Here is a 56,069-nt window from a genome sequence, read left to right as displayed (position 1 = left end):
CAAGACCCTCCCGGAGTCCCGTGCCGAAGTCGGCGCATCGGTCGAGACCCTCTACTACCACGCGTCCCGGGCCCGTGCGGCGGACGGCGCCACCTTCCCGTCCGCCCACCCCGAGGAGATCATCCGTACCCTCAGGCGCCCCCTGGGGATCGTCGCGGCGATCACCCCGTGGAATTTCCCGCTGCAGATCCCGGCGTGGAAGATCGCCCCCGCCCTGCTGTGGGGCAACGCGGTCATCTGGAAGCCGGCCAGTGACACCGTCGCCGTGGCCGCCGCCTTCGCCCGGGTCCTGGCCGACGCGGGAGTGCCGGCCGGCGTACTGAACCTCCTCCTCGCACCCGGCAGCGTCGGCGCGGCACTGGTGGCCCGCGAGGAGATCGCGGGCGTGACCTTCACCGGGTCGGTGACCGTCGGCCGGTCCATCCAGGCGGCAGCGGTCCCGCGTGGAGCCAAGGTCCAGATGGAGCTCGGCGGCCACAACGCGGCCATCGTGCTGCCCGACGCCGACCCGGCGGCGGCCGCCGCCGACCTGGTGGCGGGCGCGATGGGCAGCACCGGCCAGAAGTGCACCGGGACGCGCCGGATCATCGCCGTCGCGGAGGCGTACGACGCCCTTGTGCCCGAACTGAAGAGCCGGATCGAGGCCCTGGTGGTCGGCGACGGCCTGGCCGACGGTGTGGGGATCGGCCCCCTGGTGTCGGGCAAGGCACGGCAGGAGGTCGAATCGGCGGTCGAGCAGGCCCTGTCGGAAGGCGCCCAGGTGCTCGCGCGCGCCGATGCCGGCCCCGCGTCCGGTGCCGAGTCCGGCTCCGCTTCCGCCCCCGCGTCCGACGGAAGCTGCTACTACCCTCCCACGCTCCTCGCCGGCCACCCCGGCCTGACGATCTGTCACGAAGAGGTCTTCGGACCCGTCACCACCCTGGTGCGCGCGGCCGACCTGGACGAGGCGATCCGTATCGCGAACGGCACCAGGTTCGGCCTCACGGCAGCCGTGTTCACCTGCGACGAGCGGGCCGTACGGCGCTGCGTCGAAGAGCTGGACGCCGGGCTGGTCAAGGCGAACGCGCCCACCACCGGATCGGAGCTGCACGCCCCGTTCGGCGGACTCAAGGACTCCTCCTTCCCGGCCCCGCGCGAGCAGAACGGCGACAGCGGCGCCGAGTTCTTCACCTGGTCCAAGACGGCGTATCTGCGCACCGGCACCCCGGCCAGGAGCCGGTCGTGACCGGCGGGCCACAGCAGCGCCCGACCGAACGGCTGCGCCGGGCCCAGCAGTCGGCACGCCCGGCGGACCAGGTCCTCGACCCGGAGGACCTGGGCTCCGCCCGCCACACCCGCCACAGCTTCGCCCGCTCCTTCCTGCGCGTCGCCGCGGCGCAGCGCTGGACCGTGACCCGCGAGACCTGGGACATCGACGCCCAGGGCAGAGGCGAAGCCGTCTACCGGATCGACGCCGAAGGCCACGAGCTGCGGCTCGCCGTCTTCTCCACGGTCCTGGCCGACGGGCAGCGTACGGACAGGGTCGTCGCCGACGCGTGGGACATCACCGCCGCCCTGGTCGAAGGCCCCTGGAACGAGACGCGGCACGCGGAACTGCGGGCACAGGTGCCCGGGCAGGAGAGGGGCCGTGCCGATGCCGCGACCCTGGTGTGGACGCGGGCCAACCGCAGCAGGCGGTTCTTCGACTACGTGGTGGACCGGCTCGCCGAAGGCCGGCAGCCCGATCCCGCCGAACTGGGCGACGCCGCATACGTCCTGCGCAGCACCGCCTTCTACAGCAACGGCAAATTCGGCCTGGCCGACTACGGCCGGCTGCCCGCGGACCACCCGCTGCGGCTGCCCTACCGGTCGCAGATGCTGACCGCGTGGCTGCTGCGCGAACTCAGCTACGACCTGGTCGAACACTGCGCCGCGGCGAAGAGCCCGGACGCCGTGGTGCTGGACGGCGACTGGCGATGCTTCCTGGGGCTCGGCAACGCCACCGGCCTCGGCATGGTCCCCTATGTCATCAACCACCCGCAGGTGCTCGACGCGTGGTGCGCGGTGCGTGAACTCCCTCTCGCGTACGCCCTCGGCCGGACCACCTCACCGCAGGACGCGCGTACGGCGCGGGTACGGCTGCTTCTCGACCGGGCACGCGCGTACTACCGCGAACGCGACACCCTGGCCACCGCGCCCTATCTGCCGGGCCCCGAACTGGCCGGGCAGCTCGACAAGGTGGCGGAACTGCTCGCCGAATACCTCGCCACCGGCTCGATCCTGGGACACCCGACCGACCGGGCATGGCACGAACTGCACACGGCGGCCGGGGAGATCGGCCTGGAAGCGCGCGGAGTCGTCGACTCGGTGCTGGTCGAGGTCCACGACGAGCTGGACCCGGACATCGACGCCCTGCTCCACTGCGACCAGACCCTCCAGGTGGCACCCGGACAGACCTGCGGTGAGCTCCGCTCCGATGTGCTCGACCGCTACGGCTGGGTGCGCCGATTCGACTTCGACGACCCCGGCCAGCAGGCGCACTTCTGGTTCTCGTCGCAGGACAACGAGGAACCCAGGCGCGGCCGGCGGGGCACCGATCCAGGCGAGGAGGTGGAGCACCCGGTCGACATCGCCCGCGCGGTGACCGCGCTGCTCGGCGACCTGGAGCGCGCGGACGACGGCAGGCTCGTCGGAGAGTTCCTGCTGGCGCACCCGTGGCACCGCGGCGCGGTCGGACGGGTCCAGTCGCTCGCGGGGCTCCCGTACGCGGAAGTGCGGGCCAATCTGCTCGCCGAGGACTTTCTGCCCCTGCACCTGCAACGGTTCCAGCTGGCCCTGTACGGCATGGACAACTACAGCCCGCAGTCGACCGACTGGCTCCGGGTCACGCTCTTCTCCGGCGCCCCGCGGGCGTCCGACACAGCGGCCGGGACCGATCACGACTGGTTCTTCGTCCGCAAACCCCGAAAGGAGGCACCGTGAGTTCGCTCGCGCATGAGGACCTGGTCGTCGTGGACGGCCTGGAGATCAACAACTGGGACCGCAAGGTGCTCGAAGAGCTCCGCACCGGCGGTGTCACCGGTGTCAACGCCACCTGCGCCGTGTGGGAGGGGCCGAGCGAGACCACCCGGGCCATCGCCGACTGGTACCAACTGGCCCGGGACAACCAGGACGTCGTCGTCCTCGCCGGGACGGCCGACGAGATACGGGCGGCCAAGGCCGCCGGCCGGGTGGCGGTGCTGCTCGGCTTCCAGAACACTTCGCCCTTCGGTGACGACTACCGGCTGGTGGAGGTGTTCCACCGGCTCGGTGTGCGCGTCGCGCAGCTCACGTACAACATCCAGAACCTGGTCGGCGGCGCCTGCTACGACGCACACGACTCCGGGCTGACCGCCTTCGGGCGGCACATCGTGGACGAGATGAACCGGGTCGGCATGCTCATCGACCTCTCGCACGTCGGCAACCGGACCTCACGCGATGCCATCGAGGCGTCCGAGGGGCCGGTGGCCATCACCCACGCCAACCCGACCTGGTTCTTCGAGCATCCGAGGAACAAGCCCGCCGACGTCATCAAGGCCCTGGCCGACCGGGGCGGAGTCATCGGATGCTGTCTGTACCCCAATGTGCTGGGCGGCGAGCTGACCACCCGTGAGCAGTTCTGCACGATGGTCGCCCGGCTGGTCGACGAGATCGGCCCCGATCATGTGGCCATCGGCAGCGACTGCACACGGAACTGGTCGCAGGACTTCGTCGCCTGGCTGCGCAACGGGCGATGGCGGCCCGCGTCGGCCAACCCGGTCGAACCCGAATGGCCCGCGTGGCCGCAGTGGTTCGGCGGCCCGGAGGACTTTCCCGCCGTCACCGAGGGTCTGCAATCCGCCGGCCTGGACGACACCACCGTCACGAAGGTGATGGGAGAGAACTGGCTCCGGCTGTTCTCGGAGGTCTTCGACACCACGGAGGCACAGTGAACGGCGGGCCCGACGGCGCCGGTCACCGGGTCGCGGTACGCGAGATCCGCGAGGCCGCCTTCCGGGCGGTCGTCGCGGCCGGAGCGTCCAGCGGAGAGGCCGCGACGGCGGCGGACCTTGTCGTGCTCGGCGAGGTCCTGGACGGTACGGGAGTCCGCGCGCTGGCCGACGAACTCGACCGTGTCCCGCAGGGCAGGCACCCGGTCTCGTGCTCCGGCGACACCCTGGTCGTACTCCACGACCCGGCCGGGCGCGGGCCCCTGCTGCTCGGGCCTCAGGCGGCGGACCTCGCGGCGGCGGGCCGGCACCCGGTCCTGCTGCCCGGGGCGTGGACGCCGCCGGTGGAGTGGATCCTCGTCAGCGCCGCGGCCCGGACCCGGACACCGCTGCTGGCCACCCGGATACGAGCGGACGGCTCACCCGGCGCCTGTGCGCTGGCCACCGCCGACAGCACGGTCCACCGGGCGGACCACCCCGGCGCCTTCGAACCCGGCGCCTTCGGCGGGCCGCACGACGGGCCGGCCGCGGACACAACCGGCCCGCGCATGGCCGTACCGCCCGGTGAGGGCGTCCTGCTCAGCCGCTGGAACGGGGCAGCCCGCACCCCGGACCTGCTCGCCGGCCTGACGCCGGCCCGCACCCCGGCCCGGCAGCACGAGCGCTTCGCCACCGCCCTGACCCACGGTCTGCGGGTCGCACCTGAACCGTGGGCGACGGTCTACGCCGCCTCACGCCGCTACCTGGTCCCCGAACACCGCTGAGCCCCGACCCCGCACACAGCACATACCGGACCGCATACACAGCACCGCACCGCAGAGGACGTCCCACGATGCCGACTCCGACTCTCTTCACCCACCCCGACGGCCGGCCCCGGCCCTACGCCGCCGCGGCCGTACACAACGGCACGCTCTGGGCCTGCGGCCAGGTCCCCGTCACCGCCGACGGCGAAACACCCACCGGCATCGGCGACCAGGTACGGCTGGCCCTGGACAACCTCGAAACCGTACTGACCGCGGCCGGCGGCAGCCTGGCCACGCTGCTCAAGATCACTGTGTACCTGGCCGATCTCGCCGAATTCGACGCGTACAACACGGCCTATCTCGCACGCCTCGCGGATGTCCCGCTGCCGCCCCGCACCACGGTGCAGGTCGCCGCCTTCCGCGGTGCCAAACGGGTCGAGATCGACGCGGTGGCGGCGGTCGTCCCCGGCCCGTAACGGCCACCGCGCACCTGCCCGTAACGGCCCACCGCGCACCTGCCCGCTCCCGCTCCCCAGCCCCTCCCGCTCACGCAGCCCCTCCCTCAGCCGCTCCCGCTCCCGGTTCCGCCGACCGGGGCGCGTCCGGTCATACCCCCGTGCTCCTGAACCCTTGATGGGACGGACCCGATGGACGTCGATACCTCCGCCGCAGCCGGCCACCGGACCGGCTCCTCGCTCGACACCGCTCACCTCAACAAATTCCACATCAAACTCACGCTGGTCTCCTCCGGAGGGCCGTTCCTCGACGGCTACATCCTCGGCATCATCGGCATCGCCATGGTGCAGATACAGGACCAGTGGAAGATGAGCATCCTCTGGTCAGGACTGATCGGAGCGTCCGCACTGATCGGCGTCTTCGTCGGCGGAGCGGTGTTCGGAGCGGTGACCGACCGCATCGGGCGCAAGTTGATGTTCATGATCGATCTGATCGCCATCATCGTCTGCTCCGTACTGCAGTTCTTCGTCACGAACGAGGTCGAACTCTTCGTGCTCCGGCTGCTCATCGGCATCGCCGTCGGCGCGGACTATCCGATCGCCACATCCCTGGTGACCGAGTTCGCCCCGAAGGCATGGCGCGCGAAACTCCTCGGCGGGCTGAACGCCATGTGGTTCGTGGGAGCGACGGTCGCCGCCTTCGTCGGGTACGTCCTGCTGCGCTCGCCCGACGGCTGGAAGTGGATGCTGGCGTCGTCGGCGATTCCCGCGGCCGTCATCGTCTGCGCCCGTGCCCGCATCCCGGAGTCCCCCCGCTGGCTGCACAGCAAGGGCCGCACCCAGGAGGCCGTCGACGTGCTGCGGCAGACGGTCGCCGAGGACGCCACCCTCGCCGACCTGCCCGAGGAGGAGGGCGCGGTCCCGATGCGTGCCCTGCTGACCGGCGGCTATCTCAAGCGCGTCATCTTCATCTCGGTCTTCTGGACCTGCACCATCGTCACCCTGTTCGCCATCTACGCCTTCGGGCCCCAGGTCCTCGCCCTGTTCAACCTGAACGGTGGCGCCGACGAGGCCAATCTGGGCTACGGCCTGATCAACCTGTTCTTCCTGATCGGCAATGTCGTCGCCCTGCTCCTCGTCGACCGGCTGGGCCGGCGCCCCGTCCTCATCGGCGGATTCGCGGTCTCCGCACTCGGTCTGCTCTACCTCGCGGTCGCACCGGACTCGGGCCTGTGGATGGTCGCCGTCGCGTTCGCGGTGTACGCGGTGTTCAACGGCGGTCCTTCGATCCTCGAATGGATCTATCCGAACGAACTGTTCCCCACCGAGGTCCGCGCCACCGCGGTCGGACTGTGTACGGGGATCAGCCGGATCGGCTCCGCCATCGGCACCTTCGCGACCCCGTGGTCCCTGGCGTCGCTCGGCCTGAGCGCCACGATGTACATCGCGGCGGGCATCGCTCTCGTGGGCGCCCTGGTCAGCTTCTTCATGGCACCGGAGACCAAGAACACGGACCTGCATGTGACGGCCGCCCTGGGCTGACCGGGCCGGACCGGGGAGCACTGGAACCGGGGAGCATCAGGAACCTAGGAGTACCAGGAACCGGTCAGTACCGGGACCGGGCAGCACCGGGACCGGTCAGTGGCTCTCCCGCCCGGCCGGTCCCCCGGCTCGCTACCCGGCCTGTTCCCCGGAGAGCGCCCGCCACCCCGTCCAGCGCGTGACCCGGACCTCCACCACCTCGCCGGCCGGCGGCCGGTCCGCGTACTGCTCCGGGTACTTCGCGACGAGCAGGGCCGTGTGCCGCGCCGCCTCGGCGGACCGCTCGGCGGGCGGCAGCACCCGGGCCTGCCCGTCCGCGCGGGCCCACCAGAGCTGGTCCCAGTCCTCCCGGTAGCAGTCGGCGAGCAGGCACACCCCGGGGCTGGCCCGGATGTTGGCCAGCCGTTGGAGACGGGCCGACCGCTTGGGCTTGTGGTCGACGGCCATGACCAGCGTGTCGCCCGTCACAGCGAAGACCACAGGCACCAGATGCGGGCGTCCCGCGGCGTCGGTGGTCGCCAGCCGCGCGACCCTGGACGCCGCGAACCGCTCGCGTGCCTCGGCCGCGGTCATACGGGGCATCAGCGGAAACGCGCCGCGACCTCGGCGAGCCGGTCGAGCCGTGCCAGGGCGGCGGGCTCCGGATCGGACGGCAGATAGAACAGCACCCGCTCCACGCCGAGTTTCGCGTACTCCTCGATCCCCTCGGGCGCATCGGGCACCGCGTAGACGGTCACGGGCACTTCGCGGCCCGCCGCGGCGCGTACCTCCGCGATCTGCGGCCGCAGCGTCTCGGGCGGCACACCGTTGGCCAGCCAGGCGTCACCGAGGTTGGCGACCCGGGGGAAGGCGCCCCTGCCGCCGCCGACGTAAATCGGCGGGTGCGGCTGCTGTACGGGCTTGGGCCAGGAGTACACCGGGTCGAAGTCGACGAACTCGCCGTGGAACTCGGCCTTCTCCTTGGTCCACAGCGCGATGATCGCGCGCAGCCGCTCGTCGACGAGCCGGCCCCGGGTGGCGGCGTCGGTGCCGTGGTTGGCCATCTCCTCACGGTTCCAGCCGACGCCCACACCGAAGACCGCCCGGCCCCCGGAGATCAGGTCGAGCGAGGCGATCCCCTTCGCGGTGTGGATCGGGTCGCGCTGCGCGACCAGGGCGATACCGGTACCCACCAGGATCCGTTCGGTGACCGTGGCGACAGCGCTCAGTGCCACGAACGGGTCGAGCGTGCGGTAGTAGATGTCGGGCAGATCGCCACCGCCGGGGTACGGCGAGCGGCGGTCGACCGGGATGTGGCTGTGCTCGGCGATGAACAGCGAGTCGAAACCGCGTTCCTCGATGGCACGTCCGAGGGGAGCGGGCCGGATGCTCCGGTCGGTGATAAAGGTGGAGATCCCGAACTTCATACAGCTCCTTCGTCGCTGATTTCCGCCGGGCTCCGGCCCGCCGGTCCGGGGTGCGCGGGGCCGGGGCTACCGACGGCGCGGCCCGCCGACCATTGTCGGCACCGGTGGAGGACAGCAGCGGTGCGGCGCGCCGGGGCCGGGGCTCCGCCGGCGCGCTCGGCGGCCGTCCGGGACCGTATGCCCCGGCGGGTTCGTCCCCGGCAGTCCGTTCCCTGCGGGCCGTTCCCGTACACACAGCCGACAAGAAGTTGTCATACCAGGACCGGAATGCGGGGCAGCCCGCTGATCGTTGGGAGCGACATGACTGTGGGAGTGACACTCAACGCGGCCGACGCCGACAACCAGATCGACGCCACCGTCCAGCTCGCCGGAGAGGCCGCCGCCGCCGGGCTGCGGTCCGCCTGGTTCGGGCAGACCTTCGGCGCCGACTCGCCCCAACTCGCGGCGATCGTCGGACGCGAGGTACCCGGCCTGAACGTGGGCACGTCCGCCATCCCCGTCTTCGGACGCCACCCGCTCCTTGTCTCCAGCCAGGCCCAGACCGCCCAGGCGGCCACGCACGGCCGCTACCACCTCGGCCTCGCGCTCGGCACCAAGCTCCTCACCGAGGGAGGCTTCGGGATCCCGTTCACCCGGCCCATCGCCCGGCTGCGTGAGTTCCTCGTGGCCCTGCGGCAGTTGACCGAGACCGGCACCGCGGACTTCCACGGCGATCTCCTCACCGCGACCACACCGGTCTCCGCACGCGTGACAGGCGCCGAGGGCGGTGTGCCGCTGCTCGTGGCCGCCATGGGGCCGCAGGCGCTGCGGGCCAGCGGTGAGCTGGCGGACGGGATCCTGCCCTTCCTGGCCGGGCCCAGGGCTCTGGCGGAACACATCGTCCCGGCCGTCACAGCGGCGGCGGAGGCCGCAGGCCGGCCGGCGCCCCGGATCGTGGCGCTCGTGCCCGGCGTGGTGACCGGCGACGCCGACGCCGTACGGCAGAAGGCGGCCGAACAGCTCGCGTTCTACGAGCAGATCCCGTCGTACGCGCGCGTCATCGAGCTGTCCGGCGGCAGTCGGGCCGCCGATGTGGCCGTGATCGGCGACGAGGAGACGGTCGCCGCCGAGGTGCGGCGCTACCGCGACGCCGGGGCGACCGAGGTGGTGTTCTCGGGCACGGAGATGGCGGGGGACGCGGACCGGCGCCGCACCTGGGCCCTCCTGGGGGAGCTGGCCCGGTGAACACCGCCGCCCCGCCCGCCCGGGAGACCGTCTCCCGGGCGGGCGGGGCGCGGCCGGGATGTCCCGGCCGCGGGGTGATCCCTCAGTCACCCCCTTCGTGGTCGCTGCCCGCGTCGCCTGCACCGGTCTGGGCGTTGGCCGTACGGTCGACCTCCAGCCAGGAGTCGGCCTGCGAGTTGTCCACTTCGAGCGCCACGATGCGGGTGGGCAGGGCCACGGAGGACACGAGCAGCGGCCCCTGCGTCGCGGCAGCCGAGACCCCCTGGCCCCAGACGGCACTGATGGCCAGCCCGGCGGCCACGGTGAGGACGCCCCGGACGCGCGCCGCACGAGGTGACCCGGTGCAGGCGGGAACGGCAGGGGGGTCGAGAGGGTGATTCATGGCGCGACGCTCCTCTCGGCCACCCGTCAGACCGTCAGGGGTGACGGCGCGTCGTGGTGACGGCTGATGTTGCGTTCGAGGAGCTGTGTCGACTCCGGTACGCCGACGCTGCGCGGGCCGCCCCTTTCGGGAAGCCGCCCGTCCGCCGCCCGCAGACCGCGCATGGCCGCGTCGATGGCCTCGTGCGCCGCGAAGAGGCAAGGGGTGGAGTAGATCGCGACATCGACATCCAGCGCGTCCAGCTCCGGGAGGGAGAGCCGCGGCGACTTGCCGCCGGCGATCTGGTTGAAGAGCAGCGGCTTGTCCCCGATGACCTCCCGGATGCGGCGGATCCACTCCACACTGCGTACGCCGTCGACCAGCACCACATCCGCTTCGGTCTTGGCCAGCGCGGCGGCCCGGTACAGGATGTCGTCCTCCTCGACCGCGTCGGTGCGGGCCACCACGACCATCTCGCCACGGCATTCCAGCACCATGGTGAGCTTGTCCAGGTACTCGTCGAACGGCAGGACCTGCTTGCCGTCGGCGTGCCCGCAGCGGCGGGGGCGTTTCTGGTCCTCCAGGATCACGCCGGACGCGCCGGCCCGGTCGAGGCGTTGTACGACGTGGCACGCGACCTCCGGGTCGACATACCCGTCGTCGATGTCGACGAGAAGGTGCCGGCCGGGGAAGGCCAGGCGCAGCCGCTCCACGAAAGCGACCATGTCGGGCCAGGCGATGTAGCCGATGTCGGGGAGTCCGTAGTGAGAAGCGGCAAAACCGAATCCGGAGACGAAGAATCCGTCGTAGTGCTGGGCGGCGACGGAGGCCGAATACATGTCGTAGATACCGATGAGCGGTGTGGTGCCGGGCGCGGCGATTTGCTCGCGCAGCGCGGGTCCATAACGCATTGAACCTCCAGGGTTCCGATGCCCGAAGAGCGCGATCGCCCTTCGCTTGACCCGGAATTTACAGATATTTGAAGTTCTGCTCGGCGGCTTCGGATCCCGTTCACCCGGTGGCAAGAGGTAAGGGCGCCCCTTTGCGGATCTGGGCAGAATCGTTTCGACGTGAGAGCTGTTCGGATGACGTGGAAAGTTTTCCGGCCCGGGGTGTCTGGGCGTGTCGGCCTGGCGGCCGGCCGGCGTCCGACCACCGTCCGCAGGCCGGGACGCCGTCGCACCGTGGGAAGCCGGCTCGGCATACTGCCTCCGCTGGATCACCACGACACACAGGAGGAGTTATGGCCGGCAATTTCAGAACCGTCATCGATGTGGGCTCGGACCACCTCGATCAGGCCAGGGCCGTCGACCGGGTATTCCAGGAGGCGATCGCCCCGGCGACTGTCAACTTCGACTTCGACAACATCCGGGCGGCCGCGGCCGCGATACCGGACGGCGCGGTCGTCAAGATGGTCCGCGGCTGGGGACTTCAGGAACACGCCCCGATGGGGGTCATCGTGGTCTCCCTGAAGGAGGCTGTGCGGCAGGCTCTCCCGGAGGCGCTCGCCGGGGCCTCCTTCTGGGACACGATCGACAAGGAGCTGGTGCACGCCTTCACCGGTCTCGCCGCGCAGGAGGGCGAGCCGGGCCTCGCGTACTACGAGGAAGGCGCGGAACGCACCAGCTTCTACCGTGACCTGTTCTTCGCCCTCCAGGACGAGGAGACCGGGACGGGGATGTACGCCATCGCGTTCTGCGTGGACGCGACCATCGGCCTGGACAAGGCCAGGGTCGGCGCCCTGGGGATCTTGGACATCGCCCCGTTCGCGCTCCGGCTCAACGCGATTGTGGTGCGCCAGGATCTGCAGCCGGCCGCCCCGCTGACTGCCTGACGGGCGGTAACCCCGTCCGGCCCGCCGTCCCGGGCCGGTTGGCCGCCGCGCTCCGCACAGAGAATTCCTCACATGCGCCGAAATGAAGGAAACAGAACCTACGCCGTGGCCAAGGCCCGTGAGGCGTACGGGAGATGGCGGCAGCCGGGACCTTGTCCCACAGTGCGGCAGCCAGGCACATAGAGTGCGGGCGCATCACTGTATTCGTGCTTCGGGGCGCACGGAACAGGGCGAGGGGCAGGGGGATCGGACCATGGTGAACACTTCGGAAGTATCGGCCGACGACGAGGGCGTGCGGCCGGATACGGGCCCAGGCGAGGCGGAACCGGTCAAGACTGCGGCGGATTTCGACCGGCGGGTGCTCGTCGTCGCGGCTCTCGTGTTCTGCGCGCTGATGGCGCTCTCGACGCGCTACGGCTTCCACCGCGACGAGTTGTACTTTCTCGACAGCGCCCGTCATCTCCAGGCCGGCTATGTCGACCAGCCTGTCCTGGCACCGCTGCTGGCCCGGCTCTCGCTGTCGCTCTTCGGCGTCTCGGTGGCGGGACTGAGGCTGTGGGCCGCGCTGGCGGCGGCCGGCACCGTGATCGTCGGCGGGCTGACCGCACGCGAGTTCGGCGCTGCGCGCCGCGCACAGTTGCTCGCGGCGATCGCGACCGCCACCATGCCCGTCCTCCTGAGCAGCGGGCATGTCGCCAACACAACCTCGTACGAGATCCTGGCGTGGGCCTCGATCGCGCTGGTGGTCGCGCGGATCGGCCGCACGGGCGACACCCGGTGGTGGCCGGCGGTGGGCGTACTCGTCGGCGTGGGCGCGGAGTTCAACCATCTCGCGGGCATCTTCGCGGTCGCCCTGCTGATCGCGGTGCTGGCCGGTCCCGCACGCCGTACGGTGGCCAACCGCTGGTTCGCCGCAGGCGTGCTGATCGCCGTGCTGCTCGTGCTTCCCGACCTGTGGTGGCAGGCGCACCACGGCTGGGCGATGCTCGCGATGACCCGGGCCCTGAACGCGGAGAACGGCGGCGTCGGCAACATCGCCACCTGGATCGTGGGCCAACTCACCATGTCCTGCCTGGCGATGGCCCTGCTCTGGCTGGCGGGGCTGAGGTTCCTGTGGCGGTCGGGCAATCCGCTGTGGCGGTGCCTGGCGACGGCGTACGGTCTGCTGTTCGTCGTCTTCGCCGTCACCACCGGCGCCCAGACGTACTACCTGGGCGGGCTGTACGTATGTCTGCTGGCCGCCGGGGCGGTCGGCATCGACGAGTGGCTGCACGCCGAACGGCCCCGCAGGTTCCGACTCCTGACGGCGACCGCGATCATGACGGCGATGTCCGCCGTGGTCGTCCTGCCGGTGCTGCCCCCGTCGAACGCGGGCTGGGCGTACAAGGTCAGCGCGACATCGGGCGAGACGATCGGCTGGCCGCAGTTGGTCAGCACCGTGGGGGAGGTGTGGAAGTCCCTCCCGGCCCAACAGCGCGCCGAAGCGGTCGTGTTCACAGCTGACTACAGCGAGGCCGGGGCCATCAACGAACTGGGCCGGGGCAGCGGGCTCCCCACGGCGGTGGGCAGCCAGAACACCGACTGGTGGTGGGGCCCCGGCAATCCGCACGCCACGACCGTGGTGGCCGTGGCACCGGCCCCTGAGTACGCGCCCGACTACGCCGGCCATCTGCGGCGGTTCTTCACCCATGTCCGGGTGGCCGCGTCGCTGTCGAACCCGTACGGCGTGCACAACATCGAATGGGGCGGACACGTCTATGTCTGCACCGGCCCCCGCAAGCCCTGGGGCGCCATGTGGCCCGATCTGCGGCACTATGAATGAAGCCCGTGCGCCGCGCTCGCCCGGCCGCTGGACGGGGGTCCGTCACACTGTTCGTGATACCCGCAACTCCGTCAGGTACCGCTTGGTGATCCGGCCTCCGTACCGTCCTTCGATCAGCCGGGCGATGCACCTCAGCAGCCCTGCCCGGGCCTCCGGCGACAGCGCCCGGTGGCCGGAGTAGGTCCGCAGCACGTCCAGGTACTCCGCCGCGGTGTAGGTCAGGTCCCACTGGTACCGCCTGACGGTGACCGGGCCGAACCGGCCGCTGCGTGCGACCTCGTCCGCGTAGTACGAGGTGTCGAGGTCCTCCGCGGCGGGCAGCCGCAGCCCGGGAGGCGTGGCCGGGTCAAAACGCTCGTAGCAGTGCTGGGCGTCGGCGAAGAATTCCTCGCTGCCTCCGGCGACATGCTGCGTGCCGACCACGGCGAGGGCGCCGCCGGGCCGTAGCGCGTCGGCGGCCCTGTCCATCCGTACTGCCGGGTCGATCCAGTGGAACGCGGTCGCCGAGACCACCGCGTCGAACGGCTCGTCCGGCGGCGACCAGCTCTCGAAGTCCGCCGTCACGACCTCTACCGCGTCGTGCCCGGCCAGGTTGCGCCGGGCCACGGCGGCCATGTCGGCGCCCAGCTCGACGGCCGTGATCCGGCACCCGCGCTCGGCGAGCGGCATGGTCGCCTTGCCGGTGCCCGCCCCGACCTCCAGCACACGGCAGCCGGGCCCGGTGCCGGCCAGTGTGCCGAGGTCGTCGAACAACTGCGGCGGATACCCCGGCCTGGCCCGGTCGTAGAGCTCGGCGTCCTCGTTGAAGGTCCGGCTCAGACGGGCACGACGTGTCTCGTCAGGGGTGTCGTCGCGCATGGGGCCATGCTACGGCGTACCGATGCGATGCGGGGTAGGAGAGATGATCAGAATGCTTGACGATATCGTCAGCAATTCTGACCATATCGAGGGGGTGTCGAAGTCTGCTGTTGTCGGCGGCGGGAGGCTCGGGGCGGCCGGGATTACCGCGCGTACGGGTCGGTGATCTCGCGGAGTTGATCCAGGATCTGCTGCAGCAGCGTGAAGTTGCGGGTGCCCAAGTAGGCTTTCCACTCCGCGAGGATCTCGTCGAGTGTCGCCGCGGCCACCTCGACCGCCCGCCGGCCGCGTTCCTCGATCACGATCAGACGGGCGCGGCCGTCCGTGGGGTCGGGGACCCGGCGGACGTAGCCCAGGTGTTCCAGCTGGTCGACCAGTACGCCCGCGCTCTGCTTGCTCATTTGTGCCTGGTCGGCGAGGTCCGTGAGGCGCGAACCCTCCGGGGAGATGCGTTGGAAGACCCGGCACTGGGTGAGGGTCCAGTCGTCGAACCCGGCGTCCTGGATGGCCCGGAAAATCCGGTCCTCGCTGTACCGGTACGGGATGAACAACGACACCCCTAGATCAACCCGCTGCTCGTCATTCATGCCGCTCTCGGCCCCATCGCTCACCTGATCCCACGAGGTTCACACCCTACGTCAACGCTGCCGGGCCGGATCGTCCCTGGCCCGGGTAGTGGCCCGGCGGTGGTGACGGGCGGCAGCGCTGTGCGCGCCGCGTTCCGCACCCGGCGTCTGCCCCTCGGCGGCTTCGCGCCTGCTGCTGTTGTCATCGGTGCCGCTGTATGGGTACGGTAGTAAAGAAAGCTGACTAGTTCGAAGTCTTGAGTGGCGGGTCGGCCACCGCGGGGCGCCGAGGGCCTCCACGCACGCCGTCATGCACACACCGCATCTCTGTCGAAGGGAAACACCATGTCCACTGTCATCACCGGAGCATCAGGTCATCTCGGCCGGCTCGTCGTCGAACAACTCCTCGCAGCCGGAACGCCGCCCGCGCAGATCGTGGCCACCGGCCGGGACGTGGAAAAGCTCGCCGGCCTCGCCCAGAAGGGGGTCACGGTGCGGCGCGCGGACTTCGCCGACCCGAGCACCCTCGACAAGGCTTTCGCGGGAGCCGACACGATGCTGCTGGTTTCGACGACGACGGTCGGGGAGCGGTTCGACCACGCCCGCAACGCCATCGACGCGGCAGCCCGGGTGGGTGTGCCCCGGATCGTGTACACCAGCATCGTCAACGCCTCGTCCGCGCGAATGACGCTGGCTGACGAACATCGCCGTACCGAGGACTATCTGCGGGCCGGCGGTTCGGGGTTCGTCATCCTGCGCAACGGGTGGTACTTGGAGAACTACACCGACCAGCTCCCGATGATCACGCAGTACAAGGCGCTGTTGGGCAGCGCGCGCGACGGTCTGGTCAGCGCGGCCGCCCGGCGTGACTTCGCGGCCGCCGCCGTCGCGGTACTGACACAGGACGGGCACCTCGGAGCGACGTACGAGCTCGGCGGAGCGCCGTTGACCCTGACCGAACTCGCCGCGACGATCAGCGACGTCCTCGGTACCCACATCGCCTACCGGGACATGCCGGTCGCCGATTACGCCGGCGCCCTGACCGCTGCGGGGCTGCCCCCGGAGATGGCCGCCGCAGTGGCCGACGCCGATGCCGGTCTGGCTCGCGGCGAACTGTTCACCGCCGACGACGACCTGGTGCGGCTCATCGGCCGGCCGGCAACCACGGCGCGCGAAGCCGTCCAGAGCGCCGCTGCCGCTGTCAGCGGTTCCTGACACCGGCCCGACGCTCACGCGTCACAGGTGCCCGAAGCGTTCGTCCCGCAGCCCCTTGACACCCGTAAGGGCATCCAGGGCTTCGAGGGCATCGAGCGGCACCCCCGAAAATCACCCCCGAGGAGTCATGATGGCGGCAGCCGAAACGCCGGCCGGCGCATCCCTGCCCGGCAGGGAACACGCCGGCACCGGCCCGATCGTCGATACCCACGAGATGGTTCTGATCCACCGTGTCATCCGGCGCGAGTTCGGTCAGCTCCCCCGACTCTTCCGCTCCGCGGCCCATGACCGTGCGCGATCCAAGGTCATCGGCGTGCACGCCCGGGAGATGCTGGACTTCCTCCATACGCACCACACAGGCGAGGACGAACTGCTCTTTCCCTTGCTGCGCGAGCGAGCTGTGCTCGACCCGGAGCTGATGGACCGGATGGATGCGCAGCACACGCAGGTCAACGATGCGGTCGGGGCCATCGGCGCGGAGCTGCCGGCGTGGACGGCGAGCGCGGACGCCGCCGGCGGTGAGCGGATGGCGGCTCTCATCGAGGCCACGATGCCGACACTGATCGACCACCTGGCTGAGGAGGAGCAGTATCTGCTGCCGATCGCCTCGGTCACGCTGACGCAAAGCGAATGGGACGCGCTCGGCAAGCACGGCATGAGTGCGATTCCGCTGACGCGGCGGCTGGTCCTGCTCGGCCACATCACCGAGGAAACCGATGAAGCGGAACGGCAGAGGTTCCTGCAGGTCGTGCCGGCCCCAGCTCGCTGGGCCTACAAGCTGATCGGCCACCGCCAGTTCACCCGCGAAACCACCGCGATCCGCGGCTGACCGGCTCGCGGCCCGGCACCACAGACCGAGTTCTCGCTCGGGCTGTGGTGCCGTTCCAGTTCTCGTTCCCGAACACTCCCTCAGAATCAGACTCAGCGCACAGCCGCTGTGCGCCGAGCGGCCACAGTGCTCCGGTCCGGCGTGGAGGTCCGGCCCGCCGTGCGGGATTCCACCCACTCCGCGAGCCGGGAGAGCAGCCAGTTCATCACCACGAAGATGACCGCGACCTCGAAGTAGACCTGGAGGAAGTCGTTCTCCAGGTAGGAGCCCAGCACGTTGCCCTGATGCATCAGCTCGGGGTAGCTGACCACGTAGCCCAGGGTGGTGTCCTTCAGGGCGCGTACCGCCTGCCCGATAATGGTCGGCAGCAGGGCCCGTACCGCCTGCGGCAGCACGATGAGCCGCATGACCTGGCCGTGCCGCAGGCCGATGGCGTAACCCGCCTCGCTCTGGCCGCGGGGGAGCGCGAGTACACCGGCCCGGAAGATCTCGGCGAAGTTGCCGATCGAGTGCAGCACGATGGGGATGACGAGCTGCCAGAACGGTGGCAGCCGCAGGCCCAGTGCGGGCAGTGCGAGCAGGAAGAAATACACCACGAACAACAGGGGCAGTGAGCGGAGCAGTTCCACCACCGCACCCGACGGTACGGACACCAGCCGTCGCCGGGAGAGCCGCAGCAGTCCCATGACGGCGCCCACCGGGAGCCCGATGGCGATGGACACCACACCCGCCAGCACGGTGTTGCCCAGGGCGCTGAAGATGAACCGCTGGATCGAGACCTGGCTCAGCGGCTGCCACCGCTCCCAGTCCAGCTGCCCGTGGCGGGTCAGCTGGATGAGGACCACGGCCGCGCACAGGGCCACCACCGCTGACGCCGCCGCCGACGCGATGCCGCGCCGTCTGCGGCCGCGCTCGCCAGGCGGCTCGAAGAGCACACCTGCGGCGCCCCCCAACGGGCGTGGCGCGGATATGAGTTGGCGGCGGCCGGTGGTGGTGGTCCGCGGAGTGGTTTCGGTGGGGCCGCCGCGCGGCCTGGTCCCGGTCGTCACTGGTGTGCTCTCTTCCGTCCTGTTCACCGGCGGACCCGCAGTCGGCGCTCCAGGCCCCCGGTGATCAGCCCGCCCGCCAGGGTGAGTGCCACATAGAGCACGGTCGCGGACGCGAACAGCGCGATCGGTTCCACGTACTGCACGTTCAGCTGCCGGATGACCCCGGACAACTCGTTGACCCCTGCCACCGAACCCACCGCCGTGCCCAGCGCGGTGGCGATGAACATGTTGCCCAGGGGCTGGACCATCGCGCGCAGGGCCTGCGGCAGTACGACCAGCCGCAGGCACTGGGCGGTGCTCAGCCCCACGGCCCGGGCGGCCTCGACCTGTCCGGCCGGCACCGTCTCCATGCCGGACCGCAGGATTTCGCAGATGTAGCTGGCGATGTAGACAGCGAGTCCCACGGTCACGGATGTCTCGAGCGGCAGGGTGAGCCCGAGCTGCGGGAGCACGAACACGGTCACCACCACGACCAGCAGCAGCGGCAGGTTGCGGACGATCTGTACGTAGCAGGACGCCACCGCGCGCAGCACGCGCAGCGGCGCCACCCGGCAGAGCCCGAGCACGCCGCCGAGGATGAGGGCGGCGGCGAAACTGACGAGGGTGAGCAGGACGGTGCGTCCGAACCCGGCCAGGATCTCACCGAAGTGGTCGGCGACGACGTTCACGGCCCGTCCTCTCAGGAGTCGGCGGATGCCTTGGCGGAAGCGGCCGCGCCCGCGTTCCCCGGGGTGGGCGGCTTGGGCGCCGGGGCCTTGGTCAGGGGAGTGACGTTGTCCGTCCAGGACTGCTTCCACAGCCCCTGCTTCTCGACGGTGCGCAGGAATCCGTCGACGATCGCGGTGAACGCCGGGTCGTTCTTCGGCAGTCCGATGCCGTAGGCGGCGGCGCCGAAGGTGAAGGGCGCCACCGACAGGGTGGTGTCCTTCTTGGCCCGGGCCACGATGACGGCCTGATTGTTGACGAAGGCGTCCCCACGGCCGTCGCGCAGCGCCTGGAGACACTGGCTGATGGTCTGGAAGACCACCGGTGTGGCGTGCGGGGCGACCTTCTTCAGCGACTCCACCGATGGACCCGCCGTGGTGATCACCTTGCGTCCGTCGAGGTCGGACACCTTGGTGAGGGCCGACTGCCCCTTGCGGACGAGCACCGCCTGACCGAGGTTCATGTACGGGCCGCCGAAGGAGACCTTGCGCAGCCGCTCGGGTGTGATCTTGTACGTGGAGAGGACCGCGTCCGCCGTCCCGTTCTGGAGCAGTGCCTCCCGGGTGTCCGCGTTGATCGCGACGTGCTTGACCTCCGGTTTGCCCAGCAGATACTTGGCCAGCATCGCCGTCAGATCCGCCTCGAAGCCCTCGTACTTGCCGGTGACCGGGTTCTTCTCCGAGAAGCCCGGGTCGGTGTCGGATGTGGCGGCTGTCAGCCGTCCGTTCTTCCGGATGCGCTCCAGGGTGGGAGTGCTGGGCAGGTCCTTGCCCACCGGGGCACGCGAGAGCAGTGCGGTGGCCGGGTCCTTGCCGCCGGCGGACTTGGCCGCGGGCAGCGCCGAACCTGAGCCGCAGGCGGTGAGGGCTGCCGCGCAGGCGGCGGCGGCCACGAGCGCAGCGGTTCTCCGGAGAGTCATGACCGGGTTCCTTTCACGGCCGCGGACGGCGGGCCTGGTCACTGGAGAGTGGAGGCGGAGTCCGGGCAGGGGAGGCAGACAGAGACTGTGTCGCAGAAACTACGAGAGGATGAACCTCTGTAGTGCGCTCACCATAGTCGTGCTCCACGGCGTGTCAAGGGGCGGAGGCGCGTCAGCTCGCGTCGTCGCCCGTGCCCCGCCTCCGCTGCCGGCGCCTGGGCACATAGACCGCGGGGTCACGGCCGGTCAGGGATTCCCGCAGGCGGTTCAGGGTCTCGCCGGCCTCGGACGCGCGGGCCGCGTCGCGCTCCTGTACGGCCAGGAGCAGCGCGTCGTTCAGCGTGATGGCCGCCAGCTCCTCGCTCGCCAGGCCGCCGCTGGAGTAGAGCGCGGTCAGGGCGACGTCGACCCGGTCGCCGAGCACGGGGCCGAGCGAGTCGGTGACCAGGACGCTCGCCGCTCCCGTCCGTGCCGCGTGGTCCAGGACCACTTCGACGTCGGTCAGCAGACGCCCGGGCGCGTACACGACCACCACGTCATCGACGGTCAACGGCAGCAGCGCGTCGGCCAGTTGGAAGCCGGTCGCCGCGGCCACCTGTGTACGGAACCCCAGGCGGCCCAGGCGGAGCGCGAGATGGCGGGCCGACAGCTCCGACGCCCCGACCCCGAAGGCCGTCACTCCGCGCGCACCGGCCAGCAGGTCCACCGCGCGCCCGAACGACGCGGTGTCCAGCAGGCGGCGGGTCTGCTGCAACCGGTCCACCGCCTCGTCGAAGATCTGGTCCAGGGCCGCGTCGCTGTCGCCCGATGTGGTCCGGCGCCGCACGGTCGAGGGGCGGCTGCTGTCGACGAAGCGCTGCCCCAGCTCCCGCTTGAGCTCCGGCAGGCCGCTGTAGCCGAGCGCCTTGGCCGTACGCACCACAGTGGCGTCACTGGTCCCGGCGGCCTGGCCGAGCTGCTCGGCGGTGGCGAACGGCACGTCCTGCACGTGGTTGCGCAGATACTCCGCCACCTGCCGCTCCGCCGGGGAGAGATGGGCCAGCCGTTCGGCCACGCGGGTGTGGAATCCGGGCTGTGTCGCGCCGGAGCCGCTTTCGGTAGTTGTCATGACGGGTATTGACTCCTCTGTAGTGTCCACTACTACTATCGGGTGCCCGTAGCTACGAGAGCCCGAGCGACTCGTAGCGGATGCTACATACGCCGAGCGCGCCATTCCGGAGAGAAGCCCCATGCAGACACCCCCCATCCCCTTGATCGAGATTTCCGGGCCGCCCCGGGAGCGCGGGCGCCAGTACGGCGAGGCGGCCCGCCCGCAGATCGAGACCGCTCTCTCCTTCTACCGGGAGTCCTTCGCGCGCCGCCCCGGGCTGGAGTGGCACGAGGTCACCCGGCGGGCCAGACTCTGGCTGCCCTGCGTCGAGGACTTCGCCCCCGATCTCCTGGAGGAGCTCCGCGGCGTCGCCGAAGGCGCGGGCACCGGACTCCTGGACCTCATGGCGCTCAACGCCCGGGGGGAGATCGCCTACGACCGGACCTTCGCCCGGATGGGCGCCGAAACGGGCCGGGCCGGTGCGGGTCAGGACGGTGCGGGCCCGGATGGTGCTGAGGCCGCTGAACCCGATGCCGCCGAACCCGACGCCGACGGGTGCTCGTCCTTCGCCCTGCTGCCGCCCGCCGCCGGGGACGGGCACGTCTGGTGCGGACAGAACTGGGACTGGCGCACCGGCGCCGGTGCGACACTCGTCGCCCTCCGTATCGTCCAGCCGCCGCTGCCGACCGTGGTGATGGTCGTCGAAGCGGGCCAGATCGGCAGGCACGGGGCCAACTCCGCGGGTATCGCCCTCAACGCCAACGGGCTCGGCGGACGTTTCGGGGACGAGATCGGCGTACCGCAGCCGTTCATCCGGCGGCGGATCCTGGACCGGGCCGGATACAAGGACGCCCTCCAGGTCCCCTTCACGGCACGCCAGCAGATCCCCACCAATCTGCTCCTCACCCACCGCGACGGCGTCGCCATCGACCTGGAGACCACCCCGGCCCGGCACCAGTGGCTGTATCCGCAGGACGGTCTCCTGGTGCACGGCAACCACTACCAGGCGGACGTCCCGCCCCAACTAGCCGCCACCTACCGCCCGTTCTCGGTCGACTCGCTCTACCGCGTCCCGATCATCGAAGCGGCGCTGCGCGGGGCCCGTGAACGTACCGCTTCGGCGGACGTCCGTACGGTGATCGAGCGGAGCCTCACCGACCACTTCGGTCTGCCGCACTCGGTCTGCAACCACCCGGACCCCGAGGTGGATCCGCTGCTGCGCACCAGCACTATCGCCTCCAACATCGTGGACCTGACGACCGGTGAGTACCACGTGTCCGCGGGACTGCCCTGCGAGGCCCCCTACGCACCCCTGCCGTGGAACATCTACGACGGACCCGGGGGACAGTGACATGCCGCCCTCCTCTCCCTCCCCGGCGGACACGGCCGGGCCTCCCGCGCAGGACGCGGCCGAGCCGGTCATCCATATGCGGGGCGTCGGCAAGTCGTTCGGGGCGCATCAGGTTCTGTACGACATCGACCTGGACGTCCGGGGCGGTGAGACCGTCGTCCTGCTCGGCCCGTCGGGGTCCGGCAAGACCACGCTCTGCCGCTGCGTCAACCGCCTGGAGACCATCGACTCCGGCGCCATCACGGTGAACGGCTCTCCGCTGCCTGAGGAGGGGCGGGAGCTGGCGCGGCTGCGGGCGGATGTCGGAATGGTCTTCCAGTCCTTCAACCTCTTCGCGCACCGCACGGTGCTGGACAATGTCACGCTCGGCCCGCTGAAGGTGCGCGGGGTGCCGCGGGCCGCGGCCGAGGACCGGGCGCGCGCTCTGCTGGAGCGGGTCGGTCTGGCGGACAAGGCCCGTGCCCGGCCGGCGGAGCTGTCCGGCGGGCAGCAGCAACGGGTGGCCATCGCACGGGCGTTGGCCATGGAACCCAAGGCGCTGCTCTTCGACGAGCCCACCTCGGCACTGGACCCCGAGATGATCAACGAAGTGCTCGATGTGATGGTGGATCTCGCCGACGAGGGCATGACCATGCTGGTGGTCACGCATGAGATGGGATTCGCCCGACGCGCCGCCGACCGTGTCGTGTTCATGGACGGCGGACACATCGTGGAGTCGGCGCCGCCGGAGCGGTTCTTCGACCATCCGGAGACCGGCCGTGCGGCCGAGTTCCTCTCCAAGGTCCTCCAGCACTGAAAGGTCCTCCAGTACTGACGTGCCCGGCGCCTGTTTGCCCGGCCGGTGGCTGTGCGACCCCGCTCGCTCACGGGGTCGCACAGCCGCGCGGCAGGTCAGGAGAGGTGGCTCAGAAGGTGAAGACCGCGCTGTCGGAGAGCGCCGCGTTCATCTGGCAGGCGTTGCCGTAGGTGGCCCGCCAGGCCACCCGCCGGCCCTGCCAGACGCCGTCGGCCGTCACGGTCACGGGTGCCCAGAGGAGTGAACACCGCTCGTCCGTGGGGGCGCCGGAGAGCAGCGTCAAATCCCCGCCGACCGCCTCCAGTTCGGCACACGCGGCCTGGCTCGCGGGGTGGGTTCCCCGCGGCTGGGGCGCACAGCTCAGGGTGACGGCGCGGACGACCGTCGACGCCGCCTCGTCTCCGCGGCCGATGGTGAGGACCAGCGCGGAAGGGGCGTAGATGGTCGCCGTCTGCGCGTGTGCCGTTCCCGCGATGCCCGTCACACAGGCCGCCGCCGCGAGTGCCACCGCGCCGAGCGTCTTGAGGCTGTGCCGCATGTCGAATCTCCTGTCGGAGGGGGGTGGTTGGTTGCGGACAGGAGTCTGACCGGTGCGGAGAGTTGCCGCACGTCGCTGATCGATTTTCGGACGCGGGTGTCCGTTCAGGGCGCCGTACGGGGAAATTCGGGCAGCTCATACGGTGGGAGGGGTGCGAGGGGCGCGTGTCCAACATGTGGACAAAATGAATTGGTCTCATCGTAAACTGCCTTCTGATCTGCGGTGATGAGATTCTGGTTTCTTTTTCAAGCGCACGCTTTCGGCTCGAAACAGGTGCGATCGCTTGCCGTGCGTGCGGGGTCAACGCAGGGCGGCGAGTGTGGCCTTGGTGGCGTCCGCGATCAGTGCGTCGTCGGAAGTGGCGTCCGGACGGCCGCGGTCAGTGAGGACGGCGAGGACGACAGGGCTGCCGTGTGGTGGCCGGAGAACGGCGATGTCGTTGCGGGTTCCGTAGCCCCCGTTACCCGTCTTGTCGCCGACCTTCCAGCCGGCCGGGACCCCGGCACGGATGTAGGGCCCGCCGGTGGTGTTGTGGAGCAGCATGGTGTTCAGCTGGTCCCGGCGCTTCGCGGGCAGGAGGCCGCCGAGGGCGAACCCCCGCAGATCGGTGCCGAGGGCGCGCGGTGTGCTGGTGTCGCGTACGTCTCCCGGCACGGCGGTGTTGACGCCAGGCTCCGCACGGTCGACATGGGTGGTGCTGTCACCCAGACCGCGCAGGGCCCGCTGGAGCGCCTTCGGCCCGCCGATCCGGTCGAGCAGCAGGTTGGCCGCGGTGTTGTCGCTGTACCGCAGGGCCGCGTCGATGAGGGCGCGCAGGGTCATTCCGGTGGACAGGTGCGGGCGGGTGATCGGCGAGTAGTCCTGGAGGTCGGCGGCACGGTAAGTGATCACATGGTCGAGGTCGGCGTCCGACACGGTACGCAGCAGAACGGCGGCGGCCGGCACCTTGTACGTGGAGGCGAACGCGAAACGCTCGTCGGCGCGGTATCCGACGGTCCGGCCGGAACCGGTGTCCAGCGCGTACACACCCAGCCGTGCGCCGTAGCGGTGTTCCAGCTTTTTGAGGGCGGGTGCGGCGGAGCGCGCCGATGCCCCTGAAGCGGGCGCGGACGAGGCCGGTGCGGAAGAGGCTGGTGTGTGATGGGCAGGGGCGGATGAGTGTCCACCGCAGGCGCCCAGGGCGGTCACGACGAGCAGGGCCGATGCGATGTGCCGGAGACGGCGGGCCGGAAAGTTGTTCATGGGACCAGACTGTCCCGGCACGGCCGCTGTGCGAAGTCCCGCATCCCGAAGAAGCGTGATTCGCGAACGGGCAACCTGTCTCCGTCACTTCGACAGGGCCGCCCGGAGGAACGCGAGGATCTCCGCCCGGGCGGGCCGGGCCTGTGGTTCCACGCCGGGCAGGGTGAGGAACGCGTGCTTCGCTCCCGGGTATTCGGAAAGCCGCACGGGGGTCCCTGCCGCGCGCAACCGCTGCGCATAGCGGCGCCCGTGATCGGCGACCGCGTCCTGCGTGGGTACGACCACGAGCGCCGGGGCGAGCCCGCTCAGGTCGTCCGCGTGCAGCGGCGAAAGGGCGCGGCCGTCGGTTCCCGGCGGGACGGCGAGCCGCTGGAAGAGCCTCAGTTGCGGCAGGATCCCGGTCGGGCTGCTCGCGTACGCGGCGACCGAGGGGTAGTCGTACATCGTCCCGGACACGTCGACCGCCGGGTTGACCAGCACCTGTGCCCTGAGTTCCAGGCCGGCCTCACGGGCCCGAATGGCCGTCAGCGCACTGATCAGCGCGCCGCAGCTCTCGCCGAATACGGCTGCGCGCGCCGGGTCGGCGCCCCACCGCGCGGCGTGCCGCACCACGTGCTGGAGCACGTCCCAGCCGTCGTCCGCGGCGTTCGCGAGCGGGCTGTCGGGGGCGAGGAGGCGGTGTTCGACCGAGACGACGAGGGCGGGGAGCCTTGCGGCGAGGTGGCTGTTGGTCCAGTCGCACTGCACCGCCGTGCCCACGAAACTGCCGCCGTGGACATGGATCACGAGCGGCAGGTCGGCCCGGCCCGCGGCTTCGCCGTCTCCTGCCGGGGCCGGCCGGTGAACCCGCACCGGCAGATCGCGGCCCGGCAGCTCGATCTCCTGCCAGCCGATCGCGGCACCGGGGTCCGGCTCCCCGAGGATCGTCCGCGCCGCACCGGAGGCCCGGAAGCGGTTTTCCGCGTCGCGGTAGGCGATCAGTTCTGTGGCCGTGATCGCCGAGAAGTCCGGCTCAGGCGGCCGTGTCGTGGCGGGTATCTCGCTCATGACTCCCTCTCGTCTCCCGGCTGGATGCCGGGTCTGTCGTGACGTCCAGCAGTGTTGCCCTCATTATGCACGCACCGCGTGCATTGCCAAGTGCATACGTTAGGCTGAGCCCGGGACGAGAGGGGCACGATGACTGGCCGAAGGCGATGGTCGACCGAGGAGATCCTGGACACGGCAGCGGAACTGCTGCGCACGGGCGACGCCGAGTCGTTCAGCGTGCGCAAGCTCGCCGCAGCGCTCGGGACCGACTCCTCCAGCCTCTACCGGCACTTCCGTAACAAGACCGAACTGCTGCGCGCGGTCGCCGACCGGATCCTGCTGGCCGCCATGGACGGCTACCGTCCCGAGGGCGACTGGAAGCAGCGCGTCACCGCGCTGGCCCTGCGCCTGCGAGCGGCATTCGGCGAGCAGCCCCAACTCGCCTCGGTGTGGGGGCGCTACGCGTCAGGCGGCACCGGATCCCGATTGGTCATGGAGGAGCTGCTGGAGGCTCTGCGCGTGTCCGGCCTGCCCGAGGAGGAGATCCCGGCGCGGTACCACCGTGTCGCGATTCTTCTCGCCTCGCTGATCGCCTCCGAGGCCGGTATCAGCACCATCACCCCCGAGGAGTACGAACAGGGCATGGAGCAGTTCCGCGTCGCGGTGCTCGGCGCCGACCCTGAACGTTTCCCCGCCCTGGCTCACTTCGCCCGCGACATCCGCCCCCTCGGAGCGGACCGCGACGCCGCGTTCGAGGAAATCCTCGCCGCCCAGCTCGCCCACATCGAGGCCCGGATCTGCTGACGTACCGGAGCGCGTGCGCTGCGGCGGGGTCGCAGTGCTGCGGGAGCTGCGGTTGTATGGCTGCCTCTCGTGCGGGGCGGCGCCGATGACGTGTTGGCGGAGCGGATCTGGCTGCCCCGGCTCGCGCCTCACCTGCCCATGGCCATCCCCGAGTTGCTGGGGGAGGGTGAGCCTGTGGAGGGGTATCCGTGGCCGTGGTCGGTGTACCGGTGGCCGGCGGGGGAGAATCCCGAGGCGGGAGCCCTGAGCGAGCCGGTGCTGCTGGCCGGGGACCTGGCCCGGTTCGTGGCGGCGATGCGGAGCATCACCCTGCCGGGTGCGCCGCAGGCCCATCGCGGAGGGCCGGTCGCCTCGCTCGACGCGGGGACCCGGGCGGCGCGTCGACCGCTGCCGTGGCTCGTCCGTTACGGCCGCCGGAGCGGCGAACTCTCCCCGTACGGAGGCGCTGTGCCCAGAAAGGCGAGGCGGTACGCCTGGGGTGCGAGGCCCACGCAGCGGACGAAATGACGGCGTAGATTCGCCGCGCTGCCGAGGCCGCTGGCAGCGGACACCTGTTCCACGGGCAGTGTGCTGGTCTCCAGCAGGTGCTGCGCGCGGCGGATGCGTTCCTGCTGGAGCCAGCGCATGGGCGGCACCCCCATCGCCTCCTCGAAGCGGCGCGCCAGGGTCCGGCGGCTGAGGCCGGCCCGGCGTGCGAGGTCCGTGAGGGTGAGGGGCCGGTCGAGCCGGGACCTGGCCCACTCCAGCAGCGGCCCGAGGGTGGTGTCGTCGCGGGCCACCGCGGGCAGTTCGACGTACTGGGCCTGGCCGCCCGTGCGGTGCGGAGGTGTCACCAGGCGCCGGGCGAGCGCGTTGGCCACGGCGGCTCCATGGTCGATACGCACCAGTTCCAGGCAGAGATCGATACCGGCGGCGGTGCCTGCGGAGGTGTGGACCCCGCCGTCCTCGACGTAGAGCACCTTCGGATCAAGCCGCACGTCCGGGTGGCGGCGGGCGAGTTCACCGGCGTGCATCCAGTGGGTGGTGGCACGGCGCCCGTCCAGGAGGCCGGCCGCCGCCAGGACGAAGGCGCCCGAACAGATGGCCGCGATGCGTGCCCCGGCCGTGTGGGCCGCCCGGACCGCGTCGACCAGCTCGGGCGGCGGCGTACGGTGCACGTTCGCGCAGGCCGGCACCACGACCGTGTCCGCGCTGACCAGTTCGTCCAGGCCGGCGGCGCCGTGCGCGACGAAACCGTGCGCGACCGTCGTACCGGGGCCGGCCGCGCACACCCGCAGCTCGTACCACGGGTCGGCCAGGTCGGGGCGGTCGATGCCGAACACCTCGCAGGGCACCGCCAGTTCGAAGAGCGGCGCCTGGTCCGTCACGGCGAGCGCCACGCGGTGCGCGGCAGGATCCGTTCGCATGTCGGCAAGCTTGCCACTGGTCCGCGGGCAGCGGAATACCGAACCTGGGGGAGACCGCCGCGAGAGAGAAGGACCGGAATGAGCGCCACCGGGCACCCCCCGAACACGCACGACAGCAGTACCGCGGAAGCCTCCCCTCCGCAGGGCACGATCGGCTACGGACAGGCCGTGGCTCTGTACGTCGGGGCCGTACTCGGCGCCGGAGTGCTGGTACTGCCCGGCCAGGTCGCGTCGCTGGCCGGGCCCGCGTCCCTCGTGTCGTGGCTCTTCATGGGGCTGCTCGGCCTGCCGCTCGCGATGACGTTCGCCGCCCTGGCCACCCGATTCCCCGACCCCGGAGGCATCTCCACCTACGCCACCCGCGCCTTCGGGCCGACGGCGGGCGGGCTCGCCGGGTGGTTCTACTTCGTCGCCGGGTCGGTCGGGCAGACCATCGTCCCTTTGACCGGGGGTTACTACATCGCTGCCGCGCTCCGCCTGGACCAGGACCGCGCGTTCCTCTTCGCTGCGGTCATTCTCGCGCTGGCAGTCGCGGCCAATCTGGTGGGGCTGCGGCTGAGCGGCCGCGTACAGCTCGCCCTTTCGGGCGGTGTGGCGCTGCTGCTCCTGGCCGCCACGCTGACCGCCTTCGCGCATGTCCACGCGTCCGCGTTCTCCTCGTTCTCCGCCTTCGCGCCGCACGGCCTGTCCGGTATCGCCGACGGGGCCGTCGTGCTGTTCTTCGCCTTCGCGGGGTGGGAGGCGGTCGCCCATCTGGCGGGCGAGTTCCGCGACGTACACCGCGACCTGACCCGGGCGACGGCGACGACGGTCGCCGTGGTCGTCGTGCTGTACCTGGGGGTCTCCTTCGCCGTCGTCGGCACCGGGACCTACGGCAACGCCCGGCTGGACCGGATCGCGGTCGGCCAGGTGCTGGGGGCGGGGCTCGGGTTCAGCGCCACCGTCGCCGCCGCTGTCCTCGCCACCGTGATCAGCCTCGGCACCACCAACGCCTTCATCGCGGCCGTCTCCCGGCTGGGCTACGGGCTCGGGAGGGACGGCTGGCTCCCGGCCCCCCTGGCGCGCCGCAACGCGCGCGGCGTGCCGGTGGCCGGGGTGCTGGCCGTGGGCGGCATCGGAGCGGCCGGCCTGGTGGTCACGCGGCTCGGCGGCTGGGGTACGGAGGACGTCGTCCGCCTGCCGGCCTCCCTCGTCCTGGTGACCTACCTCATCGGCACGGCGGCCGGGGCACGGCTGCTGACCGGCCGTGCTCGGGGGTACGCCCTGACGGCCCTGGTCCTCACGGTCGTGATCGCGCCCTTCGCAGCCGGATACATCGCTGTCCCCGTACTCGTCGCGGCCGTCGCGCTCGGCTACCGGTGGAGCCGTGGCCGCTTCCCGCGCCTCCTCGGCGGCGAGAGGGCGGCGGCGGTGCGAAGGTCCCGGGGGTCCCGGGGGTCCCGAGAACCGGGAGGGCGAAGTGGCGGGTGATGGAGCGGTGTTCAAGTGATGAAGCGGTGTTACGGACAGCTCGGTCAGCGCGGGCGCAGCGCGGGCGCGGAACCCAGCGCGGAACCGGTGCGGGCCTGGTACGGACCCGGTACGGACGAACCCTGCCGGGGAGCGCCGCAGGCCCGGCAGCCGCCGCCCCGGACACCGCGCAGGTACGGCGCGCGTACCGGACATGCCGGGGCACGTGGTGGGTCGCAGAATATGAGGGCGGGCGGCCTTCCCCTTCGACGCGGCCGTCCGCAGCGGAGGCAAGGAGCCGACATGTGCGCGCTGCAGGACCCCTCGGCCGGGAAGCCGGAGAAGGACCGCCCGGCGGAGGAGGCCCGTCCGCCGGGGGCGGACCGTCCGGCGGAGAAGGCCCGTCCGCCGGGGGAGGGGCGTGCCGCCGCCGACGACGAGCCTTACGAGGTCGACGAAGAAGTGCAGCACGCACTCGACCGGCTCACCCTCCTCATCAATGCCGCCGAAGCCCTGGCCAGCACCCTCGACACGGACACCGGAATCCGGCGGCTCTGCCGCACCCTGGTCCCCGGCCTCGCCGACTGGTGTGCCGTCGACCTGCTGGACGGGGACGGACAGCTGCGCCGTGTCGCCGTCGAACACCGGGAGGCGGAGAGGGCGGCCCCCGGCCTGTACGAGGGGCTCCTGCCGTCGGCCGAGGGGTCCGAGGCCGGCTGGGCCCGTGCGCTGCAAGGCGTGGGGCCGGTGCTGCTCACGGACTTCCGCTCCCCGCGTGCCGACGACGACCCGCTGCTGGCACGTGAACTCGAACTCTTCCGGAGGCTGGAGACCGACACGGCGGTGGTCGCCCCGCTGCGGGCGCGGCGTCAGGTGTTCGGGGTGCTGACCCTGGCGCGTACCCGCCGGGAGGCGGCGCTGACGGAGGACAGCCTCGCGCTGGTCGAGGATCTCGCCCACCGGGTGGCGCTGGCCATCGACAACGCGCGCCTCCATTCGGAGGTGCAGCACACCGCTGAGCACCTGCAGCGCTCACTGCTGCCGGATCTGCCCGCGCACGGGCCGCTCGAGCTGGCGGCCCGGTACCGGTCGGCGATGGCCACCGCGCGCGTCGGCGGCGACTGGTACGACGCCTTTGTGCTGCCCGACGGCGCCCTGGCACTGATCATCGGCGATATCGCGGGGCACGATCTGCATGCGGCGATCATGATGAGCCAGACCCGCAACGTGCTCCGGGGTATCGCCTGCGACCGCAAGGAACCACCCGGCAAGATCCTGGCGCGGCTGGACGCCGCGCACCAGATCCTCTCCCCGCACCAAACGCTGACCTGCGTCTACGGACTGGTCGAGAAGACGGCGCCCGACCAGTCCTGGCAGTTCCACTACTCGGTCGCGGGGCATCCCGCGCCCCTGCTGGTGACCCGCGAGGGGGAGACCCGCTTCCTCGACGGCGGCCGGGGCATGCTGCTGGGGATGGACCCCGATGAGCACCGCCCGGGAGCCATCGAACGGCTGCCGCCCGAATCCACCCTTCTGCTGTACACGGACGGTCTCATCGAGCGCCGGGCTGAAGGGCTGGACCGCGGCCTGGCCCGACTGCGGCAGCACGCGGCAGCCCTTGCCCGTAAGCCGCTGGAGGTGTTCTGCGACGAACTGCTCGCCGGGCTGGCGAGCGACGGAACCGACGATGTGGCGTTGATCGCGGTCCGTACCGGCCCACCGCGGACCGGGCCCGCCGTGGCGGTTCCGTGAGGGGCCCGCCGACGGGCGCTGTCGCGGCGGGGGCTGCCGAACATCACCCGGCCGACGGGCACCACCGGCTGACGGTCACCACCGGTCGGCGGGCATCACCGGCCGACGAACACCACCGGTCCAGTGTCACCGACGGGTCATGACCGGCCGGTCGGGCCGTGCAGCTCGGAGACACCCCACCGGGTGACTTCCACGGCGTCACCCAGCGAGACCTTCCCCGGCCGCAGCACCGCGTACTTGGAGCCGAACGCGACACCGCCTGTGGCCGCCCTGCGGTACAGAGCGAGCGTGCGCATCGGTTCCGGGCCGGCCTTGGCCGCTGTCTCCTGGTCCACCAGGGTGACGGCGCACCGGATGGCGAGCTTGGCGTACCTCAGTTCGGCGTCGCCGACCCGGATTCGGAGGGCGCGGTCCTCGGTGTGCGGCTCGGCCCACCCGTCCACCACGATGTTGGGCCGGAAGCGGTTCATGGCCAGCGGATGCGCACCGCGGGCCAGGAGCCTGCCGTTGAGGTGGTCCAGACTGGACGCCGACACGATATGCAGGGCGCAGCTGTCGGCGTAGCCCGAAGTGCCCGGCGTCCGCCCGTCGGTGACGCGGTCGTGTTCCGGCGGTACGCGCACCAGCCGGCTCCGTACGCCCAGGAAATCCGACAGCCACCGGGCGGCCGCGGCTCCCTGGTCGATGCCCTGGTACGAACTCCCGAAGAGGTCCACGTCCCGGCGTGGCCCTGTCGTGTCCACGGGAACACGCACCGCCCCGTGGCGCTCATCCGCGCGCAGTGTGAGGGTCTGCTCGTCCGCGCTGACGGCGGGCGCGATCAGCGCGAGCCGTGGGTGACGGCGCTGGGTCATGAAGACGCCCTCTTCGCTGACGACCATGAAACTCCGGTCGTGCGTCAGCCCGGCCGACGTCACGGTGGCGGCCGTCGCCGAGACGACGCCACACCCCTTCACCGGGTAGTACAGCAGTCCAGCGACCTTCGGCATGGTCCGTTCCCTCCCTCGCAGGCGTTCAATGACCCTACGGGTGCGGCGAGTTGTGGGGAGAGAGTAGGCCCCGTCCGCCGTACCCGTCTCAGGCGCCCAGCGGCTCGTCGGCGAGGTAGGGCGGCGCGGGCTCGTACTGGATGTAGCGGCGGACGGCGCGTGCGTGGTCGCGGCCGTGCAGGCGGCCGACGAGCCACAGGGCCATGTCGATTCCGGCGGAGACACCCTGGCTGGTGACGAGCGACCCGTCGACGACGTAGCGGGTATCGCGGACCACAGTGATGTCACCCCTGGCCTCCAGGGTGTCCTCGAACAGACAGTGGGTCGCGACCCGCCGGCCGCGCGCCGGACCCGCTTCGTGCAGCAAGAGGGCGCCGGTGCAGACCGCTGTGGTCCAGGAGGTGGTGGCGGCGGTCTCGCGGATCCACTCCATGAGTACGGGGTTGGACACCTCGCGGCGGGTTCCGTTGCCACCCGGAACCAGCAGGACGTCCAGCGCGGGGTGGTCCTCCAGGGTGTGGTCCGGCAGGACCCGCATGCCCTTGTTGCAGCGCACGGCGCCGGGTTGCTCGGCGATGAGGACCGCGGTGTCAGCCTGGTCGCGCAGCATCGATGAGGCGGTGAACACCTCCCAGGGCCCGGCGAAGTCCAGCTCCTCAGCGCCGTCGAAGATCAGCAGTCCATAGGTGGTCATCGGTGCTCCCTGCTCATGGGTCATGGGTAATGGGTACTTCCCGGTCATCGGGATGCTTACGGCACCGGGATCTCCGGTCACCGGTGTTCCTTCGTGGACCGGAACCGGTCGCGGTAGTCGGACGGTGCGACGCCGAGGTGCCGGTGGAAGGCACGGCGCAGCGTCTCGGCGGTGCCGAAGCCGTACCGCCGTGCGAGGGTCTCGACGGGATGGTCGCTCTCGGCCAGCGCCCGCTTCGCGGCCTCGACGCGTACGCCCTCGACATACGTGGTGGGCGGAACGCCGAGCTCTCCCGTGAACCTGCGCTGGAAGTGACGGGGGCTCAGCCCGGCGTGGGAGGCGAGGTCGTTGACGGCGTGCCGGGCGCGGGGATCGGCGTGGATCGCCGTCACGGCGGCACGGATGGGGTCGGTGGCCGGCTGCGCGGACCACAGCGACACACTGAACTGCGACTGGCTGCCGGGGCGGTGCAGAAACAGCACCATCTCCTGCGCGATGGCGTGCGCGACCTCCCGGCCCACGTCGTCCTCCACCAGGGCGAGTGCGAGATCCATCCCGGCTGTCACTCCCGCCGACGTCCACACCGGCCCGTCCCTGAGGTAGATCGGGTCGCAGTCCACGACCAGGTCGGGGTGCTCCCGTACGAGCTGCTGCTCACGTGACCAGTGGGTGGTCACCCGCCGTCCCCCGGCCAGACCGCTCGCAGCGAGCAGGAACACCCCGCTGCACACCGAGGTGACGCGCCGGGCGCCGGCCCCGGCGGCGGAGAGCCAGGCCGTCAGCGCCGGGTCGTGCCGGGCCTCGTCCACTCCACCGCCGCCCACGACCACCACGGTGTCGAACCCGCCAGGGTCCAGGTCGGCCACCCCCTGGGGAACGTGTACGGAAAGGCCGCTGCCGGACCTGACCAGGCCCGGCCGCGGCGCCGTGACGAGGCAGGAGTAGCCGCCGGTCAGCCGGCCGGCATGGTGGAAGACCTCGTAGGGGCCGAAGAGGTCGAGGGACTGGAATCCCTCGAAGATCACAAAGACGGTGCGGCGCTGTTCCACCCCTCCACCCTGCGGTCCGGGCCGGATGGCGTCAACGACACACATCCCACGTTTTGCGCCATGTCCCGGAGCGAAGGGCGCGTTCCTGGGCGGTGTGCACATGCCGGGGCTCGGTAACGTGTGCGCGGAGAACGAGGAGAGGGGACGGCACGATGACGGACGGCTTGGCCTGGATCGGCGAGCACTGGTACAGCGGAGCGATCGCCAGCAGCGGGATGCTCTCGGACATCTCCCTCACGGCGGTGCGCGGCGTCGACCCGGTGGACTTCGTGGTCCGCCTCGGTGCCGACCGCCGCATGGCCGAACGGCCCACGCTGTTCAAGGACTTCGACCGGCTGAGCGTGGACCCGGGCGACAGCGTGGCGATGTTCGGCCGCAGCGGCGAGTGGTCGTACGTCGTGGAGGTCGAGCGGTCCACCTGGCACCTCGTCTTCCTCGACCGGCTGGGCCAGGACACCTTGGTGGAGCAGGGCGACGAACTCATCTGTCTGGACCGCTTCCTGCACGAGCACCCATGGGTGTGTTACGTCGACACGGCCGGCGAAGTGGGTTCGGGGGAGCCCGGTGACAGCCTGCTGGAGAGCGCGGTTCCGCCGGGGGGCCGGCCCGGGACGCTTGCGGCGCTGGACGCGGCCATGCGCACGGCCGGGGCGGTGCGGGACACCTTCCCCGGCTGCGACGACCCCGAGGACGAGGACGAGGAGTTGGCGAAGCGGCTGTTCACCGCGGTGGGCGACGCCCTTGGGCTCTCGCTGCCGCGTCGGGAGATCGAGCTGGGGCTGCTGCCCGCGGTGCACCTGCCGTCGCCGGTGTGAACCGGTTGCAGTGGGGGCGCCGCGCCCTCTCGGCGCGGCGCCCCTGTGAGCCGCTCTCCGTGAGCTGCCCCCTGTGAACCGGGTTGCTGCTACCGGTTGTTCGCGGTCATGGTGCACTTCACGGTCGCGCTGTCGGCGGAGCACGCCGCGCTCATGTTGGTGTCCAGCCAGTACGGGTCACGGTCCAGCAGTCGCTGGTTCGCGTTGAAGGCCCCGAACCCGGCCATCGAACCGCTGTTGTCGTTCCCGGAGATCGCGGACCGCCCGCAGACCTCCTTCCAGGTCGGCGTGGAGCCGTCGATGTTGAACAGGTGCACGGTGCCGTCCTGCTTGCTCGCCAGGGTCTGCACACAGGCGTTTCCGCTGCTGACCGGGTTCAGGCCACCCGCGAGCGAGGGCATCCCGCCACTGTTGTAGGTGGCGTTGAAGGCGAACTCGTCGCAGTTCAGCTCCTTGTCCGTGGCGCCGTTGAGGGCGCTGGTGTCGCCATTCGCAGCCGCCCATCCGGTGGGACAGATCACCGTCCGGTTGCCGCTGATGTCACCGTCGGGCAGGAAGTACAGCGGCTTGCTGTCGGCCTTGCTGCCGGGGTGGTTGGCCAGCTTGTGCTGGATCAGCCAGGCGTGCGACGACGCCTGGGGGTACTTCGCCGCGTTGAAGGTGTAGGCCGGCACGTAGTTGTGGAACACGCAGCCGGTGGTCGGCACCTTGCTGATGATCTTGGTGTTGTCGCAGCGGATCTGGTCGGGAGCCCCGCCGTTCTCCAGGTCGCCGCCCGCGACGTCCATGAAGTACGCGGGGGTCGTCTGCACCGTCTGGCCCGGGATCTTCGGGTTGCCCTGCAGTGCGACGGCGACGCCGAGCTTCATCACCTGCGGCTTGGTGCTGTTCGGTCCGGTCAGGTCCGGCCCCCAGATGTAGGAGGCATCCGCGGACACGCTGTGGTGGTCGCCCGGCACCCACGCTGCCGCACCCGTCCAGCCGCTGACGTCCTGGACGCCGCAGTTCCCTGAGGGCTCGCAGTCGATCTTCGGGGGGTCCAGGGTGAACGCGGGGATGGTCGACGGAACGTCCACGTCGGTGACGTTGATCCGCTCGGTGATGTTCCCCGACTTCGGGTCGAGCTGACGCTCGTTGACCACCAGCGCCTTCACTGTGCCCACGGGAGCGTCGTTGAGTGTCGCCTCCCACTCCAATGTGAACGACGAGCACTCCTCGAAGCGCGTGGTCCACAGGCCCGCCCGCGGGTTGGCCGGGTCGCAGCCGCTGACCAGGGACGATGGTGCGGCGGCCGTCGCCTGCGGGCCGGCGCCGCGGTGGAGGGTGAAGTTGTGGCCGTCGTAGGGCTCGGCCGTACCGCACACCTTCACGCCGTCCGACGAGGTGGTGCAGTGGGTTCCGAACGCCCCGGGTGCGACGGAGCGGTCATGGCTCGGGGCGGCCGTGGTCGCCCAGGGAGACGGCGGCGCCAAAGTGTTGGTGTACGGCTGGGCCGTCTGGTCCGGGTTCGCCGCCGAGGCATTGGGGTTGGGCAGGGTCAGGTCGACGGGCATCGTGACGCGGAACCGGGCCCAGGGCGACCACGACGTCTCGTACAGACCGCTGCCCTTGGCATAGGCGGACGTGTGGAAGACGTAGTCGACGTTCGGTTTCAGATATCCGGCCCCCACGGTCACGGATGCGGTCGCACCGGACTTGACGAAGCCGGACACCAGGACGCCGTACTGGTCGCCGCTGATGGCCACCTGGGTCTTGGCCTTCCCCGCGGAGTCGGCGGTCCAGACCTCGAAGGTGAGGTCGGCCGTGCTGCCGTCGGAGTTGGTCACGGTGTTGCTCAGCTTGACCTTGGGGGTGCTGACCTGCCAGACGCCGGAGGTGTCCTTCGTGCCAGGCCCCGCCGAGGGGTTCTTGCCCGACACGGGCCTGGACGCCGCTGCGGCCATGGCGTTCATCGCGGGCCCGGCGGCCGGCCGGGTCGACGGCGCGGCATTCGGATTCGTGTTGCGGACGAAGCCGCCGCCGTCGGCTGCCGTCGCCGTCGCCACCCCGGATCCCAGGAACAGCAGCGCAGCGACACCGACGGCCGTCCGGCGCAGGACGCGCATCCTTCTGGACCTGCCGGACAGGATATTTCCCTTCCGGTTCCGGCCCTCCGGTCTCTCGAGCCGGAACTGAGTCCTTCTTAAGTTCTTCCCTGACACGGGTGTTGGTCCTCTCACGCTGCCCGCGCCCACCGGCAGCGACTCGTAGCTGACTGCGACACGCCTTCGATGCCGCGGCACCTTCATATGATGACCAGCGCATGACATGCCACCGGAAAAATCACGACGAACCAGATAGGGCGCCCAACTCGACTGTGACGATCCCCACGGTTTGTTCATGGTTGTGCTCCGGTCGTGAAGTTTTCTGGTTCTCCCGACGGTTCGATCCGCGAGTGCGGAACGGGCCGCCCGCCGGAGGCCGGTGATCTGTGCGTGCATGGGTGGCCGGGGGTGGGGCACACGGTTGAGCACGAAGGGATCCAGCAGCCGCCGATCGCGTGGCAGGCCGGGATTCACCTGGCCCGGAACGCAGCGGGCAGGGAAAGGGTGCGGCGGATCTCGCGCGACGAGACCCGCACGTACCGAAGAGATGTGAAGATCGGAGCTGTCATGATTGTTCTTGGTGCAATTCTGCTCATCATCGGCCTGGTGGTCGGTGTCTCGCTCTTGACGACGGTCGGCGGGGTGCTCGTCGTGGTCGGCGCGGTCCTGTGGATCCTGGGGGCGACCGGACGCAAGGTCGGCGGACGCAAGCACTATTTCTGAGCCGGCACGGCCGGCCGGTGTGACTGCCAGGCGCAACCCGGGGCCCGGCGGAGGGGAATATCCTCCGCCGGGCCCCGAGCCGCGTACACGGACCGCATAGGGTCGCGTGGTGACGCCTCCGACGACTGTGACATCGCCCGTTGAGCAACTCGACGCCCTCGACCGCCGTATCGCCGCCGCGCTCCAGATCGACGGGCGGGCTCCCTGGCGGCGCATCGCCGCCGCGCTCGGGGAGCCGGAGCGCAAGGTCGCGCGGCGCGGTCTGCGGCTCCTGGAGAGCGGCCGGGTGTCCGTCACCGGCCTGGTGGTACGCGGGGAGACCGTGATCCTGCGGATGAACTGCCGCCCCGGTGCCGTACGGGAGGCGGCGGCCGCCGCGGCCGGGCGCGACGACGCGATCTTCAGTTACGTACTGGCGGGAGCTGTCGACTGTGTGGCCGAACTGCAGTGCTCACCAGGGCAGTTGGCACACCTGATGCTCGACGAGGTGCCCGCCCTGCCCGGACTCCTCGCCCAGAACGTCTCGCCCGTCCTGCGGTACTTCCGTACGGTGCACGAGTGGCAGCCGGAAATCCTGGACGAGGACGAGATCGCGGCACTCGGCGGCCGGTCTCCCGTCGCGGACGGCGTCGGTGTGCCGGACTCCGAGGTGGGCCCGGAGGAGCGGGCGATCCTGAGGGCGCTGGCCGAGGACGGCCGGTGCACACACGAGGAACTGGCCGCGGTGGCCGGCGTCTCGCTGGCGACCGCGCGACGGCGCGTGGAGTCGCTGACCCGCGACGGGCTCGTCAGCATCAGGGCCTGCGTGGAGCCCGCCCTGCTCGGACTCCCGGTCGAGGCGCTGCTGTGGATCAAGACGCGCCCCGATGAGGTGGAGGACGTCGGCCGGCTGCTCGTGGCATCGCCGCTCGTGCGGTACGCGGCCGTGGTCATGGGGGAGTTCCAGCTGCTCGTGGATGTCACTCAGCCCTCGAAAGCCGCGCTGCACGAGTTCCTGACCGCGGCGCCGTGGGTGCGGCGGGTGCAGGCCGTGCAGTCCCATCTGGTGGTCGAGGCACTGAAGCGGAGCGGGACGGCCACCCCGCTCCTGCGCCGCCGCACCTGACAGCCGCACCCCGACCATAATTTTCAAGAAGGGCAAATCTGCGTCTGAAACACTCACCCATGCAGAGGTGTTGACTTATATGGTCAGTCACCCTCAGTGTGTGCCGCATGATCGAAGACACGGCCGACGGCCTCTGCATGCTCGACGCCACGGACCTCGCGGAGCGGCTGCGCAGCCGCGACCTCTCTGCCCGTGAGGTCGTCCGGGCTCACCTCGACCGCATCGCGCGGGTCAATCCCGCTGTCAACGCCATCGTCACGCTGGACGAGGAAGGCGCACTCCGCGCGGCGGCCGGGGCCGACGAACGTATGGCCAGGGGTGAGGCGACCGGCCCCCTGCACGGGCTGCCGATCGCGTTCAAGGACACCCACCTGACCCGCGGAATGCGCACCACACACGGCTCGCCGCTCTTTGCCGACCATGTGCCCGACGAGGACGAACTCCTCGTCCAGCGCATCGAGTCGGCGGGCGCCATCCGGATCGGCAAGACCAACGTGCCGGAGTTCGCGGCGGGTTCGCACACCTTCAACCCCGTCTTCGGCGCGACCCGCAACCCGTACGACACCGGGCGCTCGGCCGGTGGCAGCAGCGGCGGCGCCGCGGCCGCGCTCGCCGCCGGGCTGCAGCCGCTGGCCGACGGCAGCGACATGGGCGGCTCACTGCGCAACCCCGCCTCCTTCTGCAACGTCGTCGGGCTGCGGCCCACGCCCGGCCGGGTGCCGTCCCATCCGTCCGGCGATGTGTGGGACACCCTCGCGGTACCGGGCCCCATGGGCCGTACGGTCGCGGACACCGCCCTGCTGCTGTCCGCGATGGCCGGGCCGGATCCCCGCTGCCCGCTCTCCCTGGAGTCACCGGGCTACACCTTCCGACCGCCTCCGGCCCGCAGGGATCTGACGGGGCTCCGGGTCGCCTGGGCGCCCGACCTCGGTGGGCGGGTGCCCGTCGACCCGGACGTGTCCGACGTCCTGGCCGGGCAGGCGGCGGTCTTCGAGGAGCTGGGCTGCCATGTCGAGGAGGACTGCCCGGACCTCGCCGGCGCCGAGTACGTCTTCCGGACCCTGCGCGCCCAGGCGTTCAGCCTCGGCTTCGGGGCGTTCCTCGACGAGCGGCCCGACGCGCTCAAGCTCAGCCTCATCCGGAACATCGAGGAGGGACGGCGGCTCACCGGCGCGGACCTCGCCCGCGCCACCGCCGAGCACACTCGCATCCATCTGGCCGCGACCGGCTTCTTCGAGCGGTACGACGTGCTGCTCGCACCCGTCAGCCAGGTCTCCCCGTTCCCCGTCGACGACGAGTACCCCACCGAGATCGACGGGCAGCCGCAGCACAGCTACCTCGACTGGATGCGCTCCGCGTACTTCCTCTCCGTACTCGGCACACCCGCCCTCTCGGTGCCCGCCGGCTTCACCTGCGCCGGACTCCCCGTCGGCCTGCAGATCGTGGGCCCGCCGCGCGCCGACGCGGCCGTGCTCGAAGTCGGCGCCGCCTATGAGGCCGTGACCCGGCACGGGCGCCGGCGGCCGGTCCTTCCCCCTGCCTGAAGCTGTCGCACCCAGGGAGTCCCCATGAGGAAACTGCACGTGATCTGGGCCGTCGTGCCCGTCATGGCGTTCATCTGCACACCGTTCCTGCCCTTCGTGAACGGTCCGTACCTGTGGCTCGGTGTCCCCTCGGTGCTGGCCTGGTGCCTGCTGTGGACGGCCGGGACGACGGCCGGGCTCGCGCTCACCGACCGCTTCGCCCGGCCCGCCGACGCGGGCGAGCACCACACCGAGACGGAGACCCCGGCATGAACAGCACCAGCGTCATCGCCACGATCGGCATGCTGGCCATCGCCGTGGTCGGTATCGGCAGACACCGGCCGGCCAGGGGGCCGCTCGGTGAATGGACCGTGGGGGAGAGGAAGTTCTCCACCTTCACCACCTGGTTCCTGCAGGCGGGCGAGTCCTTCACCACCTTCAGTTTCCTGGGACTCGCGGGACTGGCCTTCGGCGGCGGAGTCGCGGCCTCGTACGCCCTGTGCTATCTCGCCATCAACTTCGTCCTCCAGTACTTCACCGCTCCGAGGATGCGTCAACTCGGGAGCGAGCACGGCTATCTGACGCAGGCGGACTTCTTCGCCGAGCGCTACCGGAGCCCGCTCCTCGGCAAGGTCGTCGCCGTCGTCGGGGCCGTTTTCCTGCTGCCCTACCTCCAGTTGCAGATCACCGGTCTCGGCCTGATCGTCCAGCTGGCGACGGGCAGCCGCACGGGCGGCAACCTCAGCATGATCCTGGCGACGGTCCTCACCGTCGGCTTCGTGCTGTGGTCCGGTATCCGCGGAGTCGCCCGCGTCGCCTATCTCAAGGACGCCCTGATGGTCGTCGGGCTCCTCGTGTTGTTCATCGGGGTCGCGGTCTCGGTGAAGGGCGGCATCGGCGGTCTCTTCGAGACCGTGCGCGACACCCGCCCTGACCTGCTGACGCTGCATCAGAAGGACTACGACGCGACCTTCTTCGTCAGTGCCGTCATCATCTCCGGTATCGGCGGCGGCCTGGGCACCATGGCGCATCTGTGGCCCCCGGTCCTCGCGGCCCGAAGCGGCCGCGCGCTGCGTTCCAACGCCGTCTGGCTGCCCCTCTACCAGATAGCCCTCGGTATCCCGGTCGTCGTCGGCTTCGCCGGTATCCTCATGGTGTCGCCCCACTCGCCCGGGAACGCGGTGGCGCTGACCCTCGCCGGTCAGACCCTGCCCGGCTGGCTGGTCGGTGTGGTCGCGGTGGCCGCCGCGTCGGCCGCGATGGTGCCGTCCGCCGCCATCATCGTGGGCATCTCCAGTCTGCTGTCCCGCAATGTCCTGAGCGCCCGCAGCGAGCGCACCCAGCTGCGCACGAACCATGTGTGCGCGGTCGCCGCCGCGGCCCTCGCGCTCTGTCTCGGGCTGTCCCGCCCCGACCTCCTCGCCAATCTGCTGCTGCTCACCTTCGGCGGGCTCAGCCAGCTGGCCCCGGCCATCACCATGGGACTGGCCAGAAAGGTGCGCCTGGACGCCGTCCCCGTCCTGCTCGGCATCCTGACCGGGGTGGCGGTCCTCACCTGGCTGACCTTCGGCGGCGTGGATCTCGGGACAATGGACCCGGGCCTCGTGGCGCTGCTGCCGAACCTCGTCGTCACCGGCGTGGCACAACTGGTGGTGCGGTCGCGTGCGCCCCGTGAGCAGCCCGGTGGCGTACCGGGTAAGAGGGTCGGGGTGGTCTGAGAGGAGCAGACCCGTCACCGGCCGCCCGGAAAGCAGCCGGTCCCGTAGCCCAGTTCCCGTATCCCTTACCGACCAGCCCCCGCAAACCCCCGTACTGAGGAGTCCCGACCCATGTCCTCTCTCTTCCCGGCCCTGACCGCGGGCTCGGCCCGCCCCGCGCTGACCTTCGGCGACCGGTCGCTCAGCCACGCCGGACTGGCCGCGGCGGCGGGAGCCCACGCGGCCCGGCTCGCCGGCGCCGGACGGGTCGCCGTCTGGGCGACGCCCACCCTGGAGACGGCCGTGGGTGTCGTCGCCGCCCTGCTCGCCGGGGTGCCCGCCGTACCGCTCAACCCGCGGACCGGCGAGCGCGAGCTGGTGCACATCCTGTCCGACAGCGCCCCGTCGCTGGTCCTCGCCGCGCCCGGCGACGTACTCCCGCCCGTGCTCGCCGGCATCGACCGGATCGACATCGACGTACGGCCCGCGTCCGGACCGCCGACGCTCCCCGATGAGCCGTCCGCCGCGACACCCGCGCTGATCGTCTACACCTCCGGCACCACCGGGCCGCCCAAGGGTGTCGTCCTGCCGCGCCGGGCGATCACCTCCACCCTGGACGCGCTGGCCGGCGCCTGGGAGTGGACCGGAGACGATGTACTGGTCCACGGCCTTCCGCTCTTCCACGTCCACGGCCTGATCCTGGGCATCCTCGGCCCGCTGCGCCGGGGCGGCGCCGTGCACCACATCGGCCGCTTCGAAACCGCCGCGGTCGCCCGTGAACTGGCGGCGCACGGCACGATGTTCTTCGGCGTCCCCACCATGTACCACCGCATCGCCGAAGCGCTCGCCGGCGACCCGGCGCTGGCCAAGGCCCTGTCCGGTGCCCGGCTCCTGGTGTCAGGGTCGGCCGCGCTCCCCGTGTACGACCACGAGCGGATCGCCTCGGCGACGGGACGGCGGGTCGTCGAGCGCTACGGCATGACCGAGACCCTGATGAACACGAGTGTCCGCGCCGACGGCGAACCGCGTCCCGGCACGGTCGGTGTGCCGCTGGACGGTGTGCGGGTGCGGCTGGTCGAGGAGACGGGGGAGGAGATCACGGCGTACGACAGCGAGACCGTCGGCGAGATCCAGGTGTGCGGCCCGAACCTGTTCACCGAGTATCTGAACCGTCCGGACGCGACCGCCGCCGCGTTCGACGGTGAGTGGTTCCGTACCGGAGACATGGCGACCCGCGACCCCGACGGGTATGTGCGCATCGTCGGCCGGAAGGCCACCGACCTCATCAAGAGCGGCGGCTACAAGATCGGTGCCGGTGAGATCGAGAACGCCCTGCTCGACCATCCCGCGGTACGCGAGGCGGCGGTCACCGGAGCGCCCGACGCGGACCTGGGCGAGCGCATCGTCGCCTGGATCGTCCCCTCCGACGCACAACACCCGCCCACAGTCGATGACTTGGCCCGTCATGTGGCGCAGCAGCTCGCCCCGCACAAGAGGCCGCGCGAGGTGCGGCTGCTCGACGAACTGCCCCGCAACGAGATGGGCAAGATCATGAAGCGTGCGCTGCATGACTGACACATGGACGGCCCGCGAGGCGATCGACGCCGTGGCGGATCCGGGCTCCTTCACCGAGCTGCCGCTTCCGCCGCGTGCGGGGGAGCCCGACGGCCCGATCGGCTGGCCGGGGTACGACGAGTCGGCCGCGCGGGCAGCGGAGCGGACCGGGGAGCGCGAGTCCGTCGTCTGCGGCGCCGCCTCGATCGCGGGCCGGGAGACGGTCATCGTCTCCTTCGAGTTCGGCTTCCTCGGCGGCTCGCTCGGAGAGCCCACGGGCGACCTCCTGGAGGCCGCCTACACCCTGGCGGGGCAACGGCGCGCCCCGCTCGTCTCACTGATCGCCACCGGTGGCAGCCGGATGCAGGAGGGGATGCGCGCGCTGGCCCAACTGCAGCGTGTGGCACGTCAGTCGGCCCGGCTGCGCGCCGCGGGTGTCCCGCAGATCGCGGTCGCGCGCGACCCCTCGACGGGCGGCGGCTGGGCCACCCTCGGCGCCGGGGCCGACATCGTCCTCGCGCTGCCCGGCGCGCAGGTGGGCTTCGCCGGATCGCGGGTACGGCCACCGGGCGCCGACCCGGCCGCGTACAGCGCCGAAGGGCAACTCGCCGCCGGGCAGATCGACGCACTGGTGGACCCGGGCGAACTGCGCACGGCCCTGGCCGACTGGGTGCTGCTGCTGTCCGGACCACGGGGCACCGGGGCGCCGGAACCTCCCGGCACGCCCGTGGCGTGGCCGGCCCGCGTCACCTCCGGGCAGGAGGCCGTGGCGCTGGCCAGGTCCCCCGGGCGCCCACGAGCGGATGCCTGGCTCGCCGCCTACTTCGACGGCCCCGTCCGGGAGATCGGCGGGGACCGCTGCGGCGGCACCGACCCCGGTATGCGCTGCGGATTCGGCATCCGCCGCGGCCGGACCGTCGCATACGCCGCACAGTGCGGCACCGCGACCCGCCCGGCCGGCTACCGCACGGCCACCCGGCTGGTCTCTCTCGCCGGCGTCCTCGGTATCCCGGTCCTCACCCTCATCGACACACCCGGCGCCGCCAACGACGCCGAAGCGGAGCGCTCAGGGGCGGGATCCGCCATCGGCGGGCTTTTCCTCGCCATGGCCACCGCCCGCGTCCCGCTCACCTCGCTCCTCATCGGCGAGGGCGGCTCCGGCGGCGCACTCGCGCTGGCCGCGCCGGGCAACACCTGGGCCACACCCGACAGTTACTTCTCGGTCATCGCGCCGGAGGCCGCCGCCGCCATCCTCAAACGGCCTCCGGAGCGCACCGCGGAAACCGCCGACCAGCTGCGTCTGCGCCCCCACGATCTGGTGGAGCTGGGCATCGTACGCGGGGTGGTGAGCCTCGACCGGGAGCCCTGAACGCGGGGCTGCACGCGCCCCGCACTCACCTCGTACCCGCCAATCGCCGCGCACCCCTTGACACGTTTCCATTCATCGATGAACCTACTTGAAACTTGCTATTCATGGCGTGGACAGGGGCGCGCAGCGGGCGTTCGCCGTCTGCCGTCCTGGGCCTGACCGCACGTGGGCGGGCGCCGGGAAAGACAACTTCCACGAGGATGGGACCTAAGTGGGACGATGCCTGAAAACAAGCTAGCTCCAGTTCCGGTGGCGGATCCGGGACTCGTCCCCTTCGACGACGCGCCCCTCAACAGATTCCACATCAAGATCACCGCGCTCACCTTCGGCGCCAACTTCTCCGACGGTTATCAACTGGGCGTCATCGGGATCGCGTTGACCCTTATCAAGCCGCAGATGGGATTCGGTTCCGCCTGGGAGGGGCTGCTCGGGGCATCGGCGCTCATCGGAATCTTCCTCGGCAGCATCACCCTCGGCTGGCTGGCCGACCGCATCGGGCGCCAGCAGCTCTACATGCTGAACTTCGTCCTGATCACCCTGGCGTCGATCGCGCAGTTCTGGGCGGGCGGGCCCGCAGAACTGTTCGTCCTGCGGCTCCTCATCGGTATCGGCATCGGAGCCGACTACGCCATCGGTCCGACACTCGTCGCCGAATTCTGCCCCCGGCGCCACCGCGGCTTTCTGCTGGCCTCGCTCACCGCCATGTGGACGATCGGCTACATCTGCTCCTTCTTCTTCGGCAACTACCTCATCGACCAGGGCGGCGACGCCTGGCGGTGGCTGCTGGCGAGCAGCGCGCTTCCCGCCCTGGTGGTGCTGCTGATGCGGATCGGCACCCCGGAGTCGCCCCGCTGGCTGATCAGCAAGGGGCGCGTCGAAGAGGCCCGTGCCGTCGTGGAGAAGTACATCGGCCGGCATGTGGACTTCGACTCCATCGCGGCCGAGCCCGGCACCGAGAAAGCGCCGCCGGCCTCCTACCGCGGGCTGTTCAGCGCCGAGCAGTGGCGCAAGACCGCCTTCGGCGTCCTCTATTACAACTGTCAGGTCATTCCGTACTTCGCCATCTACACGTTCCTGCCCATCGTCATGGCCAAGTTCGGCCTGAAGGGCGGATTTCTCGGTGACGGGCTGCTGAACGTATTCCTGTTGCTCGGCAGTATCGCGGGACTCTGGTTCGTCGCACGGTTCTCGCGCCGCGGATTCGTGATCGGGTCCTTTGTCGTGATGGCCGTCGCACTGGGCCCCATGGGTGTCTGGCCCGGAGCGCCGAAGCTTCTGCTCTTCGTTCTCTTCCTGGTCTTCACCTTTATGATGTCGGCCTCGTCCAATCTCGACCAGGTCTATCCTCCGGAGCTCTTCTCGACGGGGCTGCGCAGTTCCGGTGTCGGACTGCTCAACGGCCTCAGCCGGATCGGTTCGGCCGCGGGCACCTTCCTGCTGCCGATGAGCATCGACCATCTCGGGTTCTCGCCGTCCATGACCATCCTCAGTGTGTTCCTGGTGCTCGGCGCCGTGGTCTCCTTCGCCTGGGCACCCGAGACGTCCGGAATGACCCTGGACTGAGCCCGCCTGCCCGCACAGCGCCGCGCCGCTCGTTACGGTGTCCGCTATGTACCGAGGATCGAAGAATCCGGAGCGGCAGAACCCGGGGCAGCGGAACCCGGGGCAGGGGCGGCCCTGGCAGTACAAGGCGGCCGCGTTCACCTTCGCGGTCGGCATGGCCGGGACCACGCTGCCCACCCCGCTGTACGGGCTGTACCAGGAGCACATCGGGTTCTCGTCGCTGATGGTGACAGTCATCTACGCGACGTACGCGGCCGGCGTCATCGCGGTGCTCGTCCTGGCGAGCAACTTCTCCGATCTGCTCGGCCGCCGCCCGGTGCTCCTGGCGGCGCTCGGGCTCTCCGCGGCGAGCGGGCTGTGCTTCGTCCTGGAGGGTGGCCTGCCGCTGCTGTTCACCGGCCGGGTGCTGTCCGGGCTGTCCGCCGGACTGTTCACCGGCACCGCCACCGTCTTCGTGATGGAGCTGGCGCCGGATGACCGGCGCGGCCGGGCCGGCTTCGCGGCGACCGCGGCGAACATGGGCGGCCTGGGGTGCGGCCCGCTGCTGGCCGGGATCCTGGCCGCCTACGCGCCCTGGCCGCTGCGGCTGCCGTACCTCGTCCATCTGGGGCTGCTCGCGGTGGCGGTCTCGCTGACGCTCCCGCTGCCCGAGACCGTCCCCCACCGGCAGCCGCGCCCCGCGCTGCGGCCCCGGCTCCCGCACGTACCCCAGGAGGTACGCCGGGTGTTCGTGCCCGCCGCGCTGGCGGCGTTCGCCGGCTTCTCCATGTTCGGGCTCTTCACATCGGTCGCGCCCAGCTTCATGGCCAGGACACTGGGCGTGCACGACCTCGCGGTCTCCGGAGCCGTGGTCTTCTCGGCGTTCGCCGCCTCCACCGTCGGCCAGCTGGCGATGCCCCGGGTCGGCGCCGGGCGGGCGCTGCCGGTGGGATGTTTCGTACTCGTGGTCGGCATGGTGTTCATCGGCTGCTCACTGCTCTTCACCTCGCTGCCGCTGCTGGCGGCGGGCGCGGTGGTGTCCGGGCTCGGTCAGGGGCTGTCGTTCCGGGCCGGGATGGCAGCGGTGAGCAGCCGCGCGCCGCAGGACCGGCGCGGCGAGACCACTTCGGCCTACTTCGTCGTGGCCTATCTGGGTATCTCGCTGCCGGTGATCGGTGTCGGCGCGCTCTCCCTCGCGATCGGCCTCCGCGACGCCGGTCTGGTCTTCGCCGCCTGTGTGGTGGTGTTCGCCGCGGTGGTCGGCGGCTGGCTGCTGCACCACCTGGCCACCGAGCCCATCGGGGCCGAGTGACGGCGGGCCGGCCCCGGTGCGCGGTGGCCCGCGTCCCGGACCGGGAAGCCTCCGGCGGCAGCTCCGTACGTCCTGGTACGGTGCCGGGCGGCGCGGCGTGAACCAAGGGAGAGACACACCATGACAGCGGTTCGGACCGTGACACTGCCCTCCGGAACCCAGGTGCCCGCTCTGGGACAGGGCACCTGGTACATGGGGGACGACCGATCGCGGCGCGCCGGTGAACTCGCCGCGCTGCGGCGCGGAATCGATCTGGGCATGACACTGATCGACACGGCGGAGATGTACGGGAGCGGTGCAGCCGAAGAGCTCGTCGGCGAGGCGATCCGCGGCCGCCGTGACGAGGTGTTCCTGGTGAGCAAGGTGCTGCCGTCGAACGCCGACGCCCGCGGCACCGTCGACGCCTGCCGCGCGAGCCTGCGCCGCCTGGGCACCGACCGGATCGACCTGTATCTGCTGCACTGGCGCGGCGGCGTCCCCTTCGCCGAGACCGTCGAGGCTTTCGAATCGCTGGTGGCGGACGGCAGCATCGGCTCCTGGGGCGTCAGCAACCTCGACGTCGACGACCTGGCCGACCTGCCCGGCGGCGCGCGCCTCCAGACGGACCAGATCCTCTACAACCTCACCCGGCGCGGCCCCGAGTACGCCCTCTTCCCCCGGTGCAGGGAACTCTCCGTGCCGGTCATGGCGTACTCACCGATCGAGCAGGGCCGTCTGCTGGGACACGAGGCGCTGGGCGCCGTTGCCTCCGCCCACGGGAAGACCCCGGCTCAGGTGGCGCTCGCCTGGGTACTGCGGCACGAGGACGTCATCGCCATCCCCAAGGCGTCATCCGTCGCGCACGTCGAGGAGAACCGGGCCGCCCTCGACCTGCGCCTCACCGACGACGACCTCCGGACGCTGGACGCCGCCTTCCCTCCGCCCGCGCGGAAGGAACCGCTGGACATCCTCTGAGGCCGGAGCGGCCGGGCCCGGTCATCGCGGGCCCGGTCACCGCGGGGCGCCGTCGGCCGGGGTGCTGTCCGCCGGGGCGCTGTCCGCCGGGGCGCTGAGGAGGGAGTGGGCGAGCGTACCGAATGCCGTGACGAGGCGGCCGCGGTCCCCGGCGCGTACCGCCAGGACGACGTGGCTGGGCTCGACATCGCGCAGGGGAACGGCCGCGAGGTAGGGGCGGCTGCGGCCGCCCGTGTCCGGCACGATCGCCACGGCCCCTCCGGAAGCGATGAGTTCGAGCTTGTCCTCCAGGTCCTCGGCCAGGGGGCCGTCGGGCGCGCGGCTGCCGTCGGGCCGGGGATCGATGCGCCAGAAGGCGTCCCGGGCCGGGTCGCTCCCCCGGATCATGGGCTCGTCGGCGAAATCAGCCAGAGTGACTGATTCCCTGCCCGCCAGCCGGTGGTCGACGGGGACCACGAGCACCCGCGGTTCCTCGTGGAGGACCGTCACCCGCAGCTTCGCGGTCTCCAGCGGCAGCCGGGTGACCACGGCGTCCACCCGGCCGTCCAGCAGCGCGTGACGCACATCGTCCCAGGGCAGGTGTGCGGTGTTCACCTCGGCGTCCGGATGCCGGCGCCGCAGCTCGCGGACCGCGGGGGTGACGATGATGTTCGCGGTGTAGCCGATGGTGATGCGGCTGGGCTCGGCAGCTGCCCTGGTGAGAGCGGCGGTCCTGGCCGCGGTGCGCAACAGCGTTCTGGCGCCGGGCAGGAAGACCTCGCCCGCCGCCGTGAGCCTGCTGCCCTGCGGCGTACGGTCCAGCAGCCTGGCCCCCAGCTGCTGTTCGAGGCGGCGGATCTGCCGGCTCAGCGAGGGCTGGGTGAGGTGCAGTGCCTCGGCGGCCCGGGCGAAGGTCCGGTGCTCGGCGAGGACGACGAAATACCGCAGCAGCCGAAGATCGAGGTCTGCGGGGGGAGGCGCGTCCGGCATTCCTGGAGCGTAACCCCGGAAACCCGGCGGTTCATCCCGAACACCGCGGTGACCTGTGGTAATGCCTTTTACGTATGGCGGGTTACGGCATGGGCCTTGGACGCGGGGCGGCGCACCTTCCTAGCGTGCAGGCACCGGACCGAATTCCGTCACACGGGCGACCGCGCCCGGCCCTGCAGCGCAGCGCACGGCACCGCACCGCACCGCACCGCACCGCACCGCACCCAAGGAGAACAGCATGTCCGCACCCGCAGCTCTGATCACCGGTGGAACCAGCGGAATCGGCAGGGCCACCGCCGAACTGCTCCACGAACGCGGCTACCGGGTGATGGTCACCGGACGCGACAGCGTTGCCGAAGCGGAGCAGAACCTGCCGCCGGAGATCGCCGTGGTACGCGCCGACGCCCGCTCGCTGACCGATATCGACCGTGCCATCGACCGTGCCCGGCAGCGGTTCGGCACCCTGGACGTGCTCTTCCTCAACGCCGGGATCTCGCGGGTGAAGCCGCTGGCGGCCACGGAGGAGGCCGACTTCGACGCCCTCTTCGACATCAACGTCAAGGGCACCTTCTTCACACTGCAAAAAGCCCTTCCGCTGCTCAACGACGGCGCTTCCGTCATCCTCACCGTCGGTGCGGGCACCGGGATCGCAGCGCCCGCCATGGTGGCGGCCAAAGGCGCGCTGCTGCCCTTGATGCGGGCAGCGGCCCTGGAACTCGCGCCGCGCCGGATCCGTGTCAACGCCGTCAGCCCAGGAGCCATCGACACCCCTGCCTACAGCCGTCTGGGTATCTCGCGGGAGACCCTGGAGTCCTGGGGCGAGGGCATCCCCCTCGGACGCGTCGGCCTGCCCGCCGACATCGCCGAGGCCGTGGCCTTCCTCGCCTCGGACGCCGCCGGCTACATCACCGGGGACAACCTCGTCGTGGGCGGCGGCATGGGCATCGGCGGGTAAACGCCGTACACGAGAGGGGAGTTGACGGTACGCCGCCGGGGCCGCGACCTGACGGCGTACCTCATCCTCGGCGGCGTACCTCATCCTCGACGGCCGGTCCGCACGCTACGCCGGTGGTGGCTGGAAGCCGCCGATCCTGTCCTCCAGCAGTTCGGCCAGCCGCAGCGGGGTGCGGTCCTCGAACATCGGGCCGATGAGCTGCACACCCACCGGCAGGCCCTCGGGAGAACGGCCCGTCGGCACGGCGGTGGCGGGCAGACCGGGCATGGTGGGCAGACCGGCCCACGCGAGCTGGTCGAAGTACGGGTACTCGGCGCCGTCGATGTCGATCCGGCGCGCCTCCAGAGCCGGGCTGTGGTTGTGGGGGAACGCGGGTGTCGGAGTGATGGGACACACCACGGCGTCGAACCCGGCGAAGAGCCGCCGCCAGGCGTGGCGGTGCGCCTCGCGACGGCTGTCGGCCTCCATCCAGTCGCGGTGGCTGAACACCATGCCGCGCAGCCGCGCCGCAGCGAGGCTCCGGTCGTCGGCGCTCAGTTCGGCGGCGCGGGCCCGCAGCTGATCGAGTGCGTCGACGGGGAAACGCGCAACGGTGCTCGAAAACAGCAACTGCGTGTAGAGCAAGGCGGCTTCGGCCAGATCGGGCAGCAGCGGACTGTGCCGTTCGACGTGGGCGCCGCCGTCGACAAGCGCGTCAGCCACCCGGTTCACGCCCGCCCGCACCGCGGCCCCGGTGGGAATGAGCGGATGGTCGTCGAGGACGAGCACCCGGAAGTCATCGAGCCGTTCGTGACGCGCGGGCGGCAGCCGCACGTCGTACGCCACACCGAAGGTCAGCGGGTCGGGCCCGGCCATGACGTCGAGCAGGAGCGTGAGATCGCGGGCGGTGCGCGCCATGGGGCCGACGACGGCGAGGTCGAGGCCGACCGGCAGCGCGGGCGTGCCCGGCGGAACCATGCCGCGGTTCGCCGCCAGCCCGAGGGTCGGCTTGTGCGCGTAGATCCCGCAGAAGTGCGCGGGGGTGCGCAACGAACCCGCTAGGTCCGATCCGATGGACAGCGCGCCGAACCCGGACGCCAGGGCCGCGGCCGATCCGCCGGACGACCCGCCCGACGTACGCCCTTGGTCCCAGGGGTTGTTGGTGGTTCCGTAGATGTCGTTGAAGCTCTGAATGTCCTGCAGCCCAAGCGGCACATTGGTCTTCCCGAGCACCACCGCGCCCGCGTCCTTGAGCCGCGACACCTGCACCGCGTCCTCGGCCGGCAGGTGGTCCCGGTGCGCGGGAATGCCCCAAGTCGTGGGCAGCCCCGCGATGTTGTAGCACTCCTTGACCGTCACCGGAATGCCGAGCAGCGGCCGGTCCTCACCGCGGGCACGGGCCTCGTCCGCGTCGCGTGCGGCGGCCCGTGCCCGGTCGAAGTCCGGCACACAGATCGAGTTGATCGCTTTGTCGTCCTGTTCGATGCGGGCTATCGCATCGTCGGTCAGTTCCGCCGAGGTCACTTCACCGGCACGCAGGGAAGCCTTGAGTTGCCCGGCCGTCGCGAAATTCCACTTCATGAATCGGGACCGTACCGGGCGCTCGGGGTCGCCACAGAACACCATTTCGCGCAATGGGGCGGACGCCTGGATTCGCGCCGGCGGTCAGGTCAGGAGCGGCAGGTCCAGACGGCCCGCGAGATCATCGACGGTGGGGCCGAAGGTCTCCCGCACCACCACTCCCCGCGGGGTGATGTCGAAGACGGCGAGGTCGGTGTAGACACGGTCGACACAGGCCAGTCCGGTCAGCGGGTAGGTGCAGCCGGACACGAGCTTGGGCACGCCGGTCTTGGTGAACAGCGTCATCATGACGAAGACCTTCTTTGCCCCGATCGCCAGGTCCATCGCTCCGCCGACGGCGGGGATGGCGTCCGGTGCGCCGGTGTGCCAGTTGGCGAGGTCACCCGCCGCCGAGACCTGGAAAGCTCCCAGGACACAGATGTCGAGGTGGCCGCCGCGCATCATGGCGAAGGAGTCGGCGTGGTGGAAGTACGCCGCTCCGGGCAGCTCGGTCACGGGGACCTTGCCGGCGTTGGTGAGATCGGGGTCGATGGCGTCGCCCTGGGCGGCGGGGCCCATGTTGAGCAGGCCGTTCTCCGTGTGGAGTACGACACCGGAGTCGGCAGGGAGATGGTCGGCGACGAGCGTCGGCTGGCCGATGCCGAGGTTGACGAAGGCGCCCTGCGGGATGTCCCGGGCGATGAGCGCGGCGATGTCGTGCTTGCCCAGGGGACGCCGCTCGGCGTCCACGGAGGTCCGGTCGGGGTTCATGCGCTTGCCTCCTGCAGCACGCGGTCGACGTAGATGCTCGGCGTCACCACGGATTCCGGGTCGATCATGCCGGTGTCGACCACCTCGCGGACCTGCGCGATCACGGTGGTCGCGGCGGTGGCCATGACCGGCCCGAAGTTGCGGGCGGTCTTGCGGTAGACGAGATTGCCCATCCGGTCGGCCCGGTGGGCGCCGATCAGCGCGACATCGCCCCTGATCGGATACTCCAGTACATGGGTACGGCCGTCGATGACGCGGGTCTCCTTGCCCTCGGCCAGCAGGGTCCCGGCTCCGGTGGGGCAGAAGAACGCCCCGATCCCGGCTCCGGCCGCCCGCATCCGCTCGGCGAGACTGCCCTGCGGTACGACTTCCAGCTCGATGTCGCCCGCCCGGTAGAGACTGTCGAAGACGTAGGAGTCGGCCTGCCGGGGGAAGGAGCAGATGACCTTGCGGACGCGCCCCTTCGCCAGCAGCGCGGCGAGGCCGGAGTCGCCGTTTCCGGCGTTGTTGGACACGACGGTCAGGTCCTTGGCGCCCTGCCGGATGAGCCCGTCGATCAGTTCCACGGGCATACCGGCCATCCCGAAGCCGCCGATGAGGACGGTGGAGCCGTCCTGTATCCCGGCGACCGCCTCGTCGGCGTGGGCACACAGTCGTACGGTCATCGGTTCGCCTCCGTGACGTTCTCCAGGACCACGGCGAGCGCCTGGCCGACTCCGATACAGATGGCGGCGAGCCCCCACCGTTCGCCGGACTCCTCCAGCCGGTGGGCAAGCGTCCCCAGCAGCCGGCCGCCGGACGCGCCCAGCGGATGACCGAGAGCGAGGGCGCCGCCCTTGGTGTTGACGATCGAAGGATCGATCTTCCAGGCGTCCACGCAGGCCAGTGCCTGCACGGCGAACGCCTCGTTGAGCTCGACCGCCGAGATGTCCGCCCAGGTGATGCCCGCACTCCTCAGCGCCAGGTTCGCCGCCTCCACCGGCGCGAAGCCGAACAGCTGCGGATCCAGCGCGAACACCCCGCGCCCCGCGATACGGGCGAGCGGGTCCGCGCCGATACGCGCGGCGGCGGCCCGGGAGCCCAGGAGTACGGCCGAGGCGCCGTCGCTCAGCGGCGAGGCATTGCCCGCCGTGATCACACCGTCGGTACGGAACGACGGCTTGAGCCCGGCGAGTGCGGCGACCGTGGATCCGGGCCTGATGCCCTCGTCCCGTGCCAGGGTGTTCCCCTTGCGGTCCACCGTGACCGGCACCACCAGGTCGTCGTAGAAACCGGCCGACCAGGCAGCGTCGGCCAGCTGATGGGACCGGACGGCGAACTCGTCCTGCCGCTCCCGCGGTATCCCGAAGCGCTCGGCGAGCTGCTCATTGGCCTCTCCCAGGGAGACCGACCACTCCTTGGGCATCCGTTCGTTCACGAGCCGCCACCCCAGCGTGGTGGAGACAGCGGTCACGTCCCTGGTGGGGTAGGCGCGGTCAGGTTTCGGCAACACCCACGGAGCCCGGCTCATCGACTCCACACCGCCGGTCAGCACGATGTCCGCGTCGCCCGTCTCGATGGTGCGCGAGGCGATCATCGCGGCGTCCAGGGAGGATCCGCACAGCCGGTTCACGGTCGTGGCGGGAACGGAGGTGGGCAGACCGGCCAGGAGAACGGCCATCCGGCCGACGTTGCGGTTCTCCTCGCCCGCGCCGTTGGCGTTCCCCCAGACGACATCGCCGATCCCGCCCGGATCGAGCGCCGGAACCCTGGCCAGGACGCCGCGCACGGCCAGCGCCGCGAGATCGTCGGGCCGTGTCCCTGCGAGGGCCCCGGAGAACCGCCCGAAGGGTGTCCTTGCTGCTGCATACACGAAGCTGTCGGTCACACAGGCACGGTAGGTCCGCGGGCTTCATCACGTCCAAGACTTGATTGTTCTCCATTAATAAGCCGGCCTTATCGAGCCTTATAAACTGGAGCCCATGGAACTCCGCCAGGTCCGCTCCTTCCTCGCGCTCGCCGAAGAGTGCCACTTCGGGCGTGCGGCAGCCCGCCTGCACGTCGCCCAGCCCGCCCTGTCCCAGCAGATCAAACAGCTGGAGCGCGAACTGGGCATCCCCCTGTTCGACCGGTCGACCCGGCGCGTCGAGCTCACCGAGGCCGGGCGCCATCTGACCGGATACGCCCGCACGCTGCTCGCCGAGGAGGAGCGCGCCCGGGTCCATATGACGGAGCTCGCCACCGGTCACGCGGGCCGCGTCTCCGTCGGCTTCATCGGCACCGCCACCTACGACGTACTCCCACGCGTCGCCCGCACCGTCCGGGCCCAACTGCCCGGTATCACCATGGACCTGCGCGGTGAGCTGCTCGCACCCCAGCTCCTGGACGGCCTGCTCGACGGCACCTACGACCTCGCGGTCTTCCGCCCCGGCGCCGCCACCGAAGGGGTGAGCATCACGCCGCTGCGCACCGAACCCCTGATGGCCGTCCTGCCCGCCCACCATCCGCTGGCCGCGAAACGGCGGATCCCACTGGCCTCGCTGGCCGGTGAACCCTTCGTCATCCACCCCGCACAGGCGCGATCCGCCATGTACGACCGTGTCCTGTCCGCCTGTGCCCGGGCGGGCTTCCAGCCCTCGCCCCTGGTGGAAGTCGGTGAGACCGCCACCCTGGTCGTCCTCGTGGCCGCCGGACACGGTGTCGCACTCGTACCGGAGTCGGTGCAGAGCCTGCGGCTCGACGGCGTCACCTATGTGCCGCTCGCCGAGACGGAGACCGTCGACCTCGTCCTGGGTTGCCGGGCCGATCGCGAATCGCCCTCCGTGCGGCAGGTGGCCTCGGTCATCGAGGAGTGCGTGGACGCCTAGACGGCGGAGCCGGTCCGTATGCGGCTCCTTCGTCGCCCGCACGCCCCGCACGCCCCGCACCTCGCGGACCGAGGTGGGTTGAATGGATTCAAATGGATCCCGGCGAAGGTACGCGGATCCGCAAGTAGCGGTCAACCTCTTCGCGTTACGGCGGAATGTCTTGACGGACTTCTCTCGTGCAGGTCATGTTTGAGTCGTTTCAATCCGTACTCCCACCCCTGCCCCGCACCAGGGAATCAGGCGGGCCGGGGCGCCAGGACCCCGTTCGTACCCACCCCTCACCCCGTAAGGACGTGCTCATGGCCTCCGCCACCACCCCTTCCCAGGACCTGCTGGCCCGCTCGCACCGGCTCGGCGCCGACCCGCGCAACACCAACTACGCGGGCGGCAACACCTCCGCGAAGGGGCCTGGCACCGACCCGGTGACCGGCGGTGAGGTCGAGCTGATGTGGGTCAAGGGTTCGGGCGGCGACCTCGGTACGCTCACCGCCGGCGGCCTCGCCGTGCTCCGCCTGGACCGGCTGCGGGCGCTCAAGGACGTGTACCCCGGTGTGCGGCGCGAGGACGAGATGGTCGCCGCCTTCGACTACTGCCTGCACGGCAAGGGCGGCGCGGCGCCGTCCATCGACACCGCCATGCACGGCCTGGTC

General features: G+C 70.8%; 53 protein-coding genes and 1 pseudogene (2 of these 54 cut by a window edge). 31 read left to right on the top strand and 23 right to left on the bottom strand.

The genetic code is table 11. The features are described from left to right. The 6 genes from OG510_RS02050 to OG510_RS02025 all read left to right on the top strand — a co-directional run. Positions 1-1,225, top strand: partial view of an aldehyde dehydrogenase family protein gene (locus OG510_RS02050; protein ID WP_406134904.1) — the 3' portion only. It extends 305 nt beyond the left edge of the window; the window shows 1,225 of its 1,530 coding nt (coding positions 306-1,530); the start codon falls outside the window, past its left edge; the stop codon is at positions 1,223-1,225. Next, positions 1,222-2,961, top strand: a complete 1,740-nt coding sequence (locus OG510_RS02045; protein WP_406134903.1) for a hypothetical protein — start codon at positions 1,222-1,224, stop codon at positions 2,959-2,961. Before OG510_RS02050 ends, OG510_RS02045 begins: the two co-directional genes overlap by 4 nt. Next, on the top strand, positions 2,958-3,950 hold the full coding sequence (locus OG510_RS02040) for a membrane dipeptidase (RefSeq protein WP_406134902.1): 993 nt from the start codon (positions 2,958-2,960) through the stop codon (positions 3,948-3,950). Before OG510_RS02045 ends, OG510_RS02040 begins: the two co-directional genes overlap by 4 nt. After that, the gene (locus OG510_RS02035; RefSeq protein WP_406134901.1) at positions 3,947-4,711 is read left to right on the top strand and encodes a hypothetical protein; all 765 of its coding nucleotides are present in this window, start codon (positions 3,947-3,949) and stop codon (positions 4,709-4,711) included. Before OG510_RS02040 ends, OG510_RS02035 begins: the two co-directional genes overlap by 4 nt. Before the next feature lie 68 nt (positions 4,712-4,779). Further along, positions 4,780-5,166, top strand: coding sequence for a RidA family protein (locus OG510_RS02030; RefSeq protein ID WP_164259843.1), 387 nt, complete (start codon positions 4,780-4,782; stop codon positions 5,164-5,166). 171 nt (positions 5,167-5,337) lie between these two features. Next, complete coding sequence (locus tag OG510_RS02025; RefSeq protein WP_406134900.1) at positions 5,338-6,687, top strand: MFS transporter; 1,350 nt, start codon at positions 5,338-5,340, stop codon at positions 6,685-6,687. A gap of 132 nt (positions 6,688-6,819) precedes the next feature. Here OG510_RS02025 and OG510_RS02020 read toward each other — a convergent pair whose 3' ends face one another. Together OG510_RS02020 and OG510_RS02015 are read right to left on the bottom strand one after the other, a co-directional pair. Beyond that, the gene (locus OG510_RS02020; RefSeq protein ID WP_406134899.1) at positions 6,820-7,269 is read right to left on the bottom strand and encodes a TIGR03668 family PPOX class F420-dependent oxidoreductase; all 450 of its coding nucleotides are present in this window, start codon (positions 7,267-7,269) and stop codon (positions 6,820-6,822) included. Beyond that, positions 7,269-8,093, bottom strand: a complete 825-nt coding sequence (locus tag OG510_RS02015) for an LLM class F420-dependent oxidoreductase (protein ID WP_406134898.1) — start codon at positions 8,091-8,093, stop codon at positions 7,269-7,271. The genes OG510_RS02020 and OG510_RS02015 overlap by 1 nt, the downstream gene beginning before the upstream one ends. Before the next feature lie 300 nt (positions 8,094-8,393). Here OG510_RS02015 and OG510_RS02010 point away from each other — a divergent pair, with 300 nt between their 5' ends. Beyond that, complete coding sequence (locus tag OG510_RS02010) at positions 8,394-9,317, top strand: TIGR03564 family F420-dependent LLM class oxidoreductase (RefSeq protein WP_406134897.1); 924 nt, start codon at positions 8,394-8,396, stop codon at positions 9,315-9,317. An 82-nt stretch (positions 9,318-9,399) separates the two neighbouring features. On the opposite strand, the gene OG510_RS02005 is transcribed toward OG510_RS02010, so the two are convergent. Continuing rightward, complete coding sequence (locus OG510_RS02005; protein ID WP_406134896.1) at positions 9,400-9,699, bottom strand: hypothetical protein; 300 nt, start codon at positions 9,697-9,699, stop codon at positions 9,400-9,402. Between the two features lie 26 nt (positions 9,700-9,725). Then, positions 9,726-10,589, bottom strand: a complete 864-nt coding sequence (locus OG510_RS02000) for an oxaloacetate decarboxylase (RefSeq protein ID WP_406134895.1) — start codon at positions 10,587-10,589, stop codon at positions 9,726-9,728. Positions 10,590-10,921: 332 nt separating this feature from the next. Between OG510_RS02000 and OG510_RS01995 the strand changes: the two genes are divergently transcribed. Together OG510_RS01995 and OG510_RS01990 are read left to right on the top strand one after the other, a co-directional pair. Next, complete coding sequence (locus OG510_RS01995; protein ID WP_406134894.1) at positions 10,922-11,512, top strand: Type-2Aa cytolytic delta-endotoxin; 591 nt, start codon at positions 10,922-10,924, stop codon at positions 11,510-11,512. A 253-nt stretch (positions 11,513-11,765) separates the two neighbouring features. Continuing rightward, entirely contained in the window at positions 11,766-13,334 is a 1,569-nt protein-coding gene (locus OG510_RS01990) for a glycosyltransferase family 39 protein (protein ID WP_406134893.1), read from the top strand. 42 nt (positions 13,335-13,376) lie between these two features. Here the strand turns inward: OG510_RS01990 and OG510_RS01985 are convergent, their stop codons facing one another. Further along, positions 13,377-14,192: a class I SAM-dependent methyltransferase gene (locus OG510_RS01985; RefSeq protein ID WP_406134892.1), complete on the bottom strand. Its 816-nt coding sequence runs from the start codon at positions 14,190-14,192 to the stop codon at positions 13,377-13,379. A 143-nt stretch (positions 14,193-14,335) separates the two neighbouring features. Continuing rightward, the gene (locus OG510_RS01980; RefSeq protein ID WP_406134891.1) at positions 14,336-14,779 is read right to left on the bottom strand and encodes a MarR family winged helix-turn-helix transcriptional regulator; all 444 of its coding nucleotides are present in this window, start codon (positions 14,777-14,779) and stop codon (positions 14,336-14,338) included. 324 nt (positions 14,780-15,103) lie between these two features. Between OG510_RS01980 and OG510_RS01975 the strand changes: the two genes are divergently transcribed. Further along, positions 15,104-15,973 carry an NAD(P)H-binding protein gene (locus tag OG510_RS01975; protein ID WP_406134889.1) on the top strand — a complete coding sequence of 290 codons (870 nt, stop codon included), beginning with the start codon at positions 15,104-15,106 and terminating at the stop codon, positions 15,971-15,973. Between the two features lie 130 nt (positions 15,974-16,103). Further along, positions 16,104-16,802 (top strand): hemerythrin domain-containing protein, encoded by a 699-nt coding sequence (locus tag OG510_RS01970; protein WP_406134888.1) that lies wholly within the window; start codon positions 16,104-16,106, stop codon positions 16,800-16,802. Between the two features lie 92 nt (positions 16,803-16,894). On the opposite strand, the gene OG510_RS01965 is transcribed toward OG510_RS01970, so the two are convergent. From OG510_RS01965 to OG510_RS01950, 4 genes are all read right to left on the bottom strand, one after another. Then, positions 16,895-17,851: an amino acid ABC transporter permease gene (locus OG510_RS01965; protein WP_406134887.1), complete on the bottom strand. Its 957-nt coding sequence runs from the start codon at positions 17,849-17,851 to the stop codon at positions 16,895-16,897. Positions 17,852-17,874: 23 nt separating this feature from the next. Further along, positions 17,875-18,519 carry an amino acid ABC transporter permease gene (locus OG510_RS01960; protein ID WP_406134886.1) on the bottom strand — a complete coding sequence of 215 codons (645 nt, stop codon included), beginning with the start codon at positions 18,517-18,519 and terminating at the stop codon, positions 17,875-17,877. A gap of 11 nt (positions 18,520-18,530) precedes the next feature. Then, the gene (locus OG510_RS01955) at positions 18,531-19,475 is read right to left on the bottom strand and encodes a transporter substrate-binding domain-containing protein (RefSeq protein WP_406134885.1); all 945 of its coding nucleotides are present in this window, start codon (positions 19,473-19,475) and stop codon (positions 18,531-18,533) included. 172 nt (positions 19,476-19,647) lie between these two features. After that, positions 19,648-20,583 carry a MurR/RpiR family transcriptional regulator gene (locus OG510_RS01950; RefSeq protein ID WP_406134884.1) on the bottom strand — a complete coding sequence of 312 codons (936 nt, stop codon included), beginning with the start codon at positions 20,581-20,583 and terminating at the stop codon, positions 19,648-19,650. 121 nt (positions 20,584-20,704) lie between these two features. Here OG510_RS01950 and OG510_RS01945 point away from each other — a divergent pair, with 121 nt between their 5' ends. Then, positions 20,705-21,916: a C45 family autoproteolytic acyltransferase/hydolase gene (locus OG510_RS01945; protein ID WP_406134883.1), complete on the top strand. Its 1,212-nt coding sequence runs from the start codon at positions 20,705-20,707 to the stop codon at positions 21,914-21,916. 1 nt (position 21,917) lies between these two features. Further along, entirely contained in the window at positions 21,918-22,712 is a 795-nt protein-coding gene (locus OG510_RS01940; RefSeq protein WP_406134881.1) for an amino acid ABC transporter ATP-binding protein, read from the top strand. A gap of 109 nt (positions 22,713-22,821) precedes the next feature. On the opposite strand, the gene OG510_RS01935 is transcribed toward OG510_RS01940, so the two are convergent. From OG510_RS01935 to OG510_RS01925, 3 genes are all read right to left on the bottom strand, one after another. Beyond that, on the bottom strand, positions 22,822-23,250 hold the full coding sequence (locus OG510_RS01935) for a subtilase-type protease inhibitor (RefSeq protein ID WP_406134880.1): 429 nt from the start codon (positions 23,248-23,250) through the stop codon (positions 22,822-22,824). 300 nt (positions 23,251-23,550) lie between these two features. After that, positions 23,551-24,492 carry a class A beta-lactamase gene (gene bla, locus OG510_RS01930; protein WP_406134879.1) on the bottom strand — a complete coding sequence of 314 codons (942 nt, stop codon included), beginning with the start codon at positions 24,490-24,492 and terminating at the stop codon, positions 23,551-23,553. An 84-nt stretch (positions 24,493-24,576) separates the two neighbouring features. Beyond that, positions 24,577-25,539 carry an alpha/beta hydrolase gene (locus OG510_RS01925; RefSeq protein WP_406134878.1) on the bottom strand — a complete coding sequence of 321 codons (963 nt, stop codon included), beginning with the start codon at positions 25,537-25,539 and terminating at the stop codon, positions 24,577-24,579. A gap of 129 nt (positions 25,540-25,668) precedes the next feature. On the opposite strand from OG510_RS01925, the gene OG510_RS01920 reads away from it, so the two are divergent. Then, positions 25,669-26,322 carry a TetR/AcrR family transcriptional regulator gene (locus OG510_RS01920; protein WP_406134877.1) on the top strand — a complete coding sequence of 218 codons (654 nt, stop codon included), beginning with the start codon at positions 25,669-25,671 and terminating at the stop codon, positions 26,320-26,322. A 51-nt stretch (positions 26,323-26,373) separates the two neighbouring features. Next, positions 26,374-26,700, top strand: a pseudogene (locus tag OG510_RS01915) (phosphotransferase); the annotation flags it as partial. Positions 26,701-26,726: 26 nt separating this feature from the next. Here the strand turns inward: OG510_RS01915 and OG510_RS01910 are convergent. Then, complete coding sequence (locus OG510_RS01910; protein ID WP_406134876.1) at positions 26,727-27,728, bottom strand: helix-turn-helix domain-containing protein; 1,002 nt, start codon at positions 27,726-27,728, stop codon at positions 26,727-26,729. 78 nt (positions 27,729-27,806) lie between these two features. On the opposite strand from OG510_RS01910, the gene OG510_RS01905 reads away from it, so the two are divergent. Both OG510_RS01905 and OG510_RS01900 read left to right on the top strand, forming a co-directional pair. Beyond that, positions 27,807-29,198: an APC family permease gene (locus tag OG510_RS01905; protein WP_406134875.1), complete on the top strand. Its 1,392-nt coding sequence runs from the start codon at positions 27,807-27,809 to the stop codon at positions 29,196-29,198. A gap of 282 nt (positions 29,199-29,480) precedes the next feature. After that, positions 29,481-30,929 carry a PP2C family protein-serine/threonine phosphatase gene (locus OG510_RS01900; RefSeq protein WP_406134874.1) on the top strand — a complete coding sequence of 483 codons (1,449 nt, stop codon included), beginning with the start codon at positions 29,481-29,483 and terminating at the stop codon, positions 30,927-30,929. A 137-nt stretch (positions 30,930-31,066) separates the two neighbouring features. Here OG510_RS01900 and OG510_RS01895 read toward each other — a convergent pair whose 3' ends face one another. The 3 genes from OG510_RS01895 to OG510_RS01885 all read right to left on the bottom strand — a co-directional run bounded on the left by OG510_RS01895 (position 31,067) and on the right by OG510_RS01885 (position 33,661). Further along, positions 31,067-31,918 (bottom strand): MOSC domain-containing protein, encoded by an 852-nt coding sequence (locus OG510_RS01895; RefSeq protein WP_406134873.1) that lies wholly within the window; start codon positions 31,916-31,918, stop codon positions 31,067-31,069. Between the two features lie 88 nt (positions 31,919-32,006). Next, positions 32,007-32,612 (bottom strand): DJ-1/PfpI family protein, encoded by a 606-nt coding sequence (locus OG510_RS01890; protein WP_406134872.1) that lies wholly within the window; start codon positions 32,610-32,612, stop codon positions 32,007-32,009. Positions 32,613-32,689: 77 nt separating this feature from the next. Then, complete coding sequence (locus OG510_RS01885) at positions 32,690-33,661, bottom strand: GlxA family transcriptional regulator (RefSeq protein ID WP_406134871.1); 972 nt, start codon at positions 33,659-33,661, stop codon at positions 32,690-32,692. 152 nt (positions 33,662-33,813) lie between these two features. Between OG510_RS01885 and OG510_RS01880 the strand changes: the two genes are divergently transcribed. Then, complete coding sequence (locus tag OG510_RS01880) at positions 33,814-34,476, top strand: hypothetical protein (RefSeq protein WP_406134870.1); 663 nt, start codon at positions 33,814-33,816, stop codon at positions 34,474-34,476. Between the two features lie 89 nt (positions 34,477-34,565). On the opposite strand, the gene OG510_RS01875 is transcribed toward OG510_RS01880, so the two are convergent. Continuing rightward, entirely contained in the window at positions 34,566-36,581 is a 2,016-nt protein-coding gene (locus tag OG510_RS01875) for a hypothetical protein (RefSeq protein WP_406134869.1), read from the bottom strand. A gap of 291 nt (positions 36,582-36,872) precedes the next feature. Here OG510_RS01875 and OG510_RS01870 point away from each other — a divergent pair, with 291 nt between their 5' ends. From OG510_RS01870 to OG510_RS01825, 10 genes are all read left to right on the top strand, one after another. Beyond that, entirely contained in the window at positions 36,873-37,283 is a 411-nt protein-coding gene (locus tag OG510_RS01870) for a hypothetical protein (RefSeq protein WP_406142731.1), read from the top strand. A gap of 109 nt (positions 37,284-37,392) precedes the next feature. Further along, entirely contained in the window at positions 37,393-38,388 is a 996-nt protein-coding gene (locus OG510_RS01865) for an Lrp/AsnC family transcriptional regulator (protein ID WP_406134868.1), read from the top strand. Positions 38,389-38,495: 107 nt separating this feature from the next. Further along, positions 38,496-39,932, top strand: a complete 1,437-nt coding sequence (locus OG510_RS01860; RefSeq protein ID WP_406134867.1) for an amidase — start codon at positions 38,496-38,498, stop codon at positions 39,930-39,932. Between the two features lie 24 nt (positions 39,933-39,956). Beyond that, positions 39,957-40,184 (top strand): hypothetical protein, encoded by a 228-nt coding sequence (locus OG510_RS01855; RefSeq protein ID WP_164259788.1) that lies wholly within the window; start codon positions 39,957-39,959, stop codon positions 40,182-40,184. Then, entirely contained in the window at positions 40,181-41,629 is a 1,449-nt protein-coding gene (locus OG510_RS01850) for a sodium:solute symporter (RefSeq protein ID WP_406134866.1), read from the top strand. Before OG510_RS01855 ends, OG510_RS01850 begins: the two co-directional genes overlap by 4 nt. 111 nt (positions 41,630-41,740) lie before the next feature. Next, the gene (locus OG510_RS01845; protein ID WP_406134865.1) at positions 41,741-43,183 is read left to right on the top strand and encodes an acyl-CoA synthetase; all 1,443 of its coding nucleotides are present in this window, start codon (positions 41,741-41,743) and stop codon (positions 43,181-43,183) included. Further along, the gene (locus tag OG510_RS01840) at positions 43,176-44,531 is read left to right on the top strand and encodes a carboxyl transferase domain-containing protein (protein WP_406134864.1); all 1,356 of its coding nucleotides are present in this window, start codon (positions 43,176-43,178) and stop codon (positions 44,529-44,531) included. Before OG510_RS01845 ends, OG510_RS01840 begins: the two co-directional genes overlap by 8 nt. A gap of 219 nt (positions 44,532-44,750) precedes the next feature. Continuing rightward, positions 44,751-46,094 carry an MFS transporter gene (locus OG510_RS01835; RefSeq protein WP_406134863.1) on the top strand — a complete coding sequence of 448 codons (1,344 nt, stop codon included), beginning with the start codon at positions 44,751-44,753 and terminating at the stop codon, positions 46,092-46,094. Positions 46,095-46,248: 154 nt separating this feature from the next. Further along, positions 46,249-47,385 (top strand): MFS transporter, encoded by a 1,137-nt coding sequence (locus OG510_RS01830; RefSeq protein WP_406142275.1) that lies wholly within the window; start codon positions 46,249-46,251, stop codon positions 47,383-47,385. Positions 47,386-47,505: 120 nt separating this feature from the next. Next, the gene (locus OG510_RS01825; protein WP_406134862.1) at positions 47,506-48,339 is read left to right on the top strand and encodes an aldo/keto reductase; all 834 of its coding nucleotides are present in this window, start codon (positions 47,506-47,508) and stop codon (positions 48,337-48,339) included. Positions 48,340-48,375: 36 nt separating this feature from the next. On the opposite strand, the gene OG510_RS01820 is transcribed toward OG510_RS01825, so the two are convergent. After that, a complete protein-coding gene (locus OG510_RS01820; RefSeq protein ID WP_406134861.1) occupies positions 48,376-49,308 on the bottom strand; it encodes a LysR family transcriptional regulator in 933 nt (310 codons plus the stop codon). A 238-nt stretch (positions 49,309-49,546) separates the two neighbouring features. Between OG510_RS01820 and OG510_RS01815 the strand changes: the two genes are divergently transcribed. Next, on the top strand, positions 49,547-50,263 hold the full coding sequence (locus tag OG510_RS01815; RefSeq protein ID WP_406134860.1) for an SDR family NAD(P)-dependent oxidoreductase: 717 nt from the start codon (positions 49,547-49,549) through the stop codon (positions 50,261-50,263). A gap of 105 nt (positions 50,264-50,368) precedes the next feature. Here the strand turns inward: OG510_RS01815 and OG510_RS01810 are convergent, their stop codons facing one another. The 4 genes from OG510_RS01810 to OG510_RS01795 all read right to left on the bottom strand — a co-directional run bounded on the left by OG510_RS01810 (position 50,369) and on the right by OG510_RS01795 (position 54,440). Further along, entirely contained in the window at positions 50,369-51,823 is a 1,455-nt protein-coding gene (locus OG510_RS01810) for an amidase (RefSeq protein ID WP_406134859.1), read from the bottom strand. An 84-nt stretch (positions 51,824-51,907) separates the two neighbouring features. Continuing rightward, positions 51,908-52,573 carry a 3-oxoacid CoA-transferase subunit B gene (locus tag OG510_RS01805; RefSeq protein WP_406134858.1) on the bottom strand — a complete coding sequence of 222 codons (666 nt, stop codon included), beginning with the start codon at positions 52,571-52,573 and terminating at the stop codon, positions 51,908-51,910. Then, positions 52,570-53,238, bottom strand: a complete 669-nt coding sequence (locus tag OG510_RS01800) for a 3-oxoacid CoA-transferase subunit A (RefSeq protein ID WP_406134857.1) — start codon at positions 53,236-53,238, stop codon at positions 52,570-52,572. Before OG510_RS01800 ends, OG510_RS01805 begins: the two co-directional genes overlap by 4 nt. Then, the gene (locus OG510_RS01795; protein ID WP_406134856.1) at positions 53,235-54,440 is read right to left on the bottom strand and encodes a thiolase family protein; all 1,206 of its coding nucleotides are present in this window, start codon (positions 54,438-54,440) and stop codon (positions 53,235-53,237) included. The genes OG510_RS01800 and OG510_RS01795 overlap by 4 nt, the downstream gene beginning before the upstream one ends. Positions 54,441-54,534: 94 nt before the next feature. Here OG510_RS01795 and OG510_RS01790 point away from each other — a divergent pair, with 94 nt between their 5' ends. Together OG510_RS01790 and OG510_RS01785 are read left to right on the top strand one after the other, a co-directional pair. Then, positions 54,535-55,419, top strand: coding sequence for a LysR family transcriptional regulator (locus OG510_RS01790; RefSeq protein ID WP_406134855.1), 885 nt, complete (start codon positions 54,535-54,537; stop codon positions 55,417-55,419). Between the two features lie 185 nt (positions 55,420-55,604). Further along, positions 55,605-56,069 carry the 5' end (the start) of a bifunctional aldolase/short-chain dehydrogenase gene (locus OG510_RS01785; protein ID WP_406134854.1) on the top strand. The gene runs 1,692 nt beyond the window's last position, so the window shows 465 of its 2,157 coding nt (coding positions 1-465); its start codon is at positions 55,605-55,607; the stop codon falls past the right edge of the window.

It is taken from the genome of Streptomyces sp. NBC_01089 (assembly GCF_045162975.1).
In the GTDB taxonomy this organism is placed as follows: domain Bacteria; phylum Actinomycetota; class Actinomycetes; order Streptomycetales; family Streptomycetaceae; genus Streptomyces.
This window is presented reverse-complemented; position numbering and strand designations above follow the sequence as displayed.

Coding starts and splice junctions, on each gene's coding strand:
- OG510_RS02030 (WP_164259843.1), top strand. CDS start 4,780: ATGCCGACTCCGACTCTCTTCACCCACCCCGACGGCCGGCCCCGGCCC.
- OG510_RS02025 (WP_406134900.1), top strand. CDS start 5,338: ATGGACGTCGATACCTCCGCCGCAGCCGGCCACCGGACCGGCTCCTCG.
- OG510_RS02020 (WP_406134899.1), bottom strand. CDS start 7,269: ATGCCCCGTATGACCGCGGCCGAGGCACGCGAGCGGTTCGCGGCGTCC.
- OG510_RS02015 (WP_406134898.1), bottom strand. CDS start 8,093: ATGAAGTTCGGGATCTCCACCTTTATCACCGACCGGAGCATCCGGCCC.
- OG510_RS02010 (WP_406134897.1), top strand. CDS start 8,394: ATGACTGTGGGAGTGACACTCAACGCGGCCGACGCCGACAACCAGATC.
- OG510_RS02005 (WP_406134896.1), bottom strand. CDS start 9,699: ATGAATCACCCTCTCGACCCCCCTGCCGTTCCCGCCTGCACCGGGTCA.
- OG510_RS02000 (WP_406134895.1), bottom strand. CDS start 10,589: ATGCGTTATGGACCCGCGCTGCGCGAGCAAATCGCCGCGCCCGGCACC.
- OG510_RS01995 (WP_406134894.1), top strand. CDS start 10,922: ATGGCCGGCAATTTCAGAACCGTCATCGATGTGGGCTCGGACCACCTC.
- OG510_RS01990 (WP_406134893.1), top strand. CDS start 11,766: ATGGTGAACACTTCGGAAGTATCGGCCGACGACGAGGGCGTGCGGCCG.
- OG510_RS01985 (WP_406134892.1), bottom strand. CDS start 14,192: ATGCGCGACGACACCCCTGACGAGACACGTCGTGCCCGTCTGAGCCGG.
- OG510_RS01980 (WP_406134891.1), bottom strand. CDS start 14,779: ATGAATGACGAGCAGCGGGTTGATCTAGGGGTGTCGTTGTTCATCCCG.
- OG510_RS01975 (WP_406134889.1), top strand. CDS start 15,104: ATGTCCACTGTCATCACCGGAGCATCAGGTCATCTCGGCCGGCTCGTC.
- OG510_RS01970 (WP_406134888.1), top strand. CDS start 16,104: ATGGCGGCAGCCGAAACGCCGGCCGGCGCATCCCTGCCCGGCAGGGAA.
- OG510_RS01955 (WP_406134885.1), bottom strand. CDS start 19,475: ATGACTCTCCGGAGAACCGCTGCGCTCGTGGCCGCCGCCGCCTGCGCG.
- OG510_RS01950 (WP_406134884.1), bottom strand. CDS start 20,583: ATGACAACTACCGAAAGCGGCTCCGGCGCGACACAGCCCGGATTCCAC.
- OG510_RS01945 (WP_406134883.1), top strand. CDS start 20,705: ATGCAGACACCCCCCATCCCCTTGATCGAGATTTCCGGGCCGCCCCGG.
- OG510_RS01940 (WP_406134881.1), top strand. CDS start 21,918: ATGCCGCCCTCCTCTCCCTCCCCGGCGGACACGGCCGGGCCTCCCGCG.
- OG510_RS01935 (WP_406134880.1), bottom strand. CDS start 23,250: ATGCGGCACAGCCTCAAGACGCTCGGCGCGGTGGCACTCGCGGCGGCG.
- bla (WP_406134879.1), bottom strand. CDS start 24,492: ATGAACAACTTTCCGGCCCGCCGTCTCCGGCACATCGCATCGGCCCTG.
- OG510_RS01925 (WP_406134878.1), bottom strand. CDS start 25,539: ATGAGCGAGATACCCGCCACGACACGGCCGCCTGAGCCGGACTTCTCG.
- OG510_RS01920 (WP_406134877.1), top strand. CDS start 25,669: ATGACTGGCCGAAGGCGATGGTCGACCGAGGAGATCCTGGACACGGCA.
- OG510_RS01910 (WP_406134876.1), bottom strand. CDS start 27,728: ATGCGAACGGATCCTGCCGCGCACCGCGTGGCGCTCGCCGTGACGGAC.
- OG510_RS01905 (WP_406134875.1), top strand. CDS start 27,807: ATGAGCGCCACCGGGCACCCCCCGAACACGCACGACAGCAGTACCGCG.
- OG510_RS01900 (WP_406134874.1), top strand. CDS start 29,481: ATGTGCGCGCTGCAGGACCCCTCGGCCGGGAAGCCGGAGAAGGACCGC.
- OG510_RS01895 (WP_406134873.1), bottom strand. CDS start 31,918: ATGCCGAAGGTCGCTGGACTGCTGTACTACCCGGTGAAGGGGTGTGGC.
- OG510_RS01890 (WP_406134872.1), bottom strand. CDS start 32,612: ATGACCACCTATGGACTGCTGATCTTCGACGGCGCTGAGGAGCTGGAC.
- OG510_RS01880 (WP_406134870.1), top strand. CDS start 33,814: ATGACGGACGGCTTGGCCTGGATCGGCGAGCACTGGTACAGCGGAGCG.
- OG510_RS01875 (WP_406134869.1), bottom strand. CDS start 36,581: ATGCGCGTCCTGCGCCGGACGGCCGTCGGTGTCGCTGCGCTGCTGTTC.
- OG510_RS01860 (WP_406134867.1), top strand. CDS start 38,496: ATGATCGAAGACACGGCCGACGGCCTCTGCATGCTCGACGCCACGGAC.
- OG510_RS01855 (WP_164259788.1), top strand. CDS start 39,957: ATGAGGAAACTGCACGTGATCTGGGCCGTCGTGCCCGTCATGGCGTTC.
- OG510_RS01850 (WP_406134866.1), top strand. CDS start 40,181: ATGAACAGCACCAGCGTCATCGCCACGATCGGCATGCTGGCCATCGCC.
- OG510_RS01845 (WP_406134865.1), top strand. CDS start 41,741: ATGTCCTCTCTCTTCCCGGCCCTGACCGCGGGCTCGGCCCGCCCCGCG.
- OG510_RS01840 (WP_406134864.1), top strand. CDS start 43,176: ATGACTGACACATGGACGGCCCGCGAGGCGATCGACGCCGTGGCGGAT.
- OG510_RS01835 (WP_406134863.1), top strand. CDS start 44,751: ATGCCTGAAAACAAGCTAGCTCCAGTTCCGGTGGCGGATCCGGGACTC.
- OG510_RS01830 (WP_406142275.1), top strand. CDS start 46,249: ATGGCCGGGACCACGCTGCCCACCCCGCTGTACGGGCTGTACCAGGAG.
- OG510_RS01825 (WP_406134862.1), top strand. CDS start 47,506: ATGACAGCGGTTCGGACCGTGACACTGCCCTCCGGAACCCAGGTGCCC.
- OG510_RS01820 (WP_406134861.1), bottom strand. CDS start 49,308: ATGCCGGACGCGCCTCCCCCCGCAGACCTCGATCTTCGGCTGCTGCGG.
- OG510_RS01815 (WP_406134860.1), top strand. CDS start 49,547: ATGTCCGCACCCGCAGCTCTGATCACCGGTGGAACCAGCGGAATCGGC.
- OG510_RS01810 (WP_406134859.1), bottom strand. CDS start 51,823: ATGAAGTGGAATTTCGCGACGGCCGGGCAACTCAAGGCTTCCCTGCGT.
- OG510_RS01805 (WP_406134858.1), bottom strand. CDS start 52,573: ATGAACCCCGACCGGACCTCCGTGGACGCCGAGCGGCGTCCCCTGGGC.
- OG510_RS01800 (WP_406134857.1), bottom strand. CDS start 53,238: ATGACCGTACGACTGTGTGCCCACGCCGACGAGGCGGTCGCCGGGATA.
- OG510_RS01790 (WP_406134855.1), top strand. CDS start 54,535: ATGGAACTCCGCCAGGTCCGCTCCTTCCTCGCGCTCGCCGAAGAGTGC.